At 71.0% G+C, this 55179-nt stretch carries 54 protein-coding genes and 2 pseudogenes (1 of these 56 only partly in view); 26 read left to right on the top strand and 30 right to left on the bottom strand.

Annotation, left to right across the window (positions count from 1 at the left end):
- From rpsF to alr, 5 genes and pseudogenes are all read left to right on the top strand, one after another.
- Positions 1 to 318: pseudogene (gene rpsF, locus VGL30_RS04870) on the top strand (30S ribosomal protein S6); the annotation flags it as partial.
- A 158-nt stretch (positions 319 to 476) separates the two neighbouring features.
- On the top strand, positions 477 to 722 hold the full coding sequence (gene rpsR, locus VGL30_RS04875; protein ID WP_331537365.1) for a 30S ribosomal protein S18: 246 nt from the start codon (positions 477 to 479) through the stop codon (positions 720 to 722).
- 14 nt (positions 723 to 736) lie between these two features.
- Entirely contained in the window at positions 737 to 1321 is a 585-nt protein-coding gene (gene rplI / locus VGL30_RS04880) for a 50S ribosomal protein L9 (protein WP_331537367.1), read from the top strand.
- A 204-nt stretch (positions 1322 to 1525) separates the two neighbouring features.
- On the top strand, positions 1526 to 3016 hold the full coding sequence (locus tag VGL30_RS04885; RefSeq protein ID WP_331537369.1) for a replicative DNA helicase: 1491 nt from the start codon (positions 1526 to 1528) through the stop codon (positions 3014 to 3016).
- Between the two features lie 32 nt (positions 3017 to 3048).
- Entirely contained in the window at positions 3049 to 4140 is a 1092-nt protein-coding gene (gene alr / locus VGL30_RS04890) for an alanine racemase (protein WP_331537371.1), read from the top strand.
- A 41-nt stretch (positions 4141 to 4181) separates the two neighbouring features.
- On the opposite strand, the gene VGL30_RS04895 is transcribed toward alr, so the two are convergent.
- Positions 4182 to 5396: a Yip1 family protein gene (locus tag VGL30_RS04895; RefSeq protein WP_331537373.1), complete on the bottom strand. Its 1215-nt coding sequence runs from the start codon at positions 5394 to 5396 to the stop codon at positions 4182 to 4184.
- Positions 5397 to 5534: 138 nt separating this feature from the next.
- On the opposite strand from VGL30_RS04895, the gene radA reads away from it, so the two are divergent.
- The 5 genes from radA to VGL30_RS04920 all read left to right on the top strand — a co-directional run bounded on the left by radA (position 5535) and on the right by VGL30_RS04920 (position 10963).
- Entirely contained in the window at positions 5535 to 6902 is a 1368-nt protein-coding gene (gene radA, locus VGL30_RS04900; protein ID WP_331537375.1) for a DNA repair protein RadA, read from the top strand.
- A 7-nt stretch (positions 6903 to 6909) separates the two neighbouring features.
- Positions 6910 to 7518, top strand: a complete 609-nt coding sequence (locus tag VGL30_RS04905; protein ID WP_331537377.1) for a CvpA family protein — start codon at positions 6910 to 6912, stop codon at positions 7516 to 7518.
- The gene (gene purF, locus VGL30_RS04910; RefSeq protein ID WP_331537379.1) at positions 7515 to 8999 is read left to right on the top strand and encodes an amidophosphoribosyltransferase; all 1485 of its coding nucleotides are present in this window, start codon (positions 7515 to 7517) and stop codon (positions 8997 to 8999) included. Before VGL30_RS04905 ends, purF begins: the two co-directional genes overlap by 4 nt.
- Positions 9000 to 9192: 193 nt before the next feature.
- Entirely contained in the window at positions 9193 to 10173 is a 981-nt protein-coding gene (locus VGL30_RS04915; RefSeq protein WP_331537381.1) for a bile acid:sodium symporter family protein, read from the top strand.
- A gap of 46 nt (positions 10174 to 10219) precedes the next feature.
- Entirely contained in the window at positions 10220 to 10963 is a 744-nt protein-coding gene (locus VGL30_RS04920; RefSeq protein WP_331537384.1) for an SDR family NAD(P)-dependent oxidoreductase, read from the top strand.
- A 52-nt stretch (positions 10964 to 11015) separates the two neighbouring features.
- Here VGL30_RS04920 and der read toward each other — a convergent pair.
- The 5 genes and pseudogenes from der to VGL30_RS04945 form a co-directional block, all read right to left on the bottom strand.
- Positions 11016 to 12359 (bottom strand): annotated as a pseudogene (der, locus tag VGL30_RS04925) (ribosome biogenesis GTPase Der); the annotation flags it as partial.
- 14 nt (positions 12360 to 12373) lie between these two features.
- On the bottom strand, positions 12374 to 13759 hold the full coding sequence (locus tag VGL30_RS04930) for a PQQ-like beta-propeller repeat protein (RefSeq protein ID WP_331537386.1): 1386 nt from the start codon (positions 13757 to 13759) through the stop codon (positions 12374 to 12376).
- On the bottom strand, positions 13756 to 14520 hold the full coding sequence (locus VGL30_RS04935) for a tetratricopeptide repeat protein (protein WP_331537388.1): 765 nt from the start codon (positions 14518 to 14520) through the stop codon (positions 13756 to 13758). Before VGL30_RS04935 ends, VGL30_RS04930 begins: the two co-directional genes overlap by 4 nt.
- Before the next feature lie 118 nt (positions 14521 to 14638).
- Positions 14639 to 15295, bottom strand: a complete 657-nt coding sequence (locus tag VGL30_RS18890) for an MmcQ/YjbR family DNA-binding protein (protein WP_331537390.1) — start codon at positions 15293 to 15295, stop codon at positions 14639 to 14641.
- Complete coding sequence (locus tag VGL30_RS04945) at positions 15292 to 16773, bottom strand: fatty acid--CoA ligase family protein (RefSeq protein ID WP_331537392.1); 1482 nt, start codon at positions 16771 to 16773, stop codon at positions 15292 to 15294. Before VGL30_RS04945 ends, VGL30_RS18890 begins: the two co-directional genes overlap by 4 nt.
- A gap of 146 nt (positions 16774 to 16919) precedes the next feature.
- Here VGL30_RS04945 and VGL30_RS04950 point away from each other — a divergent pair, with 146 nt between their 5' ends.
- The 4 genes from VGL30_RS04950 to VGL30_RS04965 all read left to right on the top strand — a co-directional run bounded on the left by VGL30_RS04950 (position 16920) and on the right by VGL30_RS04965 (position 22928).
- Entirely contained in the window at positions 16920 to 17801 is an 882-nt protein-coding gene (locus VGL30_RS04950) for an NAD(P)-dependent oxidoreductase (protein ID WP_331537394.1), read from the top strand.
- 147 nt (positions 17802 to 17948) lie between these two features.
- Positions 17949 to 19634 carry an MFS transporter gene (locus VGL30_RS04955; protein ID WP_331537396.1) on the top strand — a complete coding sequence of 562 codons (1686 nt, stop codon included), beginning with the start codon at positions 17949 to 17951 and terminating at the stop codon, positions 19632 to 19634.
- 229 nt (positions 19635 to 19863) lie between these two features.
- On the top strand, positions 19864 to 21327 hold the full coding sequence (locus VGL30_RS04960; protein WP_331537398.1) for an aldehyde dehydrogenase family protein: 1464 nt from the start codon (positions 19864 to 19866) through the stop codon (positions 21325 to 21327).
- Between the two features lie 245 nt (positions 21328 to 21572).
- Positions 21573 to 22928 (top strand): metallophosphoesterase, encoded by a 1356-nt coding sequence (locus tag VGL30_RS04965; protein WP_331537400.1) that lies wholly within the window; start codon positions 21573 to 21575, stop codon positions 22926 to 22928.
- A 3-nt stretch (positions 22929 to 22931) separates the two neighbouring features.
- On the opposite strand, the gene VGL30_RS04970 is transcribed toward VGL30_RS04965, so the two are convergent.
- From VGL30_RS04970 to VGL30_RS04985, 4 genes are all read right to left on the bottom strand, one after another.
- Complete coding sequence (locus tag VGL30_RS04970) at positions 22932 to 23126, bottom strand: hypothetical protein (protein WP_331537402.1); 195 nt, start codon at positions 23124 to 23126, stop codon at positions 22932 to 22934.
- A 107-nt stretch (positions 23127 to 23233) separates the two neighbouring features.
- Complete coding sequence (locus VGL30_RS04975; RefSeq protein ID WP_331537404.1) at positions 23234 to 23674, bottom strand: VOC family protein; 441 nt, start codon at positions 23672 to 23674, stop codon at positions 23234 to 23236.
- Positions 23675 to 23761: 87 nt separating this feature from the next.
- A complete protein-coding gene (locus tag VGL30_RS04980; RefSeq protein ID WP_331537496.1) occupies positions 23762 to 25510 on the bottom strand; it encodes an ABC transporter ATP-binding protein/permease in 1749 nt (582 codons plus the stop codon).
- 101 nt (positions 25511 to 25611) lie between these two features.
- Complete coding sequence (locus tag VGL30_RS04985) at positions 25612 to 26370, bottom strand: hypothetical protein (RefSeq protein ID WP_331537406.1); 759 nt, start codon at positions 26368 to 26370, stop codon at positions 25612 to 25614.
- A 106-nt stretch (positions 26371 to 26476) separates the two neighbouring features.
- Between VGL30_RS04985 and VGL30_RS04990 the strand changes: the two genes are divergently transcribed.
- Positions 26477 to 27085 carry a TIGR00730 family Rossman fold protein gene (locus tag VGL30_RS04990; protein ID WP_331537408.1) on the top strand — a complete coding sequence of 203 codons (609 nt, stop codon included), beginning with the start codon at positions 26477 to 26479 and terminating at the stop codon, positions 27083 to 27085.
- A 4-nt stretch (positions 27086 to 27089) separates the two neighbouring features.
- On the opposite strand, the gene VGL30_RS04995 is transcribed toward VGL30_RS04990, so the two are convergent.
- Both VGL30_RS04995 and VGL30_RS05000 read right to left on the bottom strand, forming a co-directional pair.
- Entirely contained in the window at positions 27090 to 27335 is a 246-nt protein-coding gene (locus VGL30_RS04995) for a hypothetical protein (protein ID WP_331537410.1), read from the bottom strand.
- 65 nt (positions 27336 to 27400) lie between these two features.
- The gene (locus VGL30_RS05000) at positions 27401 to 28390 is read right to left on the bottom strand and encodes a YafY family protein (RefSeq protein ID WP_331537412.1); all 990 of its coding nucleotides are present in this window, start codon (positions 28388 to 28390) and stop codon (positions 27401 to 27403) included.
- A gap of 77 nt (positions 28391 to 28467) precedes the next feature.
- On the opposite strand from VGL30_RS05000, the gene VGL30_RS05005 reads away from it, so the two are divergent.
- Positions 28468 to 28776, top strand: a complete 309-nt coding sequence (locus VGL30_RS05005) for a hypothetical protein (RefSeq protein WP_331537416.1) — start codon at positions 28468 to 28470, stop codon at positions 28774 to 28776.
- A 62-nt stretch (positions 28777 to 28838) separates the two neighbouring features.
- Here VGL30_RS05005 and VGL30_RS05010 read toward each other — a convergent pair whose 3' ends face one another.
- The 3 genes from VGL30_RS05010 to VGL30_RS05020 form a co-directional block, all read right to left on the bottom strand.
- The gene (locus VGL30_RS05010; protein ID WP_331537418.1) at positions 28839 to 30506 is read right to left on the bottom strand and encodes an NAD+ synthase; all 1668 of its coding nucleotides are present in this window, start codon (positions 30504 to 30506) and stop codon (positions 28839 to 28841) included.
- 69 nt (positions 30507 to 30575) lie between these two features.
- Positions 30576 to 31001 (bottom strand): RNA polymerase-binding protein DksA, encoded by a 426-nt coding sequence (dksA, locus tag VGL30_RS05015; RefSeq protein ID WP_331537420.1) that lies wholly within the window; start codon positions 30999 to 31001, stop codon positions 30576 to 30578.
- A gap of 96 nt (positions 31002 to 31097) precedes the next feature.
- Entirely contained in the window at positions 31098 to 31544 is a 447-nt protein-coding gene (locus VGL30_RS05020) for a flagellar assembly protein FliX (protein ID WP_331537422.1), read from the bottom strand.
- A 185-nt stretch (positions 31545 to 31729) separates the two neighbouring features.
- Between VGL30_RS05020 and VGL30_RS05025 the strand changes: the two genes are divergently transcribed.
- The 3 genes from VGL30_RS05025 to VGL30_RS05035 are packed head-to-tail and all read left to right on the top strand — an operon-like array spanning position 31730 to position 33592.
- The gene (locus tag VGL30_RS05025) at positions 31730 to 32836 is read left to right on the top strand and encodes a flagellar basal body P-ring protein FlgI (protein WP_331537424.1); all 1107 of its coding nucleotides are present in this window, start codon (positions 31730 to 31732) and stop codon (positions 32834 to 32836) included.
- The gene (locus VGL30_RS05030; RefSeq protein ID WP_331537426.1) at positions 32836 to 33144 is read left to right on the top strand and encodes a rod-binding protein; all 309 of its coding nucleotides are present in this window, start codon (positions 32836 to 32838) and stop codon (positions 33142 to 33144) included. The genes VGL30_RS05025 and VGL30_RS05030 overlap by 1 nt, the downstream gene beginning before the upstream one ends.
- 4 nt (positions 33145 to 33148) lie before the next feature.
- Positions 33149 to 33592, top strand: a complete 444-nt coding sequence (locus VGL30_RS05035) for a flagellar basal body protein (RefSeq protein ID WP_331537428.1) — start codon at positions 33149 to 33151, stop codon at positions 33590 to 33592.
- Between the two features lie 22 nt (positions 33593 to 33614).
- Here VGL30_RS05035 and VGL30_RS05040 read toward each other — a convergent pair whose 3' ends face one another.
- Positions 33615 to 34415 (bottom strand): crotonase/enoyl-CoA hydratase family protein, encoded by an 801-nt coding sequence (locus tag VGL30_RS05040; RefSeq protein WP_331537430.1) that lies wholly within the window; start codon positions 34413 to 34415, stop codon positions 33615 to 33617.
- 116 nt (positions 34416 to 34531) lie between these two features.
- Between VGL30_RS05040 and VGL30_RS05045 the strand changes: the two genes are divergently transcribed.
- A complete protein-coding gene (locus VGL30_RS05045; RefSeq protein WP_331537432.1) occupies positions 34532 to 35140 on the top strand; it encodes a peptidylprolyl isomerase in 609 nt (202 codons plus the stop codon).
- A gap of 1 nt (position 35141) precedes the next feature.
- Positions 35142 to 35792: an alpha/beta hydrolase gene (locus VGL30_RS05050; RefSeq protein WP_331537434.1), complete on the top strand. Its 651-nt coding sequence runs from the start codon at positions 35142 to 35144 to the stop codon at positions 35790 to 35792.
- Positions 35793 to 35906: 114 nt separating this feature from the next.
- Here the strand turns inward: VGL30_RS05050 and VGL30_RS05055 are convergent, their stop codons facing one another.
- Both VGL30_RS05055 and VGL30_RS05060 read right to left on the bottom strand, forming a co-directional pair.
- Positions 35907 to 37004: a surface-adhesin E family protein gene (locus tag VGL30_RS05055; RefSeq protein WP_331537436.1), complete on the bottom strand. Its 1098-nt coding sequence runs from the start codon at positions 37002 to 37004 to the stop codon at positions 35907 to 35909.
- A gap of 72 nt (positions 37005 to 37076) precedes the next feature.
- Positions 37077 to 37406 carry a hypothetical protein gene (locus VGL30_RS05060; protein WP_331537438.1) on the bottom strand — a complete coding sequence of 110 codons (330 nt, stop codon included), beginning with the start codon at positions 37404 to 37406 and terminating at the stop codon, positions 37077 to 37079.
- A gap of 198 nt (positions 37407 to 37604) precedes the next feature.
- Here VGL30_RS05060 and sthA point away from each other — a divergent pair, with 198 nt between their 5' ends.
- On the top strand, positions 37605 to 39065 hold the full coding sequence (gene sthA / locus VGL30_RS05065) for a Si-specific NAD(P)(+) transhydrogenase (protein ID WP_331537440.1): 1461 nt from the start codon (positions 37605 to 37607) through the stop codon (positions 39063 to 39065).
- A gap of 83 nt (positions 39066 to 39148) precedes the next feature.
- Positions 39149 to 39400, top strand: coding sequence for a hypothetical protein (locus VGL30_RS05070; protein WP_331537442.1), 252 nt, complete (start codon positions 39149 to 39151; stop codon positions 39398 to 39400).
- 18 nt (positions 39401 to 39418) lie between these two features.
- Here VGL30_RS05070 and VGL30_RS05075 read toward each other — a convergent pair whose 3' ends face one another.
- Entirely contained in the window at positions 39419 to 39790 is a 372-nt protein-coding gene (locus VGL30_RS05075) for a hypothetical protein (protein ID WP_331537444.1), read from the bottom strand.
- 227 nt (positions 39791 to 40017) lie between these two features.
- Here VGL30_RS05075 and uvrA point away from each other — a divergent pair, with 227 nt between their 5' ends.
- The gene (gene uvrA, locus VGL30_RS05080; RefSeq protein WP_331537446.1) at positions 40018 to 42909 is read left to right on the top strand and encodes an excinuclease ABC subunit UvrA; all 2892 of its coding nucleotides are present in this window, start codon (positions 40018 to 40020) and stop codon (positions 42907 to 42909) included.
- Between the two features lie 3 nt (positions 42910 to 42912).
- On the opposite strand, the gene VGL30_RS05085 is transcribed toward uvrA, so the two are convergent.
- On the bottom strand, positions 42913 to 43803 hold the full coding sequence (locus VGL30_RS05085) for a hypothetical protein (RefSeq protein ID WP_331537448.1): 891 nt from the start codon (positions 43801 to 43803) through the stop codon (positions 42913 to 42915).
- 131 nt (positions 43804 to 43934) lie between these two features.
- Here VGL30_RS05085 and trmFO point away from each other — a divergent pair, with 131 nt between their 5' ends.
- Positions 43935 to 45335 (top strand): methylenetetrahydrofolate--tRNA-(uracil(54)-C(5))-methyltransferase (FADH(2)-oxidizing) TrmFO, encoded by a 1401-nt coding sequence (trmFO, locus tag VGL30_RS05090; RefSeq protein ID WP_331537450.1) that lies wholly within the window; start codon positions 43935 to 43937, stop codon positions 45333 to 45335.
- A 40-nt stretch (positions 45336 to 45375) separates the two neighbouring features.
- Here trmFO and VGL30_RS05095 read toward each other — a convergent pair whose 3' ends face one another.
- From VGL30_RS05095 to yajC, 7 genes are all read right to left on the bottom strand, one after another.
- On the bottom strand, positions 45376 to 46074 hold the full coding sequence (locus tag VGL30_RS05095; protein WP_331537452.1) for a squalene/phytoene synthase family protein: 699 nt from the start codon (positions 46072 to 46074) through the stop codon (positions 45376 to 45378).
- Between the two features lie 64 nt (positions 46075 to 46138).
- Positions 46139 to 46744, bottom strand: a complete 606-nt coding sequence (locus VGL30_RS05100) for a urate hydroxylase PuuD (RefSeq protein WP_331537454.1) — start codon at positions 46742 to 46744, stop codon at positions 46139 to 46141.
- A gap of 79 nt (positions 46745 to 46823) precedes the next feature.
- Positions 46824 to 47732: an aldo/keto reductase gene (locus VGL30_RS05105; RefSeq protein WP_331537456.1), complete on the bottom strand. Its 909-nt coding sequence runs from the start codon at positions 47730 to 47732 to the stop codon at positions 46824 to 46826.
- A 46-nt stretch (positions 47733 to 47778) separates the two neighbouring features.
- Positions 47779 to 48138 (bottom strand): Mth938-like domain-containing protein, encoded by a 360-nt coding sequence (locus VGL30_RS05110; protein WP_331537458.1) that lies wholly within the window; start codon positions 48136 to 48138, stop codon positions 47779 to 47781.
- Between the two features lie 10 nt (positions 48139 to 48148).
- Positions 48149 to 49117 (bottom strand): protein translocase subunit SecF, encoded by a 969-nt coding sequence (gene secF / locus VGL30_RS05115; RefSeq protein WP_331537460.1) that lies wholly within the window; start codon positions 49115 to 49117, stop codon positions 48149 to 48151.
- Between the two features lie 9 nt (positions 49118 to 49126).
- The gene (secD, locus tag VGL30_RS05120; RefSeq protein WP_331537463.1) at positions 49127 to 50731 is read right to left on the bottom strand and encodes a protein translocase subunit SecD; all 1605 of its coding nucleotides are present in this window, start codon (positions 50729 to 50731) and stop codon (positions 49127 to 49129) included.
- 15 nt (positions 50732 to 50746) lie between these two features.
- Complete coding sequence (gene yajC, locus VGL30_RS05125) at positions 50747 to 51094, bottom strand: preprotein translocase subunit YajC (protein ID WP_331537464.1); 348 nt, start codon at positions 51092 to 51094, stop codon at positions 50747 to 50749.
- Between the two features lie 113 nt (positions 51095 to 51207).
- Here yajC and VGL30_RS05130 point away from each other — a divergent pair, with 113 nt between their 5' ends.
- A complete protein-coding gene (locus VGL30_RS05130; protein ID WP_331537465.1) occupies positions 51208 to 52047 on the top strand; it encodes an ATP-binding protein in 840 nt (279 codons plus the stop codon).
- Between the two features lie 349 nt (positions 52048 to 52396).
- On the opposite strand, the gene VGL30_RS05135 is transcribed toward VGL30_RS05130, so the two are convergent.
- The 3 genes from VGL30_RS05135 to surE form a co-directional block, all read right to left on the bottom strand.
- Complete coding sequence (locus VGL30_RS05135) at positions 52397 to 53887, bottom strand: LysM peptidoglycan-binding domain-containing M23 family metallopeptidase (protein WP_331537466.1); 1491 nt, start codon at positions 53885 to 53887, stop codon at positions 52397 to 52399.
- Positions 53888 to 53980: 93 nt separating this feature from the next.
- Complete coding sequence (locus tag VGL30_RS05140; protein ID WP_331537467.1) at positions 53981 to 54649, bottom strand: protein-L-isoaspartate(D-aspartate) O-methyltransferase; 669 nt, start codon at positions 54647 to 54649, stop codon at positions 53981 to 53983.
- A 2-nt stretch (positions 54650 to 54651) separates the two neighbouring features.
- A protein-coding gene (gene surE / locus VGL30_RS05145) for a 5'/3'-nucleotidase SurE (RefSeq protein ID WP_331537468.1) crosses the window boundary here: on the bottom strand, positions 54652 to 55179 show its 3' portion. It continues 246 nt past the right edge of the window; 528 of the gene's 774 nt are visible here — the last part of the coding sequence; its start codon lies off the right edge, out of view — the gene reads right to left on this strand; the stop codon is at positions 54652 to 54654.

Consider the following 55179-nt stretch of genomic DNA (forward strand, 5'->3'; position numbering starts at 1 on the left):
CTGTCGGCGCAGCAGGTCGAGGAGCTCAGCACCCAATACAAGGGCGTGATCGAGCAGATGGGCGGCAAAGTCGCCAAGTCCGAGTACTGGGGCGTCAAGACCCTCACCTACCGGATGCGCAAGAACCGCAAGGCGCAATTCACCCTGATGAACGTCGACGCGCCGCCCGCCGCCCTCGCCGAGGTCGAGCGCCAGCAGCGCATCAACGAGGACATTTTGCGCAACCTGACTATCCGGGTCGACGAGCACGAGGCCGAGCCCTCCGCCATGATGCGCAAGGTCGACCGCGACCGCGACGACCGTCGCGGCGGCTTCGGCGACCGCGACCGTGGCTTCGGTGACCGCGATCGCGGCGACCGTGGCGATCGCGGCGACCGTGATCGCGGCGACCGCGGCGAGCGGCGGTTCAGCCGCGGCCCGCGTGACGATGCCGGCGCCGGTGCTGACGCGCCGCCGGCCACCGAGGAGTAAGGGCCATGAACGGATCCACCGGTGGGGCCCGCCGCCCCTTCTTTCGCCGCCGCAAGACCTGCCCGTTCTCGGGCGCCAATGCGCCCAAGATCGACTACAAGGACGTCAAGCTCCTGCAGCGCTACATCTCGGAGCGCGGCAAGATCGTGCCGTCCCGCATCACCGCGGTCTCGGCCAAGAAGCAGCGCGAACTGGCCAAGGCCATCAAGCGCGCCCGCTTCCTGGCGCTGCTTCCCTACGTCGTGAAGTAAAGGGAGGGCTGAAGATGAAACTCATTCTGCTCGAACGGGTCGAAGGCTGGGGCGCGCTGGGCGACGTCGTCAACGTGAAGGACGGCTTCGCGCGCAACTACCTGCTGCCGCGCCACAAGGCGCTGCGGGCCACCAAGGCCAACGAGAAGGTCTTCGAAGCCCAGCGCGCCGAGATCGAGGCCCGCAACGCCAAGGCCAAAGAAGCCGCGGCCAAGGGCGGCGAGAAGCTGGACGGCGAATCCTACATCCTGATCCGCCAGGCGGGCGAGAGCGGCCAGCTCTACGGCTCGGTCTCCGGCCGCGACGTGGCCGACTCCATCCAGGAGCACGGCGGCAAGGTGGAGCGTGCGGCGGTCGTGCTCGACAAGCCGATCAAGACGCTGGGTCTGCACGAGGTGAAGATCCGGCTGCACCCGGAGGTGACCGTCACCGTCACCCTCAACATCGCCCGCAGCCAGGACGAAGCCGAACGCCAGGCGCGCGGCGAGAACGTGATCACCTCGCAGTTCGAAGAGGACCGCCTGGCCGACCAGGAAGCGCAGGCCGACCTGCTGGAAGGCGGCGCGGGCTCGATCCAGGGCGACTACGTCGAAGCCTGACCCCAGGTTTCCTCGCCAAGGTTGCGGCGCGGGGCCCAGGCTCCGCGCCGCTTTGCGTTTGAGGGGTCGGCGACGCCTGTCGGCCGGCCGTGGACGTCCGATTCTGTCGCCGCACGGCGCCAATCATCCACAGGGCGCAAGAGTCGTGTGGACGACAGCATTTGTCACACTGCGTCCGGGTCGCCCGTTCATTAAACGGTAGCTATGTCCCTCGTCCCAGCCCTCGACCTGCGCCCTCCGCACAACGACGTGGCGATCGCCCACGCGCCGGCCAACATCGAGGCCGAGCAGGCGCTGCTGGGCGTGCTGCTCTACGATAACGCCGCCTTCGAGCGGATCGGCGACTTCCTGCAGTCGCGCCATTTCTACGAACCGTTCCACCAGCGGCTGTTCGCCGCCGCCGAAAGCCACATCCGCAAGGGCCAGCTCGCCGAGCCGATCCTGCTGGCCGAGCAGTTCAGCCGCGACCCGGCCTTCGAGGAGCTGGGCGGCGTGCGCTACCTGGCCGACATGGTCGACCGCGCGCCGCCGGCGGCCAATGCGCCGGACTATGCGCGGGTGGTCTACGACCTGGCGCTCCGGCGGGACCTGATCCGCATCGGCGGCGACATCGCCTCCAGCGCCACCGTGGGCGACCCGGAGCTTTCCGCCCGCGACCAGATCGAGCGGGCCGAGCTGCAGCTGTTCGCCCTGGCCGAGACCGGCGGGGTGTCGCAGGGCCTGATCCCCTTCGCCGATGCCCTGCGTGGAGCGGTGACGCTGGCCGCCGAGGCGCACAGCCGCGACGGCGGGCTGGCGGGCCTTTCCACCGGCCTGATCGACCTGGACCGCAAGCTGGGCGGCCTGCATCCCTCGGACCTGCTGATCCTGGCGGCGCGTCCCTCCATGGGAAAGTCGGCGCTGGCCACCAATATCGCGTTCAACGTCGCCCGCCGCTACGCCTGGGAGCCGCAGCCCGACGGGTCGCGCAAGACGGTGAGCGGCGGGGTGGTGGCCTTCTTCCAGCTGGAAATGTCCGCCGAGCAGCTGGCGATGCGGATGCTGGCCGAAGTGTCGGGGGTCTCCGGCGACCGGCTGCGCAAGGGAGAGATCGACGCCGCGGAGTTCGGCCGGGTGCGCGACGCCGCGCTCGATATCCAGGACGCGCCGCTCTACATCGACGCCACCGGCGGCATCTCCATGGCCAAGCTGGCGGCGCGGGCGCGGCGGCTGAAACGCACCGTGGGCCTGGACCTGGTCGTGGTCGACTACCTGCAGCTGGTGACGCTCGGCGAAGGCAACCGCCCGGAGAACCGGGTGCAGGAGGTGAGCCAGGTGACCATGGGACTGAAGGCGCTGGCCAAGGAGCTGTCGGTGCCGGTGCTGGCCCTGGCCCAGCTTTCCCGCCAGGTGGAGAACCGCGAGGACAAGAAGCCGCAGCTGGCCGACCTGCGGGAATCCGGCTCCATCGAGCAGGACGCCGACGTGGTGATGTTCATCTACCGCGAGAGCTACTACCTGAGCCGGCTGGAGCCGCGGGAGAACACGCCCGAGCACTTCACCTGGCAGGAGGAGATGGAGAAGGTGAACGGCCTGGCCGAGGTGATCATCGGCAAGGCGCGTCACGGCCCGATCGGCACCGTCAAGCTGTCCTTCAACGAAGACCTGACCAAGTTCGGCGACCTGGCCCAGGAGGGCCGCTACGAGCCGCGCTAGGCGAAAGGGCCAGGCTCGGGTTAAGCGGGCCTATGTCTCTGTCCTCCGTCCGCCTCACCGTCGACCTGGACGCGCTCGCCGCCAACCTGGCCGTGCTGCGCGACGCCGCCGGCGGGGCGGAGTGCGCGCCGGTGGTCAAGGCGGACGGCTACGGCCTGGGCGTGGGTCCTGTTGTGCGGCGGCTGTGGCGGGAGGGCGTGCGCAGCTTCTTCGTGGCCCGTGTCGCCGAGGGGGAAGCGGTGCGCGCCGCGCTGGGGCCGGGGCGGCCGGCGACGGTCTATGTGCTCGACGGGCTCACGCCGGGCGCGGGGCCCCGGCTGGCGGCGGCGGGGCTGACGCCGGCCCTGATGAGCTGGGCGCAGGTGGAGGCGGCCGTGGCGCTGGGTGGCGCGGGCGGGGCGCCGCTACCCGTCGCCCTGCACGTGGACACCGGCATGAACCGCCAGGGCCTGACGCCGGGCGAGGCTCTGGCGCTGGCGGCGGACAGGGCGCGGCTGTCGCGGCTGGAGGTCGGGCTGGTGATGAGCCACCTGGGCTCGGCGGCGCAGCCGGACGATCCACGCAACCGGGCGCAGCTCGAGCGGTTCCGCGAGGTTCGCCGCCGCTTTCCGCAGAGCCGGGCCAGCCTGGCCGCCTCGGCGGGGATCTTCCTGGGGCCCGACTACCGCTTCGAGATGGTCCGGCCGGGGGTCAGCCTCTACGGCGGCGGGCCGCAGGAGCGGCCGGATGCGCGGTTCGCCGCCGTGGCCCGGCTGGAGGCGCCATTGCTGGAGGGCCGCGAGGCCGCGGCCGGCGAGGCGATCGGCTACGGCCTGGCGGTGCGCGCGCCCCGGACCCTGCGGCTGGGGATCGTGGCGGCCGGCTATGCCGACGGAATCATCCGGGCGGCGAAGGGCGCAGGCTACGCCTGGGCCGCGGGCGCGAGGCGGCCGCTGGTGATCGTCACCATGAACATGATCGCCATCGACCTGGGCGACGCCGTGATGGCGCCGGGCGAGCCGGTGGAGCTGCTGGGGCCCAACGCCCTGCTGGACGACCAGGCGAGCGCCGCCGGCAGCGTAGCGCACGAATGCCTGACGCGGCTCTCGACGGTGGCGGAGCGGCGGTATCTGGGCGGGGATTGAGGGCGAAGCGCGCGCCGGCGAAAACCGGACGCACCCAGCGGCTACCCCTTCTTCGCCAGGCCTTCGACGCGGGACGGGTTCACCGCGGCCACGGCGGCTTTCAACTCGTCGACGCTGACGTTGTCGCCCTGGGCGGCGATCATGAAGCGGTCGCCGGCCAGCACGCTGTATTCGCCATGCCGGGAGGTCTTGTCGAAGGACTCGGTGGTCATCCGCCCGTCGACCTTGCCCACCTTCTCGTAGCGGCCGTTGCTCTCGCTGGAGGAGCGGACGTTGAAGGCGTTGGCCATGGCGCCCAGGGCGCCGGCGGCTCCCATGTCGGTGATGGTCAGCGTCAGGCGGGCGTCGCCCTTGGCGTACTTGCCCTCGGCCGACGAACCGTTGATCCCGCCCGCCCCGCCGCTGGCGGAGGACACGTCGGAGCGCGCATAGCCGGCGACGTTCTCCGGCAGCAGGCCCTTGAGCACTTCCGGGTCGGTGGGTTGGATCGCCTGGCCGTCCGGCGCCGTCCCGGACTGCATCTGCTTGGCGGCGGCCTCCATCTGCTTGGAGGCGGCCTGCAGCTTGGCGAGGTCCATCGAGCTCCCGCCCGGCAGGCTGACCGTGCCGGAGACGGTGGCGCTATTGTGGCTGAGCGCGCCCATGCCCAGCCCGCCCGTGGCCATGGCGACCGCGCCGGTGACCGCGGCGATGATCAGCCCGACGACGATCGCCGCCACTATGGTCAGGGCGGCGTAGGGCAACGCCTTGTCTTCCGGCGTCTTCATCAGCCGCGGCAGGCCCAGGTAGAGCAGGTAGAGCCCGTAGATAGCGGCCAGGAGCGTCAGCGGCCCCAGGGCCGGCAGCAACAGCAGCACCCCGGCCACGTAGGACGGGGTGTAGGAATAGGCCGCCACCTTGACGGCCTGGACCGGGTTCCTGGTGGCGCCGAAGTTGGGTGCGAGCGCGTCGATGATCAGCGAAATCACATAGACCGCGACGAGCCCCATCACATAGCCGATCACGCCCTGGACGACGGCCTGCACCGGCCCCACGCGCACGTGGATGCCGAAGGCGCCGACGCCGATCAGCATCGAGCCCAGCGCGCCGCAGACCGCCGGAATGGCGGCCAGCGGGATGAGGTAGCCCTTGTAGATGCCGCCGACCGTCGCAGGCTCGAGGTCGATGACCTCCCAGGTGGGTTTGGGCTGCAGGAGTATGCTCTTGACCCGGGCGACCAGCCCCGCCCCGGCCGAGCCGGGTTCCACAACGCTCATTTGTCGCCTCCCTCGCTGCGAAAAGACCGTTCGTTCAGGGGGAGCCTAGCCGAAGCGTCAGGATGGGCAAGGCGATGCCGCACAGACCTTGCGCCAACAGCGCACTAGACTAGGTCTCCGCCGAATCAGGAGCACGCCTTGGCCCGCGACGGCGCCGTCTACATCTGCCAGTCCTGCGGCTCGGCCCACGCCAAGTGGGCGGGCCAGTGCAGCGCCTGCGGCGCCTGGAACAGCCTGGTGGAGGAACTGCAGTCGCGCCCGCCGGGGGCGCTGGCGCCCAGCAAGGCGGCCCGCGCCCGGGGCTTGGCCTTCGAGACCCTCGAGCAGCTCACCCCGCCGCCGCCGCGGATCATCACCGGGGTGGGCGAGTTCGACCGGGTGTGCGGCGGCGGCGTGGTGCCGGGCTCGGCGATCCTGCTCGGCGGCGACCCGGGCGTCGGCAAGTCGACCCTGCTGCTGCAGGTGGCCGCGCAGGCGGCGCGCCGCGGGGCGCGCTGCGCCTACATCTCCGGCGAGGAGGCGGTGGAGCAGATCCGCGCCCGCGCCCACCGGATGGGCCTGGCCGACGCGCCGGTGCGGCTGGCGGCGGAGACCTCGCTCAGACAGATCGTCGACGGGCTGAAGAAGGACGCCTTCGACCTGGTGGTGATCGATTCCATCCAGACCCTGTGGAGCGACGCCCACGAGGCGGGGCCGGGCTCGGTGACCCAGGTGCGGGCGGCGGCGGGAGAGCTGGCCCGGCTGGCCAAGTCGCGCAGCGTGGCGGTGATCCTGGTGGGCCACGTCACCAAGGAAGGGACGATCGCCGGCCCCCGGGTGATCGAGCACATGGTGGACGCCGTGCTCTCCTTCGAAGGCGAGCGGGGCTATCCGTTCCGGGTGCTGCGCGGCGCCAAGAACCGCTTCGGGGCCACCGACGAGATCGGGGTGTTCGAGATGGCCGACGCGGGCCTGAGCGAGGTGGCCAACCCCTCGGCCCTGTTCCTCAACACCGCCGGCGAGCGGGCGGCCGGGGCGGCGGTGTTCGCCGGCATCGAAGGCTCGCGGCCGGTGCTGGTGGAGTTCCAGGCGCTGGTCGCCCCCTCCGCCTACGGAACGCCGAGGCGGGCGGTAGTGGGCTGGGATTCCGGGCGGCTGGCCATGGTGCTGGCGGTGCTGGAGGCGCGCTGCGGGCTTGGATTTGGCGATCGTGACGTCTATCTGAACGTCGCCGGGGGCCTGCGGATCAGCGAGCCCGCGGCCGATCTCGCCGCGGCCGCGGCGCTGGCCTCGTCGGCGCTCGACCAGGCCCTGCCCCAGGATTGCGTGGTGTTTGGAGAGATCAGCCTTTCGGGCGACATCCGGCCGGTCAGCCGCATGGACGCGCGCATGAAGGAGGCGGCCAAGCTGGGCTTCCGCCAGGTCCTGGGCCCCGCCGGGGTGGAGGCCGCCGCACAGATGCGCGTGACCGGCGCCGCCCGCCTCGCCGACGCCATCGGGCGGATCGGCGACGGGGCGTGGACTTGAAGCCGCGATGACCCAGTTCGACTACATCGTCATCGCCGTGCTCGCGATCTCCGCGATCTTCGGCTTCATCCGCGGCGCGGCGCGGGAAGTGGTGACGGTGCTGGCCTTCCTGCTGGCGGCCATGGCGGCGATGTTCGGCCTGCGCTTTGCGGGCCCGGTCGCGCGGGCGGCGATCAATCCCGACTGGGCGGGCAACGTGGCCGCCGTGGTGGTGGTGTTCCTGGCGGTCTACATCACGCTGCGGCTTTTGGGCGCGGGCCTGGTGCGGCGGGTGAAGGACGCCGAGGTGCTGGGGACGCTGGACCGCAGCATCGGCCTGGGCTTCGGCCTGGTGCGGGCGCTGGTGTTGCTGGGCGCTCTGAACCTGGCGTTCAACGCCGCGACGCCGCCGGAACGGGTGCCGGCCTGGATTTCCGGCGCGAAACTCTACCCGCTGACCACCGCGTCGGGGCGACTGCTCGCGGCGTTCGCACCCAAGGGCATGGATCTGGCAGGACGGCTGAAACCGGCCTTCGCCAAGGCCGCGGACGACGGCGGAGGTGACAGCAAGGCTGCCGGGGGGTACGACGCCCGCGACCGCAGGGAGATCGACGACCTGGTGGAGAAGACCCGATGACCGACCAGGACCGCGCCCCCCCTCCCCGCGACCCTGAGGACGACACGCCCCGCCTGGAATGCGGGGTGTTCGGAGTTTTCGACATGGAGGGCGCGGCCGCCGCCACCGCGCTGGGCCTGCACGCCCTGCAGCACCGTGGGCAGGAAGCCTGCGGCATCGCCACCTTCGACGGCCAGCGGTTCCACACCGAGCGGCACATGGGCTATGTGGGCGACGCCTTCGCCGGCGCCGACCTGGTGGACCGCCTGCCCGGCCAGTCGGCCATCGGCCACACCCGCTATTCCACGGCGGGCGGCAGCTTCATCCGCAACGTCCAGCCGATGTTCGCCGACCTGGAGGCCGGCGGCGTGGCCCTGGCGCACAACGGCAACCTGACCAATTTCCTGACGCTGCGCGAGCAACTGGTCTCCGAAGGGGCGATCTTCCAGTCCACATCGGATTCCGAGGTGATCCTGCACCTGCTGGCGCGGTCGCGGAAGACGCGGTTCATCGACCGGTTCATCGACGCCCTGACCCACATCGAAGGCGGCTACGCCCTGGTGGCGCTGACCAACAAGAAGCTGATCGGGGTGCGCGACCCGCTGGGCATCCGCCCGCTGGTGCTGGGCGACCTGGACGGCAAGGCGGTGTTCGCCTCCGAGACCTGCGCCCTGGACATGATCGGCGCCCGCTTCGTGCGCGACGTCGAGCACGGCGAGATGGTGGTGGTCGACCACGACGGGATCGAGAGCCTGCGCCCCTTCCCCGCCCAGCGCGCCCGGCCCTGCATCTTCGAGTACGTCTATTTCGCCCGGCCGGATTCGGTGGTGAACGGCCGCTCGGTCTATGAGGTGCGCAAGCGGATGGGCCGCCGGCTGGCGCAGGAGACCGGCGTCGAGGTGGACGTGGTGGTGCCGGTGCCCGACTCCGGCGTGCCGGCGGCGCTGGGCTTCTCCCAGGAGACCGGCATCCCCTTCGAGATGGGGATCATCCGCAACCACTATGTGGGGCGGACCTTCATCCAGCCGACGCAGGGGTCGCGGGAGACCGGGGTGCGCCTGAAGCTGTCGCCCAACCGCTCGGTGCTGACCGGCAAGCGGGTGATGCTGATCGACGATTCCATCGTGCGCGGCACGAATTCGGTGCGGGTGGTGCGCATGGTGCGCGAGGCCGGCGCCGCCGAGGTGCACCTGCGCTCGGCCTCGCCGCCGATCATGTGGCCGGACTTCTACGGCATCGACATGCCCGAGCGCGACGATCTGATCGCCGCCACCAAGACTATCCCTGAGATCGCCGCCTTCCTGGGGGTAGACTCCATGGGCTATCTCTCGGTCGACGGCCTCTACTGGGCGATGAACTCCGAGCCGCGCGACCCGGCCCATCCGCAGTTCACCGACCATTACTTCACCGGCGACTACCCCACCCGCCTGCTGGACCGCGAGATCGCGGAGGGCCGCAACGAGGCGGTGGAGCGGCAGCTCTCCTTCCTGGTCGACGCTTGAGAATAGGCGCCCTTTTCCTCCCACGTCCCGAAGAGGACGGGGGAGGTGGCGCGCCCCGCAGAGGGCGTGACGGTGGGGGCGGCCAACGCACTGCAGAACCCGCGCCCCCTCCACCCCCCGCTCTTCGGCGGGCGGTCCCCCTCCCCCGTCCTCTTCGGGACGTGGGAGGAAAGGGGCGTCTCGGCTCGAACAGGTGAGCTCCCTCCTCACCCGCCTCAAGCCGGACCCCTATGTGCTGCTGATCGTGGCCACCATGATCCTGGCCAGCCTCGCGCCGGCGCATGGGGCGGCGACGCCGGTGCTGGGATGGGCGACCAAGATCGGCATCGGCCTGGTGTTCTTCCTGCACGGCGCGCGCCTGTCGCGGGAGGCGGTGACGCGGGGAATGACCCACTGGCGGCTGCACCTGCTGGTGCTGGCGACCACCTTCGGCCTGTTTCCCCTGCTGGGCCTGGGGCTCGCCGCCCTGCCCGCCGCCATAACCCCACCTGCGCTGGCTCCGGGGATCATCTTGCTCTGCTGCCTGCCCTCGACGGTGCAGTCCTCCATCGGCTTCACGGCCATCGCCCGGGGCGACGTGGCCGCCGCGGTGGCCTCGGCGACGGCCTCCAACCTGATCGGCATCGCGCTGACGCCGGTGCTGGCCGCGCTGATGCTGCACGCCTCGGACGGCGGGCTGTCGCTGCAGTCGGTGCAGGCCATCGTGCTGCAGCTGCTGGCGCCGTTCATCCTGGGCCAGCTGCTGCGGGGATGGATCGGGCCGTGGGTGGCGGCGCACAAGACGCTGTTCGCCTGGACCGACCGGGGGGCGATCCTGCTGGTGGTTTATTCGGCCTTCAGCGAGGCGGTGACGGGGGGGCTGTGGCGCGAGGTCAGCGGGCTGGACCTGGCCCGGCTGGTGGGGATCTGCGCCGGCCTGCTTGGCTTCGTGCTGGCCGCCACGACGCTGGCCGCCCGCGCGTTCGGCTTCTCCAAGGCCGACGAGATCGCCATCGTGTTCTGCGGCTCGAAGAAGAGCCTGGCCAGCGGCGCGCCGATGGCCAGCGTGCTGTTCCCGCCGGCGATGGTGGGGCCGATGATCCTGCCGCTGATGATCTTCCACCAGCTGCAGCTGATGGCCTGCGCCGTCGTCGCCCAGGCCTACGCCCGGCGGACGGACGAGCCCCGTCCGTAACCGCTGCAGGGGTGGCGCCGGCGGCGGAAATCGTTAGACAGCCGCCATGTCCGCTTCCGCCTTCCCCCTCTCGGGCCGCATCGCCCTCGTCACCGGCGCCAGCCGCGGCATCGGCCGCGCCGGCGCGCTCGCCCTCGCCCAGGCCGGCGCCCACGTCGTGGCCGTGGCCCGCACCCAAGGGGCGCTGGAGGCCCTAGACGACGAGATCCAGGCCGTGGGCGGCGAGCGCCCGACGCTGGTCCCCATGGACATCGCCGACGGCGACGGGCTCGACCAGCTGGGCCTGGCGCTGCACCAGCGGTTCGGCCGCCTCGACGTGCTGGTGCACGCGGCCGCGACCCTCGGGCCGCTGACCCCGGTCTCGCACCTGGAGCCCGCGCACTGGGACAAGGTGATGGCGCTGAACGCCACGGCGAGCTACCGGCTGATCCGCTCGATGGAGCGCCTGCTGCGCGCCTCGCAAGCGGGGCGGGCCATCTTCCTGACCACCAGCCGGGCCGCGCAACCCCGGGCGTTCTGGGGACCCTACGGCGCCAGCAAGGCGGCCATGGAGTCCATCGTGCGCGCCTGGGCCGACGAGCTGGAGCAGACCACGATCCGCGCCGTGATCCTCGATCCCGGCGCCATGCGCACACGGATGCGGGCCGAGGCCATGCCGGGGGAAGATCCCCTCAGCCTGCCGACGCCCGAGGAGATCGGGCCGCTGGTCGTCGAGCTCGCCCAATCGGACCTGGGCCTGCCCAAGGCCGCCGTGCGGTTTAGCGACTGGAAGGCCGCTTGTAGGTCTTGACCTTGGCCTTGGGCGCCCGCTTGGGCTTCCAGGCCGCAGGGGCCGGTCCGCTCTTGGCTTCGCCCGGCGCGTAGGGGTTCTTGCCCGACTTGACGGTCAGGCGGACCGGCACGCCGGGCAGGTCGAAACTCTCGCGCAGGGAGTTCACCAGGTAGCGCTTGTAGGATTCCGGCAACTGGTCTCCGCGGCTGCACATCAGCACGAAGGTGGGCGGCCGGGACTTGGTCTGGGAGATGTAGCGGGGCTTGATGCGGTGGCCGCTGACCGCCGGCGGCGGGTGGCGCTGCGTGGCCATGCCCAGCCAGTCGTTGAGGTCCTTGGTGCGCACCTTGGTGGACCAGTGCTCGTGCACCTTGAACACCGCCGGCATAAGCCGGTCGAGGTGGCGGCCGGTCTCGGCGGAGAGCGCGATGATCGGCGAACCCTTGAGCTGCGGCAGCTGGGTCTGGGCCTCCTCGATGATCTCGCGCAGGCGCTGGCCGGGATTTTCCACCAGGTCCCATTTGGCGAGGCAGAACACTAGGCCGCGTCCCTCGCGCTCCACCAGGTCGCCGATCTGCAGGTCCTGCACCTCGAAAGGGTGGGTGGCGTCCATCACCAGGATGACCACCTCGGCGAAGGTGATCGCGCGGATGGCGTCCTGGGTGGAGAGCTTCTCCAGCTTCTGCTGCACCTTGGCCTTGCGGCGCAGGCCGGCGGTGTCCACCAGCCGCACGGCGCGGCCGTCCCAGGTCCAGTCCACCGGGATGGCGTCGCGGGTGATACCGGCCTCGGGGCCGGTGAGCAGGCGCTCCTCGCCGACCAGCTTGTTGACCAGGGTGGACTTGCCGGCGTTGGGGCGTCCGACGATGGCGATGCGCACCGGCTTGTCGCCCGCCTCGTCGTCGCCCTCGGCGTCCTCGTCCGGCGCGACGGCAAGCAGGGCCGCGTAGAGGTCGGCCATGCCCTCGCCGTGCTCGGCGGAGATGGCGATGGGCTCGCCCAGCCCCAGGGAGAAGGCCTCCAGCGTGCCGTCGTCCCCCGCCTTGCCCTCGGTCTTGTTGGCGACCAGGATCACCGGCTTGCCGCGCTTGCGCAGGATCTCGGCGAACACCCGGTCCATGGCGGTGACGCCGTCGCGCGCGTCGATCACGAAGAGGGAGACGTCCGCCTCATCGATGGCCGCCTCCGTCTGGGCGCGCATCCGCGATTCGAGGCTTTCGTCGTCGACGTCCTCGAAGCCCGCCGTGTCGATCAGGGCCAGGTCCAGGTCGCCCAGCCGGCCGATGGCGAACTTGCGGTCGCGGGTGACGCCCGGCAGGTCGTCGACGATGGCGAGCTTGCGCCCGGCCAGCCGGTTGAACAGCGTCGATTTTCCGACATTGGGGCGGCCGACGATGGCGAGCCTGATCGGCATGCCCGTCCCCTATCTCAACGCAACGCGATCAGGTCGGCCTTGTCGGTGACCACATAGACCTTGTCGCCCATGGCGATGGGGCCGATCAGCACCGGGTCGCCCAGCCTGATCCTGCGGTCCACGGCGCCGGTCTTGGCGTCGAGGGCCGCCAGTTCGCCGCTGCTGCTGGCCATGAGCAGGCGGCCGTTCACCAGGAGCGGGCTCGACCACAGGGGCCGGGCCTGCCGCTTGCCGCCGATGCCGAACAGGCCGCCCTTCTTCTTGCCCTTCGCCACGCCGGCGTTGAGGTCCTGGATCCAGTAGATCAGGCCGCTCTCGCGGGCGGCGCAGACCACCTGGCCGGACTTGCCGACTACGAAGACCACGTCCCCCGCCGGCAAAGGCGAGGTGATCCCGACGATCGGCAGGGTCCAGCGCGGCTGGCCGGTGCGCAGGTCGGTGGCGGCGAAGACGCCGGAGTGGCTGACCGCGTAGACGTCGCCCTGGTAGATGACCGGCCGGCCGGGGATGTCGCGGATCTCCGACAGGGCGTTGGTGCGGCTGGCGCGCGAAAGGGCCTCGTTCCACAGGTCGTTGCCGTTGGCGATGTGCAGCGCCACCAGTTCGCCGGAGCCGAAGGAGGCCACCACCGTGTCGCCCGACACCGCCGGGCTGGAGGCGGCCAGCAGGCGCGCCGGCTCGGTGAGCGCCTGATAGGCCCAGCCGGGGGCGCCGGTGGTCGCGTCGAAGGTGAGCAGGGTGTTGTCGATGGCCACCACCATCACCCGCCCGCCGGCCACGGTGGGCGCGGCGTGAACCGGCTGCTCGGTACGGGTGCGCCAGCCGACCGCGCCGGTCCTGGCGTCGAGCTGGGCCACCAGGCGATAGCCCGAGGAGACGTAGAGCTTGCCGTCCGCGTAGGCCAGGCCGCCGCCGAAGGCCTCCTTGTCGCGCTTGTCCTCGCCTGGGCGCAGGTTGACATGCCACACTTCACCGCCGGTCTGGGCGTCGCGGGCGGACACCCCGGCCTCGCCGTCCATGACAAACACCTTGCCGTCGGCGGCCACCGGCGGGGCGGTCACGTGCACGCCGCGGCCGGAGCCGCGGCCGAAGCCCCTGCGCCAGGCGACGGACAGGTTGGGCGCGGCGGCGACGTTCTCGGTGGATTGCTCCAGCGTGCGCCCGGGCAGCGGCCATTCGGACACGGCGACGGCTTCCGGCAGGGAGAACGGCGCCCCCTTCAGCGTGGCGGCGACCTCCAGCTTCTGATCGTCGGCGACCACGGGGATGCGCGGACCCTCCGCGACCTCCTTGTTCTTGTCCTTGCCGTGGAAGGGATTGAGGCGGCCGACGGTCGAACAGCCGCTGGCGGCGAAGGCGGCGACCAGCAGCAGGGCCGTCAGGCGTAAGCGTCGCGTCATTGGGATCCGGGCGTTTGGTGTTGCGGCGCAGGCGCCTGGCCGACAGTCGGGGCGGCCGGCGTGATGAGCTGGGGCGGCAGGGCGGCGGCCTTGACGACGGCGGGGACGCCCTTGGCCGAACCGGAATCGATCAGGGTCTTGGCGGCCTCGGCCCGGCCGCGGGCGGCCTCGGAGGCGTCCTGCAGCAGGGAGATGACCACGAAGTCGCTGCGCGCCCCAGCCAGGTCGCCGGCGGCGAGCTTGGCGAAAGCCAGCGCCTCGCGCGCCTCGACCCGATAGGGCCGCTCCTCCTTGGCCAGCGGCAGGAGGCGCGCCTCCACGTCCTTGTAGGGGGCGGTATCCATCAGGGCGAAGGCGGCCTTCAGGCTGGCGGCGTCACCCAGAACAGGGTCGGGCGCGGCCTTGGCGGCCTGGTCGAACAGGACGACCGCCTCGGCGGCCTTGCCGCCGGAGAGGCGCAGCGCGCCCTGCTGCATCAGGGCCAGGGCTTCGTAGCCCTTGGGGCCGGACTTCGCGACCTGGCCGAACAGCCGGAAGGCCTCGTCGTCACGGCCGGCCTGCATGGCGTCGATGGCCCGGGCGTATTGGTCGGAAGCCTTCTCGGCGCCCTGCTGCTGGTAGTGGCGCCAGCCCCAGACCCCGAAGGCCCCGACGATCAGGACGACGACGAGGGCCAGCACCCAAGGCACAGCCTTGAGCCCCACCGCCTTGTAGCGGTCTGAGCGCAGTCGCCCTTCGACCTCGTCGAACAGATCGGCCAACGGAGACTCCGCGCTCGGCGACAGAAACAGAGCCGCGGAACCTATAGCGCCTGCCTGCGCGCCGCAACGCTGCATGACCGCCCGCGCCGGCGGCCGATTCGAGGACCGGTTCGCGCCGTCAGGCCGGCAGCCCGAGCCGCCGGCGCACCGCCTTGGACAATCCCCGGCCGACCATCTGGTGCGACTGAGTCAGGTAGGCCCTCAGCTCGTCGTCCGGCAGAGCGCCGGGATCGGCGAGGCGCAGCCATCCGCCCCGCGGCAGGTAGGGCGCGCGAACCGCCACGCCGGACTGGGTGAGGATCTCGAAGCTGATCTCGGAGGTCTTGAAGACATAGCCCGCCTCGGCCGGATCCTCCCGCGGACCGGCCATTGCGAACACCTTCTCGCCTACCTTGAAGACGTGGGTCCCGCCCCACTGGATGCTGAGCGTCGCGGCCGGCAGGCCCAGGCAGAAGGCCTCGAACGCCTCCGGGCGCATGGCGTTCAGCCCCCGGCGACCAGATCGGCGAACTCCGGGTGGCGCTCGACGTAGGCGTGGACGAAGGGACAGTCCGGGCGGACCTTCAGGCCGCGCGCGCATCTCCAGGAGGGCCGCCCGGATCAGCCGGCCGCCGACGCCCCTGCCCTCCAGGGCCTTGGGCACCAGGGTGTGGCGGAAGACCAGGCCGCCAGGCATGGGACGGTATTCGATGAAGGCGGTGTCGCCCTCGACGGCCATCTCGAACCGATGGCGCACGACGTCGTCGTGCAGGTCGGCGTCGGGGGATTCGCTCATGCGACGGGTTCGGAGAACAGGGCGCGCACGCCGGCGCTGTCGACCTTGAGGGAGGGGGTGCGCGGCAGGGCCGCGACCCGCAGGTAACGCACAGGCACATGGGTGGCGGGGATGCGGGCGCGCAGGTGGGCCTCCAGATCGGCCGCGCTGGGCTCGGCCATGCCGTCGCGCACCTCGAAGGCCGCGACCGGCGCCTGGCCCAGCCGCTCGTGCGGCACGCCCACCACCGCCGCCGCGGCGATCGCCGGATGGGCGGCCAACGCCGCAGTCACCACATCGGGCACGATCTTGAAGCCGCCGCGCATGATCGCTCCGTCCAGCCGCCCGCGATGGAAGATGAAGCCGTCGGCGTCGATCATCCCCAGGTCCGTGGTGGTGATCCAGTCCGGGCCCATCCGGGGCGAGAGCACCTGCAGCCGGCCCTCCCGGCCGGGCGGCAGCGCTTCGCCGCTTTCGGGATCGACCACCCGCAGCTGCGCCCCGGCCCAGGGGCGCCCGACGCTGTCGGCGACGGCGGGCCCCTGCTTCAGCCGGTCCTCCGCGGTCATCAGGGTCACCACCCCGCCGAACTCCGTGGCGCCGTAGGACTGCACGATCAAGATCGGCGCATAGACCCGCTCGAACTCCGCGCGGACCGTCGGGTCCAGGGTGGCCGCGCCGGTGGGCATGACCTTGATGCTGGCGAGATCCTCACGGGGGACCTTGGCCTCCAGCGCCATGCGGAACCCGGCGGGCGGGAGACTGCAACTCACGGGCCGGTAGGTCCGCACATAGTCCAGCCACGCATCGAGCGTGAACTTCTCCACCATGATGATTGGCCGGTTCGCCACCACCAGCGGCAGGTAGCCGTAGATCCCGGAGATGTTGCCCAACGGGAAGTAGTGCAGCACCGGATCCGGCACGCCGTCTGCGGCTCCGGTCATGCTCTCGCGGATCATCGCCCGCTCGATGGTCCCGTAATCCATGGTGAAGTGCTTCGGCGCCCCCGTGGTGCCGCTGGTCAGCATGCTGATCCCCCGCGGGGAGGGCGCGCGCGCCTGTCCGGCGTCGCGGCGGAACGCCAGCCCCTCGACCGGTGTCGGCGCACCGTCCGGCTGCAGGGCCAGGCCGAAGGCGCCGTTCGCCCGGCAGGCCCCGATCGTCGCCGGTCCCCAGTCCTGCGCGCCGGCCACCACCGCCGGCAGCTTGAGCTCCGCCATCCGCCGGCCCATCGCCTCCTGCGACTGGTAGGCGTAGATCATCACGATGTGCCGCCCGCCGGCCAGCAGGCCCAGTAAGGCCGCCACGAACTCCGGACGGTTATGCGGCACGAAGCCCACCGGATCGTCCGGCCCCAGCCCCGCCCCGGCCAGCGCGGCCTCCACCGCCTGTCCGGCCCGACGCACCCAGTCCCAGTCGCGCCAAGTCCCCTTGAACTGGATCGCCCTGCCCTGCGGAGACCGCACCAGCGCTTCCGAAATCGTTTCGGCTAAGGACATGCGTCGGCCTTCTTGCTCGCCCGGTCGAAGGAATTGCCGCTCATCCGGACGCCCGCCCGGCCTTGGGACCGGCCAAAGGGTCGGCGGAATTGGCGCCGCAACCCGCGACCGCTATCAACCCTGCAGTTGAGGCAAGGATTGCAGTCATGGACCTGAGGGGCAAGACGCTCTTCATCACCGGCGCCAGCCGCGGGATCGGCCTGGCGATCGCTCTGCGGGCGGCGCGCGACGGGGCCAACGTCGCCATCGCGGCCAAGACCGTCGAGCCCCATGCCCACCTGCCCGGCACGATCCATACGGCGGCGGACCAGATCCGGGCGGCGGGCGGCCAGGCCCTGCCCCTGGTGGTCGACGTCCGCGACGAGGCCTCGATCCTGGCCGGCGTCGCCAGGACCGTGGAGACCTTCGGCGGCGTCGACATCTGCATCAACAACGCTTCGGCGGTCTCGCTTTCCAGGATCGGCGACACCGAGGCCAAGCGGTTCGACCTGATGCACCAGGTGAACGGCCGCGGCGCCTTCCTCACGTCCAAGGCCTGCCTGCCGCACCTGCTGAAAGCCGGCAACCCGCACATCCTCACCCTGGCGCCGCCGCTCAACATGGACCCCAAGTGGTTCGTAGGCCACGTGGCCTACACAATGAGCAAGTACGCCATGTCGATGTGCACGCTGGGCATGGCCGCGGAGCTGCGCGGGGACGGGGTGGCGGTGAACGCGCTCTGGCCGCGGGTGGGCGTGGCCACGGCCGCCATCGAGTTCGCCTTCGCAGACCGGAGCGAGCTGGCCCGCTGCCGCAAGCCCGAGATCATGGGCGACGCCGCGCACGCGATCCTCACCCGGCCGGCGCGGGACTGCAGCGGCAACTTCTTCATCGACGACGAGGTGCTCCACGAGGCCGGCGTACGCGACTTCGACGTCTACCGGGTCGATCCGAGCGTTCCGCCGCGGGTGGGCATGTTCCTGCCGGACGACAGCGTCCCCCCGCCGGGCGTCGACATGACCGGGGCGTCGCGGCCAGTCCGGGCGTGAGGCTGCGCGGCCCGGCATGGGCCAATGACAAAAGGCGCGCGTTGCGTGCTATCTCAGGAACCCATCCCTGATTCAGAGTCTCGACCGTCGGATGCCCCCAGGACCCAAGGCGCAGACCCGCCCGGAGCCCCAGACGCGGGACGCCCCGTGACGGCTGCAGCGTCGGAAAGGCCCGCGACGAGCATCACCGCGGCGTTCGGCGTCCCGGCGTTCCGGCGCATCTGGGGGGCCAGCCTGTGCTCGAACCTGGGTCTGCTGATCCAGTCCGTCGGCTCGGCGTGGGCGATGACCCAGCTCGTCTCCTCGCCCACCCTGGTGGCCCTGGTCCAGACCGCGCTGATGCTGCCGCTGATGATCTTCGCCATGCCGGCGGGAGCCATCGCCGACATGTACGACCGCCGCATCGTGGCGCTGATCGCCTCGTCCATCGCGCTGACCGGCGCCACGGGGCTGGCGCTGTCGAGCGCGACGCATGTGCTCAGCCCCTACCTGCTGCTGGGCTTCTGCTTCGTGATCGGCTCCGGCATGGCGCTGATGGGGCCGGTCTGGCAGGCTTCGGTGAGCGAGCAGGTGCCGCCGGCGGTGCTGCCCTCGGCCATCGGCCTGTCCAGCATCGCCTTCAACCTGGCCCGCAGCTTCGGCCCGGCGGTCGGCGGCGTCATCGTCGCCGCCGCGGGACCGCTGGCGGCGTTCTCGATCAACGTCGTCTGCTACCTTCCGGCGCTGATCGTGCTGCTCCTGTGGAAGCGCAAGCCGCCGGCCATGCGCCTGCCGCCGGAACGGCTGGCGCGGGCCATCGTCTCCGGCGCGCGCTACATCATGCATTCTCCGACGGCGCGCATCGTCATCCTGCGGACCCTGGCGACTTCGGTGGCCGGCGGCGCCATCTCCGCCCTGATGCCGCTGGTGTCGCGCGACCTGCTGCACGGGGACGCCCGGACCTTCGGCATCCTGCTGGGCGCCTTCGGCGTGGGCGCGGTGCTGGGCGCCGTCAACCTGGGCCGCCTGCGCACCCGGCTGAACGACGAGACGCTGGTGCGGCTCTGCACCGCCGGCGCGGGCGCGAGCATCGTGGTGGTGGCCATGATCCACTCGCTGCCCGTGGCGCTGGCCGCCCTGTTCGTGGCCGGCGGCCTGTGGACCATCAGCTTCTCGGTCTACAACATCGAGCTGCAGGTCTCCGCGCCCCGCTGGGTGGCCGGGCGGGCGCTGGCGGCGTTCCAGGCCGCGGCCGCCGGCGGCGCTGGGATCGGCGCGGCCGTCTGGGGCGTGGCGGCGCGCGACCACGGGGTCCAGATCGCCCTCCTGGGGTCCGGCCTCGCCATGGGCGCCTGCGCCCTGCTGGGCCTGTGGCTGAGGATGCCGGAAGGGTCGGACGCATCCTCCAGCGAGGAGGCCGAGTTGCTGGGCGACGTACAGGTGCAGCTCGGGCTCACCCACCGCAGCGGCCCGATCGTGGTGGAGATGGACTACCGGGTCCCGGCCGGCCAGGCGCGGGCGTTCTACGAGATCATGCAGCAGGTCCAGTCGATCCGGCAGCGCAACGGCGCCTACGACTGGTCCATCGCCCGCGACATCGCCGACGTGGAACGCTGGACGGAGCGGTTCCACTGCCCGACCTGGCTCGACTACCTGCGCCAGCGGGCCCGCTCCACCCAGGCCGATCGCCTCATCCTGGAGGCGAGCTGGGCCTTTCATCTGGGCCCCGAGCCGGTGCAGCTCCGACGGATGCTGGAGCGGCCGTTCGGCTCCGTCCGCTGGCGCGAAGACACCCCCGACACCGGCGGCGTCGAGCCCTTGCCGGCGCCGGCCTTCCCGGGTGGCGGAGCCTGAAGTCCAGAGCGCGACGCCATCGCAAAGTTCGTCCGCAGAGAACTGACGGGCCTTCGGGTTCAGCGTTGATAAGCCAAATCCCCGGTGTTAGACACCGATCAACAAGCATCGGCATTGGGAGGAAGAGATGGATCTCCTGCGCAAGGTCGCGACCTTCGGCGGCGCCAGCCCGCCGCGTCCCTGACCGCCGACGACTGTCCCACCCCTATCTCCCCTCACAGGTGACCCGATGGCCAAGTATCCCGACGCCAAGCTGCTGATCGACGGCGAACTCCGTCCGGCCGAGAACGGCGCGACCTATCCCGACATCGGCCCCTGGGACGGCGAGGAGATCGGCCGCGCCGCCGACGCCAGCCTGGGCGACCTGGACAAGGCGATCGGCGCCGCGCGCCGGGCCTTCGACACCACCGACTGGTCGACCAACCACAAGAAGCGCGTCGCCACGCTCCGCGTCTTCGCCGACCTGCTGCGGAAGAACCGCGACCGCCTCGCCGAAATCGCCCACGACGAGGTGGGCGCGCCGCTGGGCACGATCTTCAGCGCCCAGTGCGACTGGCCGCTGGGCATGCTCGACTTCGTGCTCGACACCGCGGACAACTATGAATGGGAAGATGATCTGGGTGTCGCCAAGTCCGGTCCGGGCGCCAACAGCCGGCGCAAGGTGTGGAAGGAGCCGGTGGGTGTCGTGGCCGCCATCACCCCCTGGAACGTGCCGACCCAGATCAACCTGGCCAAGATCGTCCCGGCGCTGGCCGCCGGCTGCACCGTGATCCTGAAGCCCGCGCCGGAAACCCCGATGCTGGCCGCGGTCCTGGGCGAGGTGGCCGTCGAGGCGAAGCTGCCGCCCGGCGTCTTCAACGTCATCACCAGCTCCGGACCGGCGGAGATCGGCGAAGCGCTGGTGAAGGACCCGCGCGTGGACCTGATCTCGTTCACCGGCTCGACGGCCACCGGCAAGCGGATCATGGCCAACGCCGCCGAGAAGCTGTCGCGGGTGTTCCTGGAGCTGGGCGGCAAGTCGGCGATGATCGTGCTGGACGACGCCGACTTCATCCCCGCCGTCTCCAGGGCGGCTGGCGTGGTCTACAACGCCGGCCAAGGCTGCGCGACGCATACCCGCCTGCTGGTGCCGAAGTCGCGCTACGACGAGGCGATCGCCATCCTCACCCAGGTCATGGGTTCGATCCAATACGGCGACCCGACCGCGCCGACGCAGATCATGGGCCCGCTGATCTCCGACCGCCAGCGCCAGCGGGTGATGAGCTACATCGAGATCGGCAAGCAGGAGGGCGCGCGCCTGGTGCTCGGCGGCAAGATCCCCGCCAAGCACGACAAGGGCTTCTGGTTCGAGCCGACGCTGTTCGCCGACGTCACCAACGACATGCGCATCGCCCAGGAAGAGATCTTCGGGCCGGTGCTGGTGGTGATCCCCTTCGAGGACGACGAGGACGCCATCCGCATCGCCAACGACAGCATCTACGGCCTGTCGGGCGGCGTGGCCTCCAAGAGCATGGAACGCGCGCTGAACGTGGCCCGCAAGGTGCGCACCGGCACCTTCTCGGTCAACGGCGGCAGCTGGTTCGCCGGCGACACGCCGTTCGGCGGCTTCAAGCAGAGCGGCATCGGCCGCGAGATGGGCGTGGCCGGCTTCGAGGAGTATCTCGAGCTCAAGACCGTCGGCCTGCCGGCCTGACGGCGACGTTGCGCTCCGGCGCCGTTTCCGCTCAAGCTCGCCGCGGCCGGCCGCGGCGGCGCCGGAAATAACACGTCGCGCGAGGGTGCGGGGGCCAAGCGGCCCCGACTCATGCGATCTGGCGTGATGGCCTCCGCTCTCCTGCGTCCCGACCTCGCCGTGGTTGCGGCTGGGAGCCGGTCCTGGGCGCATCGCGCGTCGTCCCGCCGGGCGGCCGGGCCGATGCGGCCTGCGGGCTTTCGGCCATGACGGCGGCGCAACGGGAACGGCCGTCGCCGCGGACGCCCGACGGCGTGGCGATCTACGCCGTCGGCGACATCCACGGCCGCCTCGACCTGCTGCAAGGCGTCACCGACGCCTTGCGCGCCACCGCCGCACAGGCCCCGCCGCAAAGCCGGGTCGTAGCGGTGTTCCTGGGCGACTACATCGACCGCGGGCCGGATTCGGCCGGGGTGCTGGCGCACCTGATCGCGCTGCGCGACGCAGGCGTCTGCGAGACGGTGTTCCTGCGCGGCGTCCACGAGCAGATGCTGCTGGACCTGGTTGACGGCCAGGAGGCCGGGGGCCGCTGGCTGGACAATGGCGGGACGGCGACCTTGTCCGCCTATGGCGTCGCCCCCGGCGCGCGCCAGGGGCCCGAGCGATTGCGCGGCCTGGTGCGGGAGCTGGTCCCCGCGGACCATCGGCAGTTCCTGCGGGACACCCGCCTTCACGTGACGCTGGGCGACTATCTGTTCGCCCATGCCGGCCTGCGCCCCGACCGGCCGCCGGAGCAGCAGGCGGAGGCCGACTTCCTGCGATACCACCCCTTCGACGGCCAGGCCCCGGTCTGGCCCTGGACCCTGGTGCACGGGCACGTGCCGCATCCCAAGCCCGTGCGCGGCGAGCGGCGGATCGGCCTGGACACGGAGGCCCACGCCAGCGGCCTGCTCTCGGTGCTGATCCTCGATGGGGACAGGCAGTCCTTCCTCCGCTCGGCGGTCTCCAGCGAGACCGGCCGGGCTGGTCTCGCCCCCTGGCGCTCGACGGACCCGGCCTACGCCCAGACGCGCCGCCGTTCGAGGACCGCGGAGCCGTCGCGCCCGCCCCGGGGCCGGCGCTGGGCGCCGCGGCTGGCCGCCGGCGCGGCCCTGGCCGCCGCGGCCCTGGCGAGCCTGCCGCTGGACCGTCTCACGCGCGACCCGGCGGCCCTGAGGGCGGCCTTCGTCAACGTGGGCGTACCCCCCAGCATGCGGGGAGACGCCGCGTCCCCGGCCTCGCCATCCGCTGTCGCCGCCCCGCCGCTGATGGGCGCGGGCGTCGCGCCCGAGCCGCCCGCAGTCCTGCGCGAGGCGGAACCGACCGCTGCCGCCGCCGGCCTGCGCGTGCAGGTGGCCGCGACCGACTCCCCGACGGCGTCAAAGCAGGCCTGGGACGACCTTGCCCAGGCCTTTCCAGCCGAGATGCAGGCGCGGATGATGCAGCTCGAGGCGGTCTCCGTAGATGGACGCACCGTTCAACGCACCTTCGTCAGCGGCTTCGCCAGCCCGTCCGAGGCCAGGGCCTTCTGCGCCAGGCTGACGGCCGCGGCCCGCGGCTGCCTGGTCCGCGGCGCGGACTGAGGCTCAACCCCAGCTTTCCAGGATCAGGACGGCAGGCGGGTCTCCCGCCGCATAGCCGCTGTAGCGCACGAACGACCTGTCGGGAATGGCGCCGATCTCCCTGCAGAATTCCAGCCAGTAGCGGGCGCTGAGCGTGATGGCCCTGACGCGGGCCGGATGGGAAGCGATGGTGCGGTCGATCTCATCCTTGACGGTCATCGCCCGCCTCCCTGGCGATCCAAGGGTCACGCGAACGTGTGGCCGAAGGAAGACGCGCGGGTTTCAACCGTGACGCGCCAGGAGGTTCCAGGGGAGATGGCGACGGCTCACCAGACGCCGACGTTGGGCATCGAGGCCCAGGGCTCGGCGGCCGCCAGGGCCTCGCCCGCCTGCAGCAATTCCACCGAGATGTTGTCGGGCGAGCGCACGAAAGCCATCCGTCCGTCGCGCGGCGGCCGGTTGATCACCACGCCCCCCGCCCTCAGGCGCTCGCAGGTCCGGTAAATGTTTTCGACCTGAAACGCCAGGTGGCCGAAGTTGCGGCCGCCTTCGTAGGCCTCCGGGTCCCAGTTGTAGGTCAGCTCGACGAGCGGTGATTGCGTGGCCGCAGCGCTCTCCAGGTCCTCCGGGGCGGAGAGGAACACCAGGGTGAACCGGCCGGGCTCGTAGTCGTGCCGCGAGGTCTCCTGCAATCCCAGCTTGTTGCAATAGAAGTCCAGGGACTGGTCGATGTCGGCCACCCGGACCATGGTGTGAAGGAATTTCAAGGTCGTCTCCTCTCGCCAGCGCCGTGAGGGGCAGATGCCCCGGGCCCGCGCCAAGCGCAATCCCCCGCGCCCGCATCGACCCGGTGTTCAGCTTTCCCGCGTCTGGCGCCGCCACAGCGCCGCGTACTCGCCGCCGCCTGCCAGCAGCTCGGCGTGGGTCCCCCGCTCCACGATCCGGCCGCGGCGCAGCACGAGGATCTGCTCGGCGTCGACGATGGTGGAGAGCCGGTGGGCGATGACCAACGTGGTGCGCCCGGCGCGCACCTTGCGCAGGGTGTCCTGGATCGCCGCCTCCGTCGGCCCGTCGAGAGCGCTGGTGGCCTCGTCCAGCACCAGCAGGCGCGGGTCGGCCAGCAGGGCGCGGGCGATCCCCACCCGCTGGCGCTCGCCGCCCGAGAGCTTCAGGCCCCGTTCGCCCACCAGGGTCTCCATGCCGTGGGGCAAGCCTTCGATGAACTGGCCGAGCTCGGCGGCGTCGGCCGCCGCGCGCACCGCGGCGGGCTCCGCGGCGGGCTTGGCGAAGGCGATGTTGGCGTAGAGGGTGTCGTTGAACAGGGCCACGTCCTGCGGCACCAGGGCGACGGCCTGGCGCAGGCTGTCCTGCCTCACCCTGGTGAGCTCGACGCCGTCCAGCAGGATGCGCCCGGCCTGCGGGTCGATCAGCCGGAGCGCCAGGCGCACCGCCGTGGTCTTGCCGGCCCCCGACGGCCCCACCATCGCCACCGTTGTCCCGGGCGCGGCGCGGAAGCTCACCCCGCGCAGGCCCACGGAGCGGGCGTCGTGCCGGAAGCCGACGCCGTCGAAGACCATCTCGGCCCCCTGCCCGGTCGGCGGCGGCAGGTCGCGGGCGTCCGGGGCGTCGGTGATGTCGGGGGCGATGGCGGCGAGGCCGATCATCTGCTCCATGTCGATGAAGGCTTGGCGGATCTCCCGGTAGTTGAAGCCCAGCATGTTCAGCGGCACGAAGATGCTGGTGAGCAGCAGGATGGCGGTGGTGAGGTCGCCGATGCGCATGCGCCCGTGCGCCACCTCGATCCCCGCCATCACCGTCAGCGCCGCCAGTCCGACGTTCAGCACCGCGGCCTGGGCCACGTTGAGCAGCGAGAGCGAGGTGTTGGCCTGCACCGCGGCGCGGACGTAGGTCGCCATGGCGCCGGCGTAGCCTGCGACCGTGCGGCGCTCCGAGCCGAAGGTCTTCACCGTCTCGTAGTTCAGCATGGCGTCCCCCGAGAGGCCCGCGGCGCGGGAGTCGGCCTCGTTCAGCTCGCGGCGGTGTGACAGGCGCCAGTCAGTGATCCGGAAGGTCAGGGTGGTGTAGAGGACGATGGTGGCGAACGCCGTCACCGCGAAACGCCAGTCCAGCCGGGTGACCATCACCACCATGGCCAGCGCCAGCTCCACGACGGTGGGCCCGATGTTGAACACCACGCTGCGGATCAGGAAGTCGACGGAGCGCGCGCCGCGGTCGATGATCCGGGCCAGGCTGCCGCTCTGCTTGGACTGGTGAAAGTCGAGCGACAGGGACAGCGCGTGGGCAAAGGTCTCCACCGCCGCCCTGGCCATGGCCGACTGGGACACCGGGGTAAAGATCACGTCGCGGGCGAAGGGGGCGCAGGAGGCCAGGAGCCGGAGCCCCGCGAAGCTGACCGCGAAGACGATGAAGCCCGCGCCCACCGCGCCCTTGCCGGCGTCCAGGATGTTGATCGCCGAGCCCAGGGCGACGGGCGCCCAGACGCTGGCCATCTTGCCCAGCAGCACCAGGACCAGGGCGACCCCCAGCCGACGACGCAGCGACGTGGCCCCGGAGCGCATCACCAGCCGGCCGAGCTCGCCCATCGAGCGCCAGAAGTCGAAGCGCACGAACGCCGGGGCGACGCCCCCTTGGCTCGAAGGTCGCCGGGCTACGCCGGCGTGAACATGCGCCAATCCGCTCTCCACTAATTCAGGATCCAGGTGGACTGGACGCCGCCGCCGGGGGTCATCCAGTCCGCGCGCAGCCCGCCGGCCGCCGCCGTGGCGCGGAACGGCCCGCCGCTCAGGGCCGTGGCGGGGGTCGCGTCGACGGCCACCGTGTCGGTGAAGGCGTCGCCGACGATCTCGACCTGGTGAGATCCGGGCGTCAGCGGCTGCGGCAGGGCCAGGCTGAACCGGCCGCCCGCATCGGCGCGCCCGACCGCCCCCGGCCGCCCGTCGACGCGCACGGAGACCGCCGCCTGCGGCCCGGCCAGGCCCGAGACCACCGCGCCCCCCTGCCGGTCGAAGTCCACGGCGGTCAGGCGGGGCGGCGCCGGCGGGCCCAGCACGATCGCCCCGGCGCCCGCCCGCAGCACGGCGGCCCGGCCGGACGCCGTCACCAGCACATAGCCCTGCGCCTGCACCTGCCGGCCGTCCGCAGCCATGGACAGTCCGAAGATCCACGCGCCCGGCGCGACCGGCAGGACGATCCGCCATCGCCCCCGTCCATCCGCCGGCGCAAAGAGCGCTTCGCCGCTGGGCGGGGCCAGGCGCACCCGGGCGCGGGGCTGGGCGGTCCCTTGCAAGCGCACGCCGCCGGCGGACGATTCGGCGGCGTCGAGGCTGGGCGCAGGGATGTAGCCCGCATCCGCGGACGTTTCGCCCTTGGGCGCCAGGGGCTGCGGCGGGGCGGGCTTGCCGTGGCAACCGGCAAGCGAGCCGGCAAGCGCGGCTGCGGCCATAAGAAGCGTTGTGCGTGTCACCGCTTGCTTGAAACTCCCAGGTCCGCGCCATAGCTAATCACGCTTTCTCCGCGCCCCCGCAAGCGCGCCTGACGCCCTGGAGCCGATGCAAACGAGCCTCTCGTCCCACAATCTGCAGTCGGTCTGCGTATTCTGCGGCTCCTCCGACGCCGCCGATCCCGATTTCCTGGTGGACGCCGCCCGTCTGGGCGAGGCCCTGGCCCAGGCGAAGCTCACGCTGGTCTACGGCGGCGGCGGCGTGGGCCTGATGGGCGCCTGCGCACGCGCCGCGCATGAGGCCGGGGGCAAGGTGCTTGGCGTCATCCCCGACTTCCTGGTCGCGCGCGAGCGCGCCTACGACGAGGTCGAGACGATGGTCGTCGCTTCGATGCACGAGCGCAAGAGGATGATGTTCGAGCGCTCCGACGCCTTCGCCGTCCTGCCGGGCGGCGTCGGCACGCTGGAGGAGGTGGTGGAGATTCTGTCCTGGCGCCGGCTCGGCCTGCACGCCAAGCCGGTGGTGTTCCACAACCCGAAGGCCTTCTGGAGCCCGCTGTTCGAACTGCTGCAGCATACCGTGGACCAGAGCCTCACCCCGCCGGATTTCATGCGCACCTTTTCGGCGGTGGAGCGCATCGAGGACTTGGTGCCGGCCCTGCGCGCCGCCGTCCCGACCGGGCCCGACACGGTTCCGGCCGCGATGCGGGTGACCTGAACCCTTACCGCCGCAGCGCTCGCACCTTCCGCTGCGAGTCCGGCGTCAGTCCCGTCGGCCACGCCCTGCGGCCGAGGGGCGAGTCCGGTCGCCGCTCCCGCAGGATCCGCAGCGCCAGGTGGGGACGGATCATCGCCAGGCCCGCCCACACCGCCAGCACCCCCGCATAGCGGACGGCGCCCGCCGCCCGCGCCCCCGCACCCCGACCGAAACCCATCGGCGGCTCCACCTCGATTACCGCAGCCCACATGACGCCCTCCGTCGCTGAAACCGATGTTCACCCTATGAACCCGGACAGCGTCAGAACCGGACGTATCAAGCGGCGCCGTGACGATCCAGGGCCTCACGCGCGAGGTCCAGCTGCTCGAGCATGGTGGTCCGCAGGCTGGGGGGCGCCAGGATCTCCACCTTGTCGCCCCAGGTGAACAGGTGCCAGGACAGCTCCAGCATGCCGCTGGCCCGGAACGTCACCTCCACGGAGCCGTCGGGAAGCTGGCGCACCCGCTGATTGGCGTGGAACCGCCAGCACAGGGCGTCCTGCGCGCCGTGCGGCAGGATGCGCAGCACCACCTCCTCCACCGCGTCGTGGTAGATGCCGAAGCTCTGGTCGGCGTAGGCCTGCAGCGAGAAGCTCGCGGGCCTGGCGCTGGTCCGGTCGAGGACCTCGATGTCGCCGATGCGGTCGAGGCGCCAGTTGCGCGGCTCGCCCTCGGCCTCCGCCGCCACCAGGTAGTTGCTGCGCCCGAACAGCAGGCCATAGGGCGTCAGGTCCCGCACCCGCCCGGGGGTGCTGCCGCCCTCATAGCGGAACCGCAGAGATTTCAGGGATTTGATCGCCTCCCTGACCGTAGAGAGCACGACGTCGTCCTCGAAGGGCCGCGGGCCGGCCAGCACCGCGATGGTCTCGGCCTGCAGCAGGGCCTCGAGGTCGGGGGCGAGCTTGCGGCGCGCCGGCGCCTTGGTGGCCGCCAGGATCTTCTGCTCCAGGGTCTTCAGCGCCGCGGCGCGGGCCTCGGCGCCCAGGGCCTGCAGGGAATCCGCGGCGGTGCGCAGGGCCACCAGCTCGTCGGTGGTGGGGCTCTGGAACAGGCCGTCGAGACCGGTGGGGATGCGGAACCGGCGGGTGGGCGGATCCTCCACCTCCTCCATCTGCGGGAACACCTCGCGCACCGCGTCGCGCATGCGCTCGGCGGTGCGCCGGCCCACGCCCAGCCGCTCGCCCATCTCGTCCAGGGTCAACCCTTCGGCGGTGCCAGCCAGCAGCCGCGCCAGTTCCAGGAGCCGCGAAGCCTTATCGTGCCGCATTTGTTCTAAACGTCCGTTTTTGTCGTATGAGCGCATCAGAACGGGTGTCGACGATTTTGGCAACCGAGGACTTCCCGATGCCGGCCACTTTACGCAAGAGCTTCCCCAAGCGCCGCCCGGCGGCCCCGCGCAGCTTCGCGCCCGTCCGCAGGCCCGCCCTGCCCTCCAGCGCGGTGGTGGACGCCATCCTGCGGTTCAGCGACGTGCAGGAGGACGTGGGCGGCGGGCGGATCATGAAGCGGCTGTCCCCCACCCGCCTGCGCGACGGCGAGGTCCGCGCGGCCCTGGGCGACGCCGCAGCCCAGGCCGGCCGCGTCAGCGTGCTGTGGAACGACCGCGAGGACCAGATCGTCCGGGTGCTGGTCTCCCAGCCGCTGGCGGCCTAGATTCTTCGGGTTTGGAGCGTGGCGGGCGCCGGAACCCGCCGCCACTTCCTGCTGTCACGCCCCTAGCGGCGCGTCACCACGTCCCGGAAGCCGTTGACGATGGGATAGCGGCGGTCGCGGCCGAAGGCCTTGCCGCCGATCTTCACGCCGGGCGCGGCCTGCCGGCGCTTGTATTCGCTGGAGTAGAGCAGCCGCTGGACGCGCTCCACCGTCTCGGGCGCATGGCCGCGGCCCACGATCTCGTCGAGGGTCGCCTCCTCCTCCACAAGGCCGAAGAGGATGTCGTCCAGCACGTCATAGGGCGGCAGGCTGTCCTGGTCCGCCTGGCCGGGGTGCAGCTCGGCCGACGGCGGCTTGCTGAGGATCCGCGCGGGGATCGGCTGGGCGGCGACGCCGAAGGGATCGTTGGCGTTGCGCCACTCGCAGATGGCGTAGACGTCGGTCTTGTAGAGGTCCTTCAGCACGTTGTAGCCGCCGCACATGTCGCCGTAGAGGGTGGCGTAGCCCACCGCCATCTCCGACTTGTTGCCGGTGGTGAGCAGCATCAGGCCCAGCTTGTTGGAGAGCGCCATCAGGGTCAGGCCGCGGACGCGGGCCTGGATGTTCTCTTCGGCGATGTCCGGCGCGCGGCCCTCGAACAGCGGCCGCAGCATCCCGGCGAAGGCGTCGACGGCCGGCCGGATGGCGATCTCGTCCAGCCGTACGCCCAGCGCCTGGGCGCAGGCCGCGGCGTCCTCCAGGCTCTCGCGGCTGGTGTAGCCGGACGGCAGCATGACGCAGCGCACCGCCTCGGGCCCCAGGGCGTCGGCGGCGACCACGGCGGTTGCGGCGGAGTCCACGCCGCCGGAAAGGCCAATGAGAACGCCCTCGAAGCCCGATTTCCTCACGTAATCCCTCAGGCCGGTGACCATGGCCTTGTAGATCTCCTCCGACGGGTCGCACCATGGGTCCATTGGCGCCTCGACGCAGGTCCAGCCCGCCTCGCCGCGCGCCCAGACCGACAGCCCCAGCGCTTCCTCGAACATCGGCAGGCGCATCACCTCGCGGCCCTCGGCGTCGAGGGCGAAGGAGGCGCCGTCGAACGCCAGTTCGTCCTGGCCGCCCACCTGGTTGACGTAGACCATCGGCAGGCCGGTATCGACCACCCGGGCGCGCGCCACCACCATCCGCTCGTCGTCGGCCGTGCGCCGGTAGGGCGAGCCGTTGGCGGTGAGCAGGATCTCGGCGCCGAGGTCCTTCAGGGCGTAGCTCACCTGCGGGGTCCAGATGTCCTCGCAGATCGGCGCGCCGAAGGTGACGCCCTTCAGGTCGAACACCTGCGGCTCGACCCCGCAGGCGAAGATCCGCTTCTCGTCGAAGACGCCGTAGTTGGGCAGTTCGCATTTGAAGGCGATCCCGCGGACCTCGCCGTCCGCCAGATAGGCCACCGCGTTGCGCGGCTGGCCGGCGGGCTCCTCCGGCGGCCAGATCACCCCGATCAGGGCCGCGCAGCCGCCGGCGGTGTCCAGAGCCAGACGCTCGACGGCCGCCTGGCCGTCGCGCCACAGGGCCGGCTTCAGCGCCAGGTCTTCCGGCGGATAGCCGGTGAGGAACAACTCGGGGAAAAGGGCGATGTCGGCGCCGGCCGCCGTCGCCTCGGCCAGCCGCTCACGCGCCAGGGCCTCGTTGCGCGCTACGGCGCCGACGGTGGGATTGGCCTGGACGGAGGCGATGACCAGCCGCTGCAGCATCCGGCCATCTAGCCCGACGGCCCGCGGAGCGCCAACGCCCTCGCTCGCCTTCGGACGACGCGGTGGTGATCAGTCGTCGCGGTGTACGCGTTCGCGGCGCTCGTGCCGCTCCTGCGCCTCGAGGCTGAGGGTGGCGATCGGCCGGGCGTCGAGGCGGGCGATGCCGATGGGCTCGCCGGTCTCCTCGCAGTAGCCGTAACTCCCGTCTTCGATCCGCCGCATGGCTTCGTCGATCTTGGAGATTAGCTTGCGCTGGCGGTCACGAGTGCGCAGCTCTAAAGACCGGTCGGTCTCGGACGACGCGCGATCCGCAATATCCGGGTGATTTTCAGTCTCCGCCTGCAGATGCGTAAGCGTTTCCTTAGATTCCCGAAGTATTTCCTCTTTCCAATTGAGAAGTTTCTGCTTGAAGTATTCGAGCTGCCGCTCGTTCATGAACTCCTCGTCCTCAGAGGGACGGTAGTCCGAGCTTTTAGGCAATACTGCGATGTTCATATTCGAAACCTCGGCCCCCTGGACTCACCCGAGACGTGCGGATGGCCTTATATCAAAACGCCAACAGCATCAATCAAGCTCCCGCTTGCGGTGCGTTTAGGCCGCACGCGGGCTCTGTTCAAGCTTCGCGAGCTCCACGGCGGCTCGCGTCTCGATTTCGTTCAGCACCCCCTCCAGCCCGGGATCGTCCGTCAGCTGACGTTCGTCGCGCACCGCGCGCCGCAGACGCTCCACGTCGTCGCCCCCCGGCGCGCCGTCCAGCAACGCCGCCTTCAGCTCGTCCAGCACGTCGAGAATCCGGCCCGCGCGGCCCACCGCCCGGCGCTTGCGCTCCAGCGGGCCGCCCACGTCCTGCAGGGCCAGGAGGGCGTCGAGCCCCACCACCCCGCCGACGCCGGCGGCGCGCGTGACCTGGGCCGGTCCGGAGGCCGCGGCGGGGCTGGGAACGGAAAACGCCGCGCCGCCGGCAGGCTTGGCCTTGCCGGGCCCGCCCGTCGATCCGACGTTGTTCGCGCCGCTGACCTTCATCCGTGCCGTCGCCATCCCTGAAATGTCGAGCCGACCATCCCACGCCTGTGCTTAGGGCATGGTTAATGCCGGGCAATTTCTGCCGCCACGCCTTTTCCGCGCCCGCGCCGAACGGAATCTACGCTGATTTTGCAAGGTTTTTCGACTGGCACGGCAGTCGCATGGCCCCGCGGGTGAAGCTGCTTACGCCCCGGGGCCCCATGCGCCGACCGTTCCGCCTGTTCTCCGCCGTCCTGCTGGCCGCCATCCTGGCCGGCGGCCCGGCGCTTGCGAAGTCGCGGATCAAGGACATCGTCGAGTTCGAAGGCGTGCGGGAGAACATGCTGGTGGGCTACGGCATCGTGGTCGGGCTGAACGGCACCGGCGACTCGCTGCGCAACGCTCCCTTCACCAAGCAGAGCCTGGAGGCGATGCTAGAGCGGCTGGGCGTCAACACCCGCGACGCCAACCTCAACACCAAGAACGTCGCCGCCGTGATGGTCACCAGCCGGCTGCCGGCCTTCGCCGCCACCGGCTCGCAGATCGACGCCTCGGTCTCGGCGATGGGCGACGCCAAGAGCCTGCTGGGCGGCACCCTGCTGGTCACGCCGCTGCTGGGCGCCGACGGCCAAGCCTATGCGGTGGCGCAGGGCACCGTGCAGACCGGTGCGGTCAGCGCCACGGGCGCGTCGGGCTCCTCGGTCTCCAAGGGCGTGCCCACCGCCGGCCGCATCGCCTCGGGCGCCATCGTCGAGCGGGAGATCGGCTTCCAGCTCGCCAAAATGAACACGATGCGAATGACCCTGCGCAACCCCGACTTCACCACCGCCCAGCGGATCGCCGCGGCGGTCAACGCCCGCTTCCCCGGCATGGCGCAGGCGGAGAACCCCACCATCGTCGCCATCCGCCCGCCCAACGGCCGCGACATGGCGAGCTTCGTGTCCGACGTGGAGAGCCTCTATGTGGAGCCCGACGACTCCGCCAGGGTGGTGATCGACGAGGTGGCCGGGGTCATCGTCATGGGCGAGAACGTCCGCATCTCCACCGTGGCGATCCAGCAGGGCAACCTGACGATCACCGTCAACGAGAGCCCGCAGGTCAGCCAGCCCGCCCCGTTCAGCCAGGGCCAGACCACGGTGACGCCCAAGTCCGGCGTCTCGGTGGACGAGGAGACCGGCCGCCAGTTCGTGACGCTGGGGAACGGCGCCTCGCTCTCCAGCCTGGTGAGCGGCCTCAACGCCCTGGGCGTCACGCCGCGGGACATGATCTCCATCCTGCAGACCATCAAGGCCGCCGGCGCCCTGCAGGCCGACATCGAGGTGATGTGATGAGCGAGCTCGCCGTCCTGCCCCCGTCCCTGGCCGCGCCCACGGCGACGCCAACGGCCGCCGAGATGGCCAAGCGCAAGGACATCACCGCCACGGCCCAGTCCTTCGAGAGCTCGTTCCTCTCGATCATGATGCAGCAGATGTTCGAGGGTGTGGAGGTCTCCACCCCGTTCGGAGGCGGCCAGGGCGAAAGCATGTTCCGGTCGTTCATGACCGACGCCTTCGCCAAACAGATGACCAAGGCCGGCGGCCTCGGAATCGCCGACACGGTCGCGAAGGAAATGCTCAAGATGCAAGGCCTGGAGTAGCTCAATGGCGATCGCCGCCCATGACGCCGCCGACCGCGTCGACCAACTGATCATCCTCACCGAACGGCTCACCGCGCTGATAGCGCTGGGGGCCGCGGCCTTCGAGCAGCGCCGGCCGCACGAGGCGGCGCAATACGTCGAGGAGACCTCGCGCCTCGCCAACCTCTACCGCCACGAATCGACCCGGGTGCGCGCCAACCCGGCGCTGATCGAGAGCGCGCCGCTGGCCCGGCGCGTGGCGCTGACCCGCGCCACCGAGGCCTTCGACGCCGTGCTCGCCCGCCAGGGCCGGGCGCTGGAGGCGGCCCGCACCATCACCGAGGGGCTGGTGCGCGCCATCGCCGAGGAGGTCGCCTCGCAGCGCACGGAGAACGCCGGCTACGGCGCCGCCGGCGCGATCCAGCGCACCGACGCGCCCACCTCCATCACGCTCAACCAGCGGGCCTGACGGCCTCCCCGGCCGCGGGGGATCAGTCGGCGAAGCGCGGCGCCCGGTTCTCCAGCGCCGCGGTCACCGCCTCCACCTGGTTGGGCCCGCCGATCAGGGCCGTCTGCGCCAGGCTCTCGGCCAACAGCAGGTCGTGCTGGCTGGCGTCGAAGGCGGCGTTGAACAGGCGCTTGCCGGCGCGGATCGCATCGGGGCTGCGCGCGGCGATCTCCGCGGCGAAGACCAGCGCCTCGGCCCGCGGATCGGCGCAGACCCGGGTGGCGAGCCCCAGGGCCAGGGCCTCGTCCCCGGAAACGATACGTCCCGACCAGGTGAGCTCGCGCGCCACGTCGTCGCGCAGCAGGCCGCGCAGCAGGGCGATCCCGCCCATGTCCGGAACCAGGCCCCACTTGATCTCCAGCACCGACAGCCGGGCGTCGGCGGCCACGAACCGCAGGTCCGCGCCGAGCGCCAGCTGCAGGCCGCCGCCGAACGCCACGCCGTGCACGGCGGCGATCACCGGCGCGGGCATCTCGCGCCAGACCATCACCGCCTGCTGCGAAGGGTTCGCCCCGCCGGGCGTGCGCTCGCCGCCCAGGCGTTCGCCGCCCCGCTCGGCGCCGCGCTCCATATCGCGGAACCGGCCCATGTCCAGGCCCGCGCAGAACGCCCGCCCGTCGCCCGAGAGCACCACCGCCCGCACCGAACGGTCGGCCTTCAGCCGCTCGCCGGCGGCGATCAGGGCGCTGAACATGGCTTCGTCGATCGCGTTCATCTTGTCCGTCCGGACGAGGCGCACATCGGCGACGCCTTCCTTCACCTCGACGCTCACCCGGTCGTTCATGGAGGTTCCTTCCTGGCGCTGCACGCCGTCCTATAGTTCGGGCCCGCGTCCGGCGCGCAAGCCATTGAAACACCGCCGCCGGGCGCTAAGGTCGCCGCCCCTCAGGAGACGCCGCCATGAAACGCCGTGACGTCCTCGCCGCCGCCGGGGTCCTGGCGGCCTTGCCGGCGCTGGCCCGGGCGCAAGCGCCCGTCCCGCCCGTGCGCGTCGCCCTGAAGACGGGCCAGGGCCTTATCGTGCTGGAGCTTTACCCGGACAAGGCGCCGATCACCGCCGGCAACTTCCTGCACTATGTGGACGCCAAGCGCTACGACGGAGCGACCATCTATCGAGCCTCGCACGCTCCCACCGCGCCGGAGATCGGCCTCGTCCAGGGCGGGCTGCAGAACGATCCGGCCCGGATCTTCAAGCCCGTGGCGCACGAGAGCACGCTGCAGACCGGCCTGCGCCACAGGGACGGCACGATCTCGCTGGCCCGGCGGGCGCAGGGCTCAGCCACCTCGGACTTCTTCATCTGCGTCGGCGACGCCTCCTACCTGGACGCCGACCCGAGCCAGCCCGGCGACAACGCCGGCTTCGCCGCCTTCGGCCAGGTGGCCGAGGGCATGGACGTGGTGCGCAAGATCCTGACGCTGCCCACCTCCGCCACCGGCGGCGGCCCGGAGATGAAGGGCGAGATGCTGGCGCCTCCGGTGCCGATCCTCACCGTCCGGCGGGCCGCCTGAGATGGCCGGGCTCGGCGGACCGCAGGTCGCGCCCGCGTCCGGCGGGGCGCCGAAGCAGATCGTGGTGCTGCTGCATGGCTACGGCTCCAACGGCGAAGACCTGATCGGGCTCGCCCCCTATTGGCGGGAGGCCCTGCCCGACGCGCTGATGATCGCCCCCGACGCGCCGGAGCCCTGCCCCGGCGTTCCCGGCGGCCGGCAATGGTGGCCGCTGGCCGACATGCACCGCGACGCCCTGGCCGCCGGCGTCCGCGGCGCGGCCCCGGCGCTGGACGGCTTCCTCGACGCCCTCCTGTCCAGGCACGGGCTGAGCGAGGACAAGATGGCCCTGGTGGGATTCAGCCAGGGAACGATGATGGCGCTGCACGTGGGGCCGCGCCGGGTCCGGCGGCTGGCGGGCGTCCTCGGCTACTCCGGCGCCCTGCCCGATGCTCCGGAGCTCGCCGTGGAGATCCGGTCGCACCCGCCGGTGCTGCTGGTGCACGGCAAAGCCGACAGCGTCGTGCCCCTGGCGGCGTTCCAGCACGCCCGGGACGCCCTGACGGACCTGGGCTTCGAGCTTGAAACCCACCTGTCGCCCGGCCTCGACCACAGCATCGACCTACCCGGTCTGCAGGCGGGGGAAGCCTTCCTGAAGCGGATTTTCGCCTGAGGCTTGCGGGCCGCAGCCCAGGTGAAACCCACGAGACGCTCAGGCTGAAACCGGGTCCCGGCCTTCGCCGGGATGAGCGGAGTTTGGAGCGATCCAATCCGTCTGGATCGCTCTCTAACGCCGCCCGGCGGGGTTCACCTTCACCAGACAGCCGCGCCGGGAGGCCGCCGCCCGGCAGAACGCCTCGGCGTCGGCAGGAGTTTGGAAGCCTGTGAACTGTGCCCGGAAGTAGATCCTGCCGCGGACCACGGCCTTCGCCACCCGCGCGGAGACCCCCGCCGGAAGGCCGCCCGCCCGCAACGCCGCGGCCGCCAGGACCTGTCTGGCCTCGCCGGCGCTCGGCGAGGCGCTCACCTGCACGGAGACGCGGCCGGGGCGGAGCGGCGCCGCCGGCGCGGACGGCGGTTCCGGCTCCGGCTCCGGCGCAAAGGTCACCGGGTGCGTGCTGGTCACCTTGGACGCCGGCGCAACCACGATGGCGGCCGCAGCCTTGGGCGCGGCGCGGGACGGCGCCGGCGCGCTCTTGGGCGACGGTAGCTGCGGCGGAGGCGGCGGCGGCGCAGGCGGAGCTGGACGTAGCGGAGGCGCAGGCTCGATCCGAGGCGGCGGCACGACCGGGGGCGGCGTCGGCGCGGGCGCCGCGACGGTCGCCGGCGGGGCTTGGACCGGCGTCGCCTGGGCTGCCCGCGCGGGCCGCGGGCGGTCCAGCGGATTGATGGCCTGGCCGCCGCAGACCTTGCGCATGGCGTTGTAGGCGGCGCCGCCGGGGATCGGGGTGATCCACTCGGGACCGGCGGCGACGGTCTCGCGTCCCTCGCCGACCAGGTTGCGCTCCGCATAGGCCACGGTCCGGCCGAGCCGGGCCCTTCCGGTCTTGCAGTCGAGCACCATGACCGAGCTCCAGGAGAGGACTCCGTCCTTGGCGTAGGCCTCCGCGCTGGTGGCTTCCGAGCGCAGGTTGACCCGCTCCGGTCCCTCGGGCGTGGACATGTGGCTGAGGATCGCCGTCACGGCGCCGGGCGTCACCGCCACCACGGCGTCGGGGTCCAGGTCCGTCTCGCGCCGGATCCAGGCGCGGAGGTCGTCGGGCGAGCGGGACTCGGGGAAGCCCGGCGCGTCCGAGGGCTGGGGCGCCGCGCCCCCCCACGCCGCGCCCGCCACTCCGACCGCGGCGACCAGCGCCCCGATCAGGCTGCCGCGGACTCTCAACATGGCGTCCTCCGGCGCGGATCGCCGTTTCCAAGAGAGGCCAGACGCTCCCAAAGGTTCCGCGCGCACTGTATGCTAGCCACCGCCGGGCGGACCCTTGTCGCGCTGGCGGCGGATCATTTCGACGAGCTGACGCTGCTCGCGCTCCACCTGCGCCCTCAGCGCCTCGGCCTGGACCGCAGGCATCCTCGGGTCGAAACTGAAATCCGGAATTCGGCCGAGGCTGTCGATGAAGCGCTGGGCGCTGGCTTCCGGCAGGGCCGCGGACAGCCAGGCCGCCAGGCCCCGAACCACGTTCTCCAGCGCCATGCAGCGTATCGCCATCTCGTTCTGGCGCCGGACCGCCGTCTCCAGGTCCGCGCGGGTCGCTGGCGCCGACGGCTCGCTGAAGAGGGGTTGGCTCATACTCAAGGCGCCTTTCACACAGCACGCACGCCGGCCGCCGTCCGCAGGCTCCGTCAAGGGCTACTCCCTGCCGCGAGTCGCAGCAATCGCCGCCGGCGCCTCAAAGTTGTGCGGCCGGGCGGCGGCCCGTCACCGCAGCCACATCATACTTTAACTCGCGCCGGCTAGAGTGGAGTCTCCTGCCGGGAGGGCCGCGCCTTGACGCAACCGTCGCACTTCGACCTGATCGTGATCGGCAGCGGCCCGGCGGGGCGTCGCGCGGCGATCCAGGCCGCCAAGCTCGGCAAGCGGGCGCTGGTGGTCGAGCGCGGCCGCCGTGTCGGCGGGGTTTCGGTGCACACCGGCACGATCCCGTCGAAGACCCTGCGCGAAACGGTGCTGAACCTCTCCGGCTGGCGCGAACGCGGCTTCTACGGCCGCGCCTACCGGGCCAAGCAGCACATCACCGCCGAGGACCTCAGGAAGCGCCTGCACATCACGCTCGACCATGAGGTGGAGGTGCTGGAGCACCAGTTCGCCCGCAACGCCGTAGAGACCGTGATCGGCGCCGCCTGCTTCCTGGACCCGCATACGGTGGCGGTGGAGGGCGCGGAGGGCGCGGCGATCTACACCGCCGACCGCTTCCTGGTGGCGGTGGGCACCCGCCCCTACCGGCCAGCGCACATCGGCTTCGACGGCGACAACATCCTGGACTCGGACGAGATCCTGCACCTCGACCGCCTGCCGCACCAGCTCGTGGTGGTGGGCGCCAGCGTCATCGGCGTCGAATATGCCAGCATCTTCAGCGCCCTCGACGTGAAGGTGACCATCGTGGAGCCCAGCGCCGGCCTGCTGCCGTTCCTGGACCGCGAGCTGGCCGACGAGTTCGTGCACGACCTGCGCGACCGGGGCGTCTCCCTGCGCCTGGGCTGCAAAGTGGTCGCGGCCGTGGCCGAGGGGCCGGGACGTTGCCTGGTCTCCCTCGACGACGGACGCCAGATCCGCGCCGACATGGTGCTGTTCTCCGCCGGGCGCGAAGGCGCGGTCCAGGGCCTGGGGCTCGACGCCTGCGGCCTGGCCTGCGACGCCCGCGGACGGCTCGCGGCCGACAAGGCCACCTTCCAGACCGAGGTCCCGCACATCTATGCGGCCGGCGACATCATCGGCTTCCCCAGCCTGGCGTCGACCTCCATGGAGCAGGGCCGCATCGCCGCCTGCCACGCCTTCGGCGAGCCGTCACACGCGCCGCCGGAATTCTTCCCCTACGGCATCTATTCGGTGCCGGAGATCTCCACCATCGGCATGACCGAGGAGGAGGCGCGCGAGCGGGCGATCCCCTACGAGTGCGGCGTCGCACGGTTCCGCGAGACCTCCCGCGGCCACATCATGGGGCTCTCCAGCGGCTTCATGAAGATGATCTTCGCGCTGGAGACCCGCCGTCTGCTGGGGGTCCACATCATGGGCGAAGGAGCCACCGAGCTGATCCACATCGGCCAGGCGGTGCTGAACCTCGAGGGCACGCTCGACTACTTCGTGGAGAACACCTTCAACTATCCCACGCTGGCGGAGGCCTACAAGGTGGCGGCGCTGGACGCCTGGAACCGGATGCCGCGCCAGCAACTCAGCCAGCGCGTGGCCGACTTGGTCGTCGAACAGGCCCGCCGCGCGGTCGGCGACTGACCGCGCCGGATCCCGGTGCTATGCTCCGGGGAGCGCCGATCGGGCGCATGATGTCCGACGGCGAACGCCGCTGGAGGACGCCCGTGATCACACTGCAGCTCGAAGTCGTCGGAGACCGCGTCGGGATCATCCTGGACGAGGCGGCTCGCGCCGCCTTGAACGCCGAGGCCGGAGACCACGTCCACCTGCGCCGCACGCCCGAGGGCGAGCTGACGCTGGAGCGGGCCGGCGCCGACTACCAGGACCGGCACGAACGCAGCCGGGCCTTCCTCAAGCGCTATCGCCGCAGCCTCGACGTCTATTCGAGCCCGCAGGACGGCGCCGCGCAGCCGTAGCCGCGCGGCGAGGTCGGCTCAGCGCCCGTAATAGCCGTACGGCGCGCCGTAGCTGGTGTCGTAACGGCCGTAGCCGTTGTAATCGCGGCCGTAGTCCCCGCGGTCGTAGTAGCGGGCGTCGCGATAGTAGGGCCGGCGTTGGTTGTAGCTGCGGTGATAGCGGCGGTCCTTGTCGGTCGCCACGCCGATCAGGGCGCCGGCCGCGGCGCCCACGGCCACCGCGCCGCCGTCGCCCCTGCCCAGGGCCGCGCCGGCCGCGCCGCCGATCAGGGCGCCGACCAGGGCGCGTTCGGTCTTGCTGGCGGCCAGGGCGCCCGTAGCGGGCAGCAGCATCGCGCCGGTCACGGCGGCGGCGACGGCGATCCTGGCGGTCTTTCCGGTGAAGGTCATGGTCTGCTCTCCTTGTTCGCCGCCATGTGGCGGGAAGCGATGTTGGAGACATCTTGCCGGAGCCCGCTTGAACCCAACCTGAACCTTGGCGTTCAGCCGCCAGTCATCTCCGCGCGGCCTGGTTCGGGGATTTGTTCCCTATCCGTTCCCGTGTTATCCGTGAGTCGCGACGCCTACATTGAGGATCGGTCCCGGCTCGCCGCCGGGGCGGGCAGTTCCGGGACAGCATGGCCGACCAGCAGAGCTTCATCCGCGTGCGCGGGGCGCGCGAGCACAATCTGAAGAACGTCAGCGTGGACATCCCCCGCGGCGAGCTGGTGGTGCTCACCGGCCTGTCCGGCTCGGGCAAGAGCTCGCTGGCCTTCGACACCATCTACGCCGAGGGCCAGCGCCGCTATGTGGAAAGCCTGTCGGCCTACGCCCGCCAGTTCCTGGAGCTGATGGGCAAGCCCGACGTGGACCTGATCGAGGGCCTCTCGCCGGCCATCTCCATCGAGCAGAAGACCACCAGCCGCAATCCGCGCTCCACCGTGGGCACGGTGACCGAGATCCACGACTACATGCGCCTGCTCTGGGCGCGGGTGGGCGTGCCCTACTCCCCGGCCACCGGCCTGCCGATCGAAAGCCAGACGGTCAGCCAGATGGTCGACAAGCTGGCCGCCCTGCCAGAGGGCGAGCGGCTCTACCTGCTGGCGCCCGTGATCCGCGGCCGCAAGGGCGAATACAGGAAGGAGATCGCCGGCTGGCAGAAGCAGGGCTTCCAGCGGCTGAAGATCGACGGCGCGTACTACCCCATCGAGGACGCGCCGACGCTCGAGAAGAACAACAAGCACGACATCGACATCGTCGTGGACCGCCTGGTCACCAAGGCCGGACTGGAGAGCCGCTACGCCGACAGCCTCGAGACCGCGCTGAAGCTGGCCGAGGGCGTGGCGTTCGCCGAATGGGCCGACGTCAAGGACGGCGAGACCGAGGCGCGCCGGCTGATCTTCTCCGAGAAGTTCGCCTGCCCGGTCTCGGGCTTCACCATCAGCGAGATCGAGCCCAGGCTGTTCTCGTTCAACAACCCCTACGGCGCCTGCCCGGTCTGCGACGGCCTGGGCGCCAAGCTGACCTTCGACGCCAACCGGGTCGTGCCCGACAAGGACAAGACCCTGCACAAGGGCGCCATCGCCCCCTGGTCCAGGGGCCCCTCGCCGCTCTACACCCAGACCCTGCAGGCGCTCGCCCGCCACTACGGCTTCTCGATGGACGTTCCCTGGCGCGACCTGCCGGAGGCGGCCCGCCAGGTGATCCTGCGCGGCTCGGGCTCCGAGAAGATCCGCTTCATCTATGACGACAACGCCCGCAAGTACGAGGTCAACAAGACCTTCGAGGGCGTGCTGACCAACCTCGAGCGCCGCTGGCGCGAGACCGATTCGGCCTGGGTGCGCGAGGAGCTGGGCCGTTACCAGTCGGAGACGCCCTGCGAGGCCTGTGACGGCTACCGCCTGAAGCCCGAGGCCCTGGCGGTGAAGATCGCCGGCCGGCACATCGGCGAGGCCTCGCGCCTCTCCATCGACCACGCCAGGGCCTGGTTCGAGGCCCTGGAGACCGAGCTTACGCCCAAGCAGATGGAGATCGCCCGGCGGATCCTGAAGGAGATCACCGACCGGCTGCGCTTCCTGGTCAACGTCGGCCTGAACTACCTGAACCTGTCGCGCAACTCCGGCACCCTGTCGGGCGGCGAAAGCCAGCGGATCCGGCTGGCCAGCCAGATCGGCTCGGGCCTCACAGGCGTGCTCTACGTGCTGGACGAGCCCTCGATCGGCCTGCACCAGCGCGACAACCAGCGCCTGCTGGAAAGCCTGCGTGGCCTGCGCGACCTCGGCAACTCGGTGCTGGTCGTCGAGCACGACGAGGAGGCGATCCTCACCGCCGACTACGTCATCGACATGGGCCCGGCGGCCGGCGTCCACGGCGGCGAGATCGTCGCCCAGGGCCTGCCCGCCGACATCATGGCCGCGCCCGACAGCCTCACCGGCCAGTACCTGTCAGGCGCCCGCGAGATCCCGGTGCCGGAGGACCGCCGGCCGATCTCCAGGAAGAAGCTGCTGCGCATCACCGGGGCCACCGGCAACAACCTGAAGGGCGTCACCGCCGAGATCCCCGCCGGGACCTTCACCTGCGTCACCGGGGTCTCGGGGGGCGGCAAGTCCACCTTCACCATCGAGACCCTGTACAAGGCCGCCGCCCGCCGCCTGCACAACGCCGCCGACGCACCCGCGCCGCACGAGCGGATCGAAGGCCTGGAGCTGTTCGACAAGGTCATCGACATCGACCAGTCGCCCATCGGCCGCACCCCGAGGTCCAACCCGGCGACCTATACCGGCGCCTTCCAACCTATCCGCGACTGGTTCGCCGGCCTGCCGGAATCGAAGGCCCGCGGCTACGGGCCGGGACGCTTCTCGTTCAACGTCAAGGGCGGCCGCTGCGAAGCCTGCCAGGGCGACGGCCTGATCAAGATCGAGATGCACTTCCTGCCCGACGTCTACGTCACCTGCGATGTCTGCAAGGGCCACCGCTACAACCGCGAGACGCTGGAGATCCTGTTCAAGGGCAAGAGCATCGCCGACGTGCTGGACATGACGGTCGAGGAGGCCGCCGAGTTCTTCCGCGCCGTGCCGTCGGTGCGCGACAAGATGCAGACCCTGAAACGCGTCGGCCTGGGCTATGCGAAGGTCGGCCAGTCGGCCACCACCCTGTCCGGCGGCGAGGCCCAGCGGGTGAAGCTCTCCAAGGAGCTGTCGCGCCGCGCCACGGGGCGCACCCTCTACATCCTCGACGAACCCACTACCGGCCTGCACTTCGAAGACACCCGCAAGCTGCTGGAGGTGCTGCACGAACTGGTCGACCAGGGCAACACGGTGGTGGTGATCGAGCACAACCTCGACGTCATCAAGACCGCGGATTGGTTGATCGACTTCGGGCCGGAAGGCGGCGACGGCGGCGGCCGGATCGTGGCCAGCGGCACGCCGGAGGACGTCGCCGCCTGCCCCGAGAGCTGGACGGGTCGCTACCTCGCCGAAGTGCTGAGCCGCCACGAGGTCCGCCGCGGCGAACGCCGCAAGCGGGCTTGAGCGTCAGGATCCGAACGCCTCGGCGACACGCTCCGGCTGCACGGGCGCGATCCGCTGGTAGGCCACCGCCAGCGGGGCGTAGATCATCACCACCTGCAGTATCGGCAGCACGAGCTGGAGGATGAAGTTGGCGACGAACGCCAGCAGCCGTGCGGGCGAGAGCGAGGCGGGGTTCATGATCGCCTCGGCGCCCCCGGCGAGGGTGACGAACAGGTAGCCGATGATGCTGACCAGGATCCAGATCATCACATAGAAGATCACCGCCAGGACGATCATCCCGAACAGGCTCCAGAACCGGCCCCGGGTCATCCTCCAGGCGGCCGCCAGCGAAAACCGCTGCTCGGCGAAGGCCATGGGGGTCGCCAGGGAAAGCCGCACGCCCACCCAGATCATCAGCACCGCGGCGACGAGGCCGACGACTCCGAGGACCAGCGTGACCGGGCCGCCGCCGGCCCGCTGTCCCATGGCCACGATGATGTCGATCGCGAACAGGAAAGCCATGCCGATCGCGAACAGCAGCAGATGCACCAGCGCCAGCCGCAGCTCGTCACGCCCGAGCTTGAGGTGGGAAAAGCCCTTTTCGCTTGGCCGCAACACCAGGCGGTAGATCCCGGCGGTGAGCACCGCCAGCAGGAAGACCGCCGCCGCCAGCACCACCAGGAACGCGGGCCACGACTGCGCCAGCAGAGAGCCGAACGCCTCGGTGTCGCCCGACTGAAGTCGCTGTTCCTTCAGAAAGGTGATGAACTTCGGTCCGATGCCGACGATCATGATGATCGCCATTACCATGATGCCGGCGAAGTAGACCCCGCCCCACGCAAGGACCGTGCCTGGGCGCTCCCGCGTCAGCCGGAAGCCTTCAAGCGCCGCATCGCTGGGCGAAAAACTGTTCATGCCTGACCTTGGGCCGTCGTTCCTGACCGCAGGAACGAGTCGCACGTTCCTTTGGCTGCAAAGGCCTATAGCGCATCGTTTTGCGCAAGGCGCGGCTCGCGATCGGCCTGGAAGGTTGCTAGTTAGCGGCCATGTCCATTTCCCCCGTCCATGTGGTCGGCGGCGGCCTGGCAGGCTCCGAGGCCGCCTGGCAGATCGCCCAGGCCGGCGTCCCGGTCGTGCTGCACGAGATGCGCCCGGTGCGCGGCACCGACGCCCACCAGACCGAGAGCCTGGCCGAGCTGGTCTGCTCCAACTCCTTCCGCGCCGACGACTGGGAGAGCGCCGCGGTGGGTCTGCTGCACGCCGAGATGCGGGCGGCAGGCTCGCTGATCCTGAGCTGCGCCGACGCACACAAGGTCCCGGCGGGCGGCGCCCTGGCCGTGGACCGCGACGGTTTCTCCGCCGCGGTCACCGCCCGCCTGGCGGCCCATCCGGGCGTGAGCCTGGTGCGCGAGGAGGTGGCCGGCCTGCCGCCCGCCGACTGGGACAGCGTGATCCTCGCCACCGGCCCCCTCACCTCGCCGGCGCTCTCGGCGGCGATCCAGGACCTCACCGGCGAGGACCAGCTGTCCTTCTTCGACGCCATCGCCCCCATCGTCCTGCACGATTCGGTCGACATGGGCGTGGCCTGGCGCCAGTCGCGCTACGACAAGCCGGGTCCCGGCGGCGACGCGGAGGCCTACATCAACTGCCCGATGGACCGGGACCAGTACGAGGCCTTCGTCGATGCGGTGCTGGCCGGCCCCAAGACGGAGTTCAAGGCCTGGGAGAACGTCCCCTATTTCGACGGCTGCCTGCCCATCGAGGTGATGGCCGAGCGGGGGCGCGAGACGCTGCGCTTCGGGCCAATGAAGCCGGTGGGCCTGACCAACGCCCATGCGCCGCAGGAAAAGCCCTGCGCCGTGGTGCAGCTGCGCCAGGACAATGCGCTGGGCACCCTGTGGAACATGGTGGGTTTCCAGACCAAGCTGAAGCACGCCGCCCAGAGCGAGATCTTCCGCATGATCCCGGGCCTGGAGAAGGCGGTGTTCGCGCGGCTGGGCGGCCTGCATCGCAACACCTTCCTCAACAGCCCGCGCCTGCTGGACGTCTCCCTGCGACTGAAGGCCCAGCCGCGCCTGCGCTTCGCCGGCCAGGTGACCGGGGTGGAGGGCTATGTGGAAAGCGCCGCCATCGGCCTGCTGGCCGGCCGCTTCGCCGCCGCCGAGCGCCTGGGCCGCGCAGCCCTTGCGCCGCCCGCGACCACGGCCCTGGGCGCCCTGATCGCCCACGTCACCGGCGGGCACCTGGACGGCGGCAAGGGCTCGTTCCAGCCAATGAACATCAACTACGGCCTGATCCCGCCGATGGCCCCGCCCAAGCGCGACGCGGAGGGACGCCGGCTGGGCGCCAAGGAGAAGACGCGGGCCAAGAAGCGGCTGGTGGGGGAGCGGGCGCTGGCGGACCTGCGGGGCTGGCTGGGCGGCGTGGTCCAGCAGGCGGCGGAATGATCCTTCCTCCCTGTCCCGCGGGACAGGGAGGAAACGCGGCTCAGATCCGTCCGCGCGCCACCGCCCAGGTGAGCTTCAAGCGCTTGCCCAGCTCCGAACCGCCGGGCCTGCCGCTCGCCAGCGCGGCGTGCGCCACCGCCGGAAAGGCCGCGACGCCCAGGCGCCGCGCGTGGGCCCGCGCCGCGGCGAGCGCGTCCCGCAGCATCCCGGGACCCTCCGTACCCAGGTCGCCGGAGGCCAGCCTGCGGCCCAGCGCCCAGGCTGCGCCGGCCGGACGGGCGGCGTCGGCGCTTCCATGCGGATCGAGTATCCAGGCGGCGGCGACGGCGGCGGAGCCAGCGGTGTCTCCCGCCCACTGCAACGCCTCCTCTCCCGCCAGCGGAGCGGGCTCCAGCTCGCGGTAGCGTCCGTCGATCATCGTCTCCAGCGGCGTCCGCGACAGGCCGCGCCGGCGCACGACCTCCGCCAGGGCCTGGGCGGTGGGATGGCGCCGCACCGGGCGGTCCTCGAAGATCTCGTCCAGCGCCTCGCGCCACCAGGTCAGGCGGATCTCGCCCAGCAGCGCGCTGGAGGCCACCTTCGGCGCGCGCGCCAGCTCGTGGTCGAAGGCGTAGACCGCCACCACGTCGACGCGGGCCGCCGCATCGGCGATGAAGCGGCTGGAGAGCCAGCGGTCAGGGTCGACCCGGCGCACCAGGGCGTCGAGGTCGGAGCCTTCCAGATCGGCGGCGTCGGTCATCGGGCTCACGCAGAAAGGCCCGCCCCGAGGGCGGGCCTTCCGTAGCGCAATCCGCCTTTGGGCGTCAGCCGAAGATCGTCTGGTTCATGGTCATGGTGGCCAGCATCGGGATCGACAGCAGGGTGTTGGTCCGCGAGAACAGCATGGCCTTGCGGGTCGCTGCCGCCTTGGCGTCCGCGTCGCCCTCCACCAGCCCCAGCGCGATCTTCTGCGCCGGCCAGATGAACGCCCAGACGTTGATGAACATCACCGTGGCCAGCCACATGCCGACGCCGATGAAGCTGTGCTGCGGCACCTTGAAGCCTTCGGTGGCCCCGAGCGTCACGGCCTGCATGAAATAGCCGCGGTTGATGGCCAGGATCACGCCCATCACCCAGGTGAACAGCGCCGCCCAGCGGAACCAGAACAGCGCCTCGGGCGCGATGAACTTGGAAATCGCAGGCTTCAGCTCGGCCGGGATCTCCGGCATTTTTCGGATCTGGACGAAATTGAAGTAATAGAGCAGCCCGATCCAAAGAATGCCGAATGTCACGTGCAGGAAGCGGAACACCGCCTGCCAGAACGTCGCGTCCATCGAGCCGTAGTGGATTTCGTAGCCCGCAATCAACACCAGCGCGAGAATGAACGCGACAATCAGCGTGTTGCGGAGATTCGACAGAAGTCCGGCCATTTGGTTCCCCTCACGATTCCAATCCCTGCCGGAGGTATAGGAGGTTTCAACCCCGCCGAAAAGCGACAGACCGTGGGCTTCAGAGTCCCGACACGCTGTCGACCCGCCCGAAAGCCTGCTCCAGCCGTTGCAGCACGCCGGCCGGCAGCGGCGGCCCCAGGATCGCCGCGACGTTCTCGCTCAGGTGCCGGGGATCGCCGGTCCCCGTGAGGATGACGTCCGCCCCCGCCTCGTGGCGACAGAATCGGTAAGCGGCTTCGACCACGGAGCCCGCGCCGGCCGACCGGGTGACGAAGTCCAGCGGATCGTCCGGGTTCACCGCGTCGGGCGCTACCTGGCCCTCGGCGACCAGCGTGGCGACCAGTTCGCGCAGCACCTCAGGCCGGCTGAGCGCGCGGCGGACGGCGAACATGATCTGCGTCCCCACATCCGCGACCCGGGTCAGCGGAAACACCGACCGGCGGGCCGACGGGTTGAGCAGGTTGAACCCCACCATCACCACGTCGAAGATCCCGTCGGGCACGGCGCGCGCCAGCATCTCGTGCCGGGTGTCGGTCTGGAAAAGCTCGGTGACGCCCAGGAACCGGATCTTGCCCGCCTGCTGCTGGCGACGCAGTTCCGGGACGAGCCGTTCGACCACCTCGTCGTAGTCGTCGGGCCGCACCGCATGCAGGTTGAACAGGTCGATGCGGTCAGTGCGCAGCTGGCGCAGGCCGTCTTCGATGCGTCCGGCCAGATCGGCGGGCGCAAGCCATTCGCCGCCACCCGCCTGCCGGACGGTGCACTTGGTGGAGATGAACACCCCGTCCCGCCGTCCGGCGACGCCCAGGCCCACGGCGGCCTCGGTGCCGTAGGCCTGGGCGGTGTCGATGAAGGTGACACCCAGGTCGAGCGCGTGGCGGACCAGGTCCGCGGCCTGTTCGGTCGTCGCGCCCCGGGCCATCCCCAGCCGGCTGTTGCCGCCGCAGCCGAGACCGGCGACACTCACCTCCGCGCCTGTGCGCCCTAGCCGAACCGTCTGCATCCGCGCCCCCTCAGATGGCGATCAGCGCCGCCGCCAGCCTTCGCCCTTCAGCGGTGAGCACATTGTAGAGCCGCGCGGCCGCGGCGGTGTCCATGAATTCCAGGCCCATGCCGGCCCCGGCCAGCGCGTCGCGCACCGCCCGCGGCGGCAGGGCGTTGGCGGGCCCGGTCCCCAGCAGCAGGAACTCCACCTCGTGGCGGCCAGCGGCGAAGACCGGCGCCAGCGAGTCGACGGTCAGCTCCGCCATGGCGGCCACCGCCCAGGCCTGGGCCGCGTCCTGCACGATCAGCAGCGACCCGGCCCGCCACGCGCCCGACAAGCGGAAGCCGCCCTGGCCGTAGGCGTCGATGGAGGGCGCGTCGCGGGCCACGCCGGCGGCCTCAGGCCCGCAGGTTGGCCGGCTTCAGGGGCTCGGCCTCTTCCTCGCCGCGCTTCAGGCCCCACAGGAGGATCACCGGCGCGGCGACGTAGATCGACGAATAGGTGCCGATGACGATCCCGAACATCAGGATCAGCGACATGCCGAACAGCGTCGGCCCGCCGAACACCGCCAGGCCGCCCAGCGCCAGCAGGGCGGTCAGGCCGGTGATGATGGTGCGCGAGAGGGTCTCGTTGATGGAGAGGTCGATCACCTCGCGCAGCGGCATCTTCTTGTATTTGCGCAGGTTCTCCCGCAGCCGGTCGAACACCACGACCGTATCGTTCATCGAATAGCCGATGATGGTCAGGATCGCGGCGATGGTGGTCAGGCTGAATTCCAGCTTGGTCACCGCGATCAGGCCGAAGGTCAGGATCACGTCGTGGAACAGGGCCATCACCGCGCCCAGGCCGAACTGCACCTCGAAGCGGAACCAGATGTAGATCAGCATCAGGCCGATCGCGAGGCCCAGGGCCAGCAGTCCCTTGCCGAACAGCTCGCCGGAGACCTTCGGCCCCACCACGTCGGTGCGGGAGAACTTCACGTCGCCCAGCACCCGCCGGATCTCGGTCTTCACCTTCTCCGCCGTCCCGGTGGGGTCGGCGCCCTCAGGCGTCTGGAAGCGGACCATCGCCTGGGATGCGGAGCCGAAGGCCTGCACCTGCACGTCGCCCATGTTCATGGCCGACAGCGCGGCGCGCACCGCGCCCAGGTCCACCGGCCTGGGCGCGGTGGAGACTTCCAGCACCGAGCCGCCCTTGAAGTCGATGCCGCAGGTCAGGCCGCCGCAGGGGGGCTTGAACGGAAAGACGGTGACCGCGAGGGAAGCGGCCACGGCCAGGATCGAGGCCACCGCCGCCAGGCGCGCGAAGGCCACGAAGCGGAAGTGCGTCTTGGTCGGAACGATCTTGATCAGCGGCCAGAAGGACATCGGTCGACCTTACGAAATCGGTAGGGTTTTCGGACGCGCGGCGCGGAACCACAGCGCGAGAAGCACCTGGGTGATCAGGACGGCGGTGAACACCGAGGTCAGCACCCCGATGAACAGGGTGAGCGCGAAGCCCTTCACCGCGCCGGAACCGACGTTGAACATGATCAGCGCCGCCAGGATGGTGGTCACGTTGGCGTCGACGATGGTCACCATCGCCCGGGAGAAGCCGGCGTCCATCGAGGCGATGACGCTGCGCCCGGCCCGGAGCTCGTCGCGCATCCGCTCGTAGATCAGCACGTTGGCGTCGACGGCCACGGCCAGGGTCAGGATCAGGCCGGCGATGCCGGGAAGCGTCAGCGTGCCCTGGGTGAACGACATGGTGGCGACAATCAGCAGGCCGTTGATCATCAGGGCCACCACCGAGATGCCGCCGAACAGGCCGCCGTAGCTCAGCAGCATGAACACCAGGATGGCCACGAAGCCCACCGCGGTGGAGAGCTGGCCGGCCCGCACAGCGTCGGCCCCCAGCTCGGCCCCCACCGTGCGCTGCTCCACCACGTCCAGCGGCGCCGGCAGGGCGCCGGCGCGCAGCAGCACCGCCAGGTCGTTGGCGGACTGTTCGGTGAAGTTGCCGGTGATCTGGCCGGAGCCGCCGGTGATCGCGCCCTGGATGACCGGGGCGGAGATGATCTTGTTGTCGAGGACGATGGCGAACCGCTTGCCGATGTTCTGGCTGGTGGCGTCGCCGAATCGCCGGCCCCCCTGGCCGTTGAAGCGGAAGGTCACCACCGGCCGCCCCGTCTGCTGGTCGAAGCGCATCTGGGCGTCGGTCAGCATGCCGCCGTCCACCAGGGCCCGCTTGCGCACCAGGTAGCTGGGCGCATAGCCGTCCTCGCTGGGCAGCACCTGCGAGCCGGGGGGCACACGGCCGGCGGCGACGTCGGCCGGCGTGACGGTCTCGTCCACCATCTGGAAGGTCAGCTTGGCGGTCTTGCCGATCACCGCGCGCAGCCGCTCGGGGTCGCTCTCGCCCGGCGCCTGCACCACGATGCGGTTGACGCCCTGGCGGATGATGGTGGGCTCGCGGGTGCCCAGCTCGTCGATCCGGCGGCGGATGATCTCGATGGACTGGGTCACCGCCTGGTTGGCTTCGGCGTTCACCGCATCCTGCACGAAGGCGATGCGGATGCGCTGGTCCGGCGCGGTGGACAGCGTCACGTCGCGTCCGCCCGCCACGCCGGCGAGCGGCGAGCCCACCGCCTTGCGCAGCGCGTTGCTTGCCGCCGCCACCTGGCCCGGATCGGTGATCCGCACCGTCACCTCGCCGTTCACGACCGCGAGCTCCGTGAACGGGATCTGGGCGTCGCGCAGGGTCTTGCGCGCATCCTCGATCAGGTTGGTGAGCTTCTCGGCCCTCAGCGCGGCGGTGTTCACCTCCAGCATCAGGTAGGAGCCGCCCTGCAGGTCCAGCCCCAGGTTCAGCTTCTTGTGCGGCAGGAAGGCCGGGACCGCGTCGAGGACCTTCTGGGGCAGCACGTTCGGCAGCGTGAACAGCACGCCGAGAATGACCGAGAGGACCGTGACGACGATCTTCCAGCGCGAAAGATTCATCATGGGCGGGCGGGCGCCTTAGGACTTGGAATCGTTGGCCGGCGCCGGCTCGCCGCGCACGCGCACCTCGCCGATCATGGATTTCACGACCTTGACGGTGACCCCGGTGGCGATCTCGATCCCCGCCTCCTTGTCCTCCACCCGCACGACCTTGCCGATCATCCCGTCGTTCAGCACCACCTGGTCGCCCCGCTTCAGGCTGGCCACCATCTGCTGGTGCTGCTTCATCCGCTGCTGCTGCGGACGGATCATCAGGAAGTAGAACAGGACGGCGAGCGCGATCAGCGGCAGGAACTGGATCAGCATGGCCTGTGGGCCGGCCGCCGCGGCCCCGGCGGTCTGTGCGAAAGCGGGGGTGGCGAACATTAGGTCTCCGGCGAAGCCCCGAGCGGCCCGATGCGCCCGGTTTCAAGTCGGCGGAAACTATGCGGCGTCGCCTGCTTTTGCAATGGAACGCCCCGGCGGATAAGCAGCGCCCTATGGAGCCGCAACTCGCCCCCCTGCTCGCCCGCATCGCCGAGGCCCTCGAGCGCCTTGCCCCCCCGCCGGCCACGCCTGCGGATTTCACCCAGGCGCGCCTGTTCCGCCACGAGCCGGCCTCGGGCCGCTTCATCCCCGCCCCGGACTATCCCTTGCCGCTGGCGGCGCTGGTCGGCGTGGAGCGGCAGAGGGACCGGTTCGTGGAGAACCTGCGCCGCTTCGCCCGCGGCCTGCCTTCCAACCACGCCCTGCTGTGGGGCGTACGCGGCACCGGCAAGAGCTCGCTGGCCAAGGCCGCCTTCATGGCCGTCGCGGCCGAAGCCCCCGAGCTGCGGCTGGTGGAGGTGGACCGCGACGAGGTCACCGCCCTGCCCGTCCTGTTCGACGCCCTGCGCGCCCGCCCGGAGCGCTTCCTGGTGCTGTGCGACGACCTGTCCTTCGAGGAGGGCGCGGCTGCGGCCAAGGCGTTGAAGTCGGCCCTGGAGGGCGGCGTCTCCGGCCCTCCGGCCAATGTGCTATTCGTGGCCACCTCCAACCGCCGCCACCTGATGCCCCGCGGCCACGCCGAGGACCGCGGCCTGATCGCCACGGCGGAGGACGCCGAGGAGGAGGTCAGCGTCTCCGACCGCTTCGGCCTGTGGATCGGCTTCCCGCCCATGGAGCAGCCGGTCTACCTGGCGGCGGTGGCGGCCTACGCCGAGCGCTACGGCCTGGCCGACCCCGAGCTGGAGCGCCGGGCCCTGCAATGGGCGCAGCTGCGCGGCGGCCGCTCCGGCCGCGTCGCCTGGCAGTTCATCCGCGACCTGGCCGGCGAGCAAGGCAAGGCCCTGCCGCTGTAGGGCTCCGCGACCGGCTATCCGCTTACACCCCTTTACGAGACAAGCGGTTTCCGGGATCGTAAACAGCACTTCTGAATTTCGATAAATATACATTTAATCAATGTCTTGAGTGATATCAAATCCGCTTAGAGGGTGATTGGCGTTAAACACCTCGCCGGGCTCCGTCCCGGCGGCGGCGGCATGCGCTTGAACCGCAGCAGGGCGAAATCGTCCGCGGACGCGGGGCCTGGGAATTTTACCTCAGGCCGTGCTGCGCTACAAGAACATTATGAGAACACTTCTGCCGGTCTCCAGGCGGCTTTCCCTTCCCCGAGGGAGCCTCCGGGGGAAAGGAGTTCGATCGACGCCCTTACTTCGGCAGCACCAGGTTCGGGTCGATCGGCCGGGCGCGATCGGCCGGCGTCGGGGCGTAGCGCACCTCGAAGTGCATCTGCGGCTCGGTCACCCCGCCGGTGGCGCCCACCGTGCCGAGCTGCTGACCCTGCGCCACCTTCTGCTGCATCTTCACGTCGGACCGCGCCAGGTGGCCATAGGCCGTGACCCAGCCGTCGGCGTGCTTGACCAGCACCAGGTTGCCGAAGCCCGGCACCTGGTCGCCGGCATAGACGACGTCGCCCGCCGCCGCCGCGCGCACCGGCTCGCCGGCGCCGACGCGGATGTTGATCCCGTCGTTGCGCTGTCCCGTTCCCTTGGGCCCGAAGCCCGAGATGATCTCGCCGCGCACCGGCCACAGGAAGCGCCCACGGCCCAGGTCCGAGATCTGCTGGTCGGTCAGCATCGGCGTGGTCGGCACGATCGCCCCGGTCGCCGGCGGCGGGATCGTCCGCGACGGCGGAGCGGGCGGCGGCGGCAGCGGACGGTAAGGCGTGGTCGCGGGCGGCGGCGGGACATAGGCCGGGCGGGTCGGCGGAGCCGCGGCGGGCGGATAGTAGGGCGGCCGCGGCGTGGGTGCGAAAGGCGGCGGCACGTAGGCGGGCGGCGGCGCGGGGGCCGGCGCGGGCGGCGTGTAGGCCGGCGGCGGCGCGGCGGCAGGCGGCGTATAGGCCGGGCGCGAGGGTGGCGGCGGCGGCGCGGGGATCGTCACCTTGGTGGTGGTCTTGATCGGGCCCTTGTCCTTGAAGTCCTCCGGCAGGCGGACCTTCTGGCCGGGCTTCAGGCCTGCGCCGGGCTTCAGACCGTTTTCCTCGCCCAACGCCTTGGCGGTGACGCCGAAGCGCTTGCCGATGGAGAACAGGGTGTCGCCCGCGCCCACCGCATAGGCCTTGCGCCTGGTGACCGGCCCCTTCAGCTCCTGGCCCGGGTGCAGGAGGTAGGGGGGCTTGAGCTTGTTGTCCTTGGCCAGCGTCTCATGGTCGACGCCCAGCTTGCGGCCGATGGCGTCAAGGTTGTCCCGCTTCTCCACCGTGTAGGTCACGCGCGGGCCGTCCACGTCGACGACCTTGCCGGTGACCGTCGTCCTGGTGACCGTCTGGGTCCGCGGGGGCGGCGCCGGCGGCGGGGGCGGCGGCAGGGGCTGGTAGACCTGCGGCGGCGGGGTGTAGGCCGGCGGCGGCGGCGGCGGCGCGGGGGGCGCCGGCGGCGTCGAGGGCGTCACGTATCCCGGCTGGTTGGACCCGGCGGGCGGCAGGGTGCGGCCTTCGATCGGGCTGGTCGGCCGGGCCTGCGAGGGCGCCGCGGGCGGGGCTGACGGCGGGGCCGGCGCCGGGGGGACGGGAAGCTGCACGGGATAATGCGGCCTCGGGGGCGGCCCCTGCCCCTCGAACGGCTCATAGGTCGAACAGGCCGCGAGCGACGAGGCGCCCGCAAGAATCAGAGCCGTCCGTCTCAGGAATTGGGTCATCGCCGCTCCTGCCAGCCAAGCATCAGTCGGGGCGCCTTGGTTGACGAATCGTTAAGGCCGTTCCCGCGTGCAACCGCCGATCCCCCCACAGACTCACAGCTCCTTGGCCACGCCGTCGAGCAGCGGCACGAAGCGGACCTCCGTCAGCACCTCGACGGCGAAGCCCCCCTTGCCGTCGCCCGTGTAGCGGCGAAGGCTCTGGACGGGCCCCTTGCCGATCGGCGCCACCAGCACGCCCGCGGGCTTCAGCTGGGCCAGCAGCGTCTTGGGTTCGTCCGGCGCCGCCGCCGTGACCATAATGCGGTCGAAAGGCGCCTGCTCGGGCCAGCCGTCGCCGCCGTCCCCGAAGCGGGTGATGATGTTGGTCAGCCCCAGCGCCGCAAAACGCGTCTGCGCCTCGGCCATCAGGGTGCGGTAGCGCTCCACAGTATAGACCAGCCGGGCCACCTTCGAGAGGATGGCGCTCTGGTAGCCGGAGCCGGTGCCGATCTCCAGCACCCGCGAGCGCGGCTCCAGCCGCAACGCCTGGGTCATCAGGCCGACGATGAACGGCTGGCTGATGGTCTGGCCGCAGGCGATCGGCAGGGCCGAATCCTCCCACGAGCGGGCCTTGAACAGCTCGGGCGTGAACAGGTCGCGCGGCGTCGTCTCGATGGCCGTCAGCACGGCCGGGTGCGTCACCCCCTGCGAGCGCAGGGCGAGGATCAGCCGGGCGAGCCGTTCTTCGGGCGTCTCTTCGTCTTCGGCCATGGGCTGGGCCATCTTCAAAGCATGGGCGGGGCGCCGCCCAGTACGGACTTCAGGTCGTGCACTGTGGGCATGTGGGTCAGGTCGATGTGCAGGGGGGTGACGGAGATGCGGCCCTCGTAGATCGCCCGCAGGTCGACGCCTTCCGGCGGCTGCGAGCGTTCCTGGCGGAATCCCACCCAGTAGTAGTCGCGGCCGCGCAGGTCGGTGCGCTTCTCCGCATGGCGCACCTGCACGTCGCGGAAGCCCTGGCGCGTCACCTCGACCGCCTTGATCTCGCCGGGCGGCAGGGCCGGGAAGTTGACGTTGATCACCACGCCGGCCGGCCAGCCGGCCTCGACCAGCTTGCGCACCACGCCGGGGGCGAAGGCCTCGGCCGGGGCGAAGACGCCCTCCTCGTCCGGGCGCCAGGCCTGCGACAGCGCGATCCCGGGGACCCCCATGGCCATCGCCTCGATGGCGCCGGCCACGGTGCCGGACATGGTCACGTCCTCGGCCAGGTTGGCGCCGCGGTTGACGCCCGACAGCACCAGGTCCGGCCGCGG

The sequence above is a fragment of the Phenylobacterium sp. genome, assembly GCF_036502675.1.
In the GTDB taxonomy this organism is placed as follows: domain Bacteria; phylum Pseudomonadota; class Alphaproteobacteria; order Caulobacterales; family Caulobacteraceae; genus Phenylobacterium.

Excerpts from the sequence above, each read along its gene's own strand:
- rpsR (WP_331537365.1), top strand. The coding sequence starts at position 477 with ATGAACGGATCCACCGGTGGGGCCCGCCGCCCCTTCTTTCGCCGCCGC.
- rplI (WP_331537367.1), top strand. The coding sequence starts at position 737 with ATGAAACTCATTCTGCTCGAACGGGTCGAAGGCTGGGGCGCGCTGGGC.
- VGL30_RS04885 (WP_331537369.1), top strand. The coding sequence starts at position 1,526 with ATGTCCCTCGTCCCAGCCCTCGACCTGCGCCCTCCGCACAACGACGTG.
- alr (WP_331537371.1), top strand. The coding sequence starts at position 3,049 with ATGTCTCTGTCCTCCGTCCGCCTCACCGTCGACCTGGACGCGCTCGCC.
- VGL30_RS04895 (WP_331537373.1), bottom strand. The coding sequence starts at position 5,396 with ATGAGCGTTGTGGAACCCGGCTCGGCCGGGGCGGGGCTGGTCGCCCGG.
- VGL30_RS04905 (WP_331537377.1), top strand. The coding sequence starts at position 6,910 with ATGACCCAGTTCGACTACATCGTCATCGCCGTGCTCGCGATCTCCGCG.
- purF (WP_331537379.1), top strand. The coding sequence starts at position 7,515 with ATGACCGACCAGGACCGCGCCCCCCCTCCCCGCGACCCTGAGGACGAC.
- VGL30_RS04920 (WP_331537384.1), top strand. The coding sequence starts at position 10,220 with ATGTCCGCTTCCGCCTTCCCCCTCTCGGGCCGCATCGCCCTCGTCACC.
- VGL30_RS04930 (WP_331537386.1), bottom strand. The coding sequence starts at position 13,759 with ATGACGCGACGCTTACGCCTGACGGCCCTGCTGCTGGTCGCCGCCTTC.
- VGL30_RS18890 (WP_331537390.1), bottom strand. The coding sequence starts at position 15,295 with ATGAGCGAATCCCCCGACGCCGACCTGCACGACGACGTCGTGCGCCAT.
- VGL30_RS04945 (WP_331537392.1), bottom strand. The coding sequence starts at position 16,773 with ATGTCCTTAGCCGAAACGATTTCGGAAGCGCTGGTGCGGTCTCCGCAG.
- VGL30_RS04950 (WP_331537394.1), top strand. The coding sequence starts at position 16,920 with ATGGACCTGAGGGGCAAGACGCTCTTCATCACCGGCGCCAGCCGCGGG.
- VGL30_RS04960 (WP_331537398.1), top strand. The coding sequence starts at position 19,864 with ATGGCCAAGTATCCCGACGCCAAGCTGCTGATCGACGGCGAACTCCGT.
- VGL30_RS04965 (WP_331537400.1), top strand. The coding sequence starts at position 21,573 with ATGACGGCGGCGCAACGGGAACGGCCGTCGCCGCGGACGCCCGACGGC.
- VGL30_RS04970 (WP_331537402.1), bottom strand. The coding sequence starts at position 23,126 with ATGACCGTCAAGGATGAGATCGACCGCACCATCGCTTCCCATCCGGCC.
- VGL30_RS04980 (WP_331537496.1), bottom strand. The coding sequence starts at position 25,510 with ATGGGCGAGCTCGGCCGGCTGGTGATGCGCTCCGGGGCCACGTCGCTG.
- VGL30_RS04985 (WP_331537406.1), bottom strand. The coding sequence starts at position 26,370 with ATGGCCGCAGCCGCGCTTGCCGGCTCGCTTGCCGGTTGCCACGGCAAG.
- VGL30_RS04990 (WP_331537408.1), top strand. The coding sequence starts at position 26,477 with ATGCAAACGAGCCTCTCGTCCCACAATCTGCAGTCGGTCTGCGTATTC.
- VGL30_RS04995 (WP_331537410.1), bottom strand. The coding sequence starts at position 27,335 with ATGTGGGCTGCGGTAATCGAGGTGGAGCCGCCGATGGGTTTCGGTCGG.
- VGL30_RS05000 (WP_331537412.1), bottom strand. The coding sequence starts at position 28,390 with ATGCGGCACGATAAGGCTTCGCGGCTCCTGGAACTGGCGCGGCTGCTG.
- VGL30_RS05005 (WP_331537416.1), top strand. The coding sequence starts at position 28,468 with ATGCCGGCCACTTTACGCAAGAGCTTCCCCAAGCGCCGCCCGGCGGCC.
- VGL30_RS05010 (WP_331537418.1), bottom strand. The coding sequence starts at position 30,506 with ATGCTGCAGCGGCTGGTCATCGCCTCCGTCCAGGCCAATCCCACCGTC.
- dksA (WP_331537420.1), bottom strand. The coding sequence starts at position 31,001 with ATGAACATCGCAGTATTGCCTAAAAGCTCGGACTACCGTCCCTCTGAG.
- VGL30_RS05020 (WP_331537422.1), bottom strand. The coding sequence starts at position 31,544 with ATGGCGACGGCACGGATGAAGGTCAGCGGCGCGAACAACGTCGGATCG.
- VGL30_RS05025 (WP_331537424.1), top strand. The coding sequence starts at position 31,730 with ATGCGCCGACCGTTCCGCCTGTTCTCCGCCGTCCTGCTGGCCGCCATC.
- VGL30_RS05030 (WP_331537426.1), top strand. The coding sequence starts at position 32,836 with ATGAGCGAGCTCGCCGTCCTGCCCCCGTCCCTGGCCGCGCCCACGGCG.
- VGL30_RS05035 (WP_331537428.1), top strand. The coding sequence starts at position 33,149 with ATGGCGATCGCCGCCCATGACGCCGCCGACCGCGTCGACCAACTGATC.
- VGL30_RS05040 (WP_331537430.1), bottom strand. The coding sequence starts at position 34,415 with ATGAACGACCGGGTGAGCGTCGAGGTGAAGGAAGGCGTCGCCGATGTG.
- VGL30_RS05045 (WP_331537432.1), top strand. The coding sequence starts at position 34,532 with ATGAAACGCCGTGACGTCCTCGCCGCCGCCGGGGTCCTGGCGGCCTTG.
- VGL30_RS05050 (WP_331537434.1), top strand. The coding sequence starts at position 35,142 with ATGGCCGGGCTCGGCGGACCGCAGGTCGCGCCCGCGTCCGGCGGGGCG.
- VGL30_RS05055 (WP_331537436.1), bottom strand. The coding sequence starts at position 37,004 with ATGTTGAGAGTCCGCGGCAGCCTGATCGGGGCGCTGGTCGCCGCGGTC.
- VGL30_RS05060 (WP_331537438.1), bottom strand. The coding sequence starts at position 37,406 with ATGAGCCAACCCCTCTTCAGCGAGCCGTCGGCGCCAGCGACCCGCGCG.
- VGL30_RS05075 (WP_331537444.1), bottom strand. The coding sequence starts at position 39,790 with ATGACCTTCACCGGAAAGACCGCCAGGATCGCCGTCGCCGCCGCCGTG.
- uvrA (WP_331537446.1), top strand. The coding sequence starts at position 40,018 with ATGGCCGACCAGCAGAGCTTCATCCGCGTGCGCGGGGCGCGCGAGCAC.
- VGL30_RS05085 (WP_331537448.1), bottom strand. The coding sequence starts at position 43,803 with ATGAACAGTTTTTCGCCCAGCGATGCGGCGCTTGAAGGCTTCCGGCTG.
- trmFO (WP_331537450.1), top strand. The coding sequence starts at position 43,935 with ATGTCCATTTCCCCCGTCCATGTGGTCGGCGGCGGCCTGGCAGGCTCC.
- VGL30_RS05095 (WP_331537452.1), bottom strand. The coding sequence starts at position 46,074 with ATGACCGACGCCGCCGATCTGGAAGGCTCCGACCTCGACGCCCTGGTG.
- VGL30_RS05100 (WP_331537454.1), bottom strand. The coding sequence starts at position 46,744 with ATGGCCGGACTTCTGTCGAATCTCCGCAACACGCTGATTGTCGCGTTC.
- secF (WP_331537460.1), bottom strand. The coding sequence starts at position 49,117 with ATGTCCTTCTGGCCGCTGATCAAGATCGTTCCGACCAAGACGCACTTC.
- secD (WP_331537463.1), bottom strand. The coding sequence starts at position 50,731 with ATGATGAATCTTTCGCGCTGGAAGATCGTCGTCACGGTCCTCTCGGTC.
- yajC (WP_331537464.1), bottom strand. The coding sequence starts at position 51,094 with ATGTTCGCCACCCCCGCTTTCGCACAGACCGCCGGGGCCGCGGCGGCC.
- VGL30_RS05130 (WP_331537465.1), top strand. The coding sequence starts at position 51,208 with ATGGAGCCGCAACTCGCCCCCCTGCTCGCCCGCATCGCCGAGGCCCTC.
- VGL30_RS05135 (WP_331537466.1), bottom strand. The coding sequence starts at position 53,887 with ATGACCCAATTCCTGAGACGGACGGCTCTGATTCTTGCGGGCGCCTCG.
- VGL30_RS05140 (WP_331537467.1), bottom strand. The coding sequence starts at position 54,649 with ATGGCCCAGCCCATGGCCGAAGACGAAGAGACGCCCGAAGAACGGCTC.